Annotated in this window: 53 protein-coding genes, 1 tRNA gene and 1 pseudogene; 29 read left to right on the plus strand and 26 right to left on the minus strand. The window is 64.7% G+C overall.

Annotated features, from left to right (window positions below; all coding sequences use genetic code 11):
• Positions 1 to 229 precede the first annotated feature (229 nt).
• Complete coding sequence (locus CK219_RS07845) at positions 230 to 1468, minus strand: amidohydrolase/deacetylase family metallohydrolase (RefSeq protein WP_095766221.1); 1239 nt, start codon at positions 1466 to 1468, stop codon at positions 230 to 232.
• Between the two features lie 118 nt (positions 1469 to 1586).
• Positions 1587 to 1951: pseudogene (locus tag CK219_RS07850) on the minus strand (RidA family protein).
• A 187-nt stretch (positions 1952 to 2138) separates the two neighbouring features.
• Between CK219_RS07850 and CK219_RS07855 the strand changes: the two are divergent.
• Positions 2139 to 2624, plus strand: a complete 486-nt coding sequence (locus tag CK219_RS07855) for a hypothetical protein (RefSeq protein ID WP_095766686.1) — start codon at positions 2139 to 2141, stop codon at positions 2622 to 2624.
• A gap of 91 nt (positions 2625 to 2715) precedes the next feature.
• On the opposite strand, the gene CK219_RS07860 is transcribed toward CK219_RS07855, so the two are convergent.
• A complete protein-coding gene (locus CK219_RS07860) occupies positions 2716 to 2970 on the minus strand; it encodes a hypothetical protein (protein ID WP_095766222.1) in 255 nt (84 codons plus the stop codon).
• A gap of 205 nt (positions 2971 to 3175) precedes the next feature.
• Here CK219_RS07860 and CK219_RS07865 point away from each other — a divergent pair, with 205 nt between their 5' ends.
• The 11 genes from CK219_RS07865 (at position 3176) to CK219_RS07910 (ending at position 19966) form a co-directional block, all read left to right on the plus strand.
• Positions 3176 to 4669, plus strand: coding sequence for an ATP-binding protein (locus tag CK219_RS07865; RefSeq protein WP_095766223.1), 1494 nt, complete (start codon positions 3176 to 3178; stop codon positions 4667 to 4669).
• Positions 4670 to 5297: 628 nt separating this feature from the next.
• Positions 5298 to 7526: a VCBS domain-containing protein gene (locus tag CK219_RS07870; protein ID WP_095766224.1), complete on the plus strand. Its 2229-nt coding sequence runs from the start codon at positions 5298 to 5300 to the stop codon at positions 7524 to 7526.
• A 34-nt stretch (positions 7527 to 7560) separates the two neighbouring features.
• Positions 7561 to 9288: a type I secretion system permease/ATPase gene (locus CK219_RS07875; RefSeq protein ID WP_095766225.1), complete on the plus strand. Its 1728-nt coding sequence runs from the start codon at positions 7561 to 7563 to the stop codon at positions 9286 to 9288.
• An 11-nt stretch (positions 9289 to 9299) separates the two neighbouring features.
• Positions 9300 to 10616 carry an HlyD family type I secretion periplasmic adaptor subunit gene (locus CK219_RS07880; RefSeq protein WP_141245310.1) on the plus strand — a complete coding sequence of 439 codons (1317 nt, stop codon included), beginning with the start codon at positions 9300 to 9302 and terminating at the stop codon, positions 10614 to 10616.
• Positions 10617 to 10753: 137 nt separating this feature from the next.
• Positions 10754 to 11356, plus strand: a complete 603-nt coding sequence (locus CK219_RS07885) for an ANTAR domain-containing response regulator (protein WP_095766227.1) — start codon at positions 10754 to 10756, stop codon at positions 11354 to 11356.
• A gap of 2 nt (positions 11357 to 11358) precedes the next feature.
• Positions 11359 to 12585 carry a CmpA/NrtA family ABC transporter substrate-binding protein gene (locus CK219_RS07890; RefSeq protein WP_176476977.1) on the plus strand — a complete coding sequence of 409 codons (1227 nt, stop codon included), beginning with the start codon at positions 11359 to 11361 and terminating at the stop codon, positions 12583 to 12585.
• Between the two features lie 363 nt (positions 12586 to 12948).
• Positions 12949 to 13125, plus strand: coding sequence for a twin-arginine translocation signal domain-containing protein (locus tag CK219_RS31095; protein WP_141245311.1), 177 nt, complete (start codon positions 12949 to 12951; stop codon positions 13123 to 13125).
• A 64-nt stretch (positions 13126 to 13189) separates the two neighbouring features.
• Positions 13190 to 14491, plus strand: coding sequence for a nitrate/nitrite transporter (locus CK219_RS07895; RefSeq protein WP_095766229.1), 1302 nt, complete (start codon positions 13190 to 13192; stop codon positions 14489 to 14491).
• A 16-nt stretch (positions 14492 to 14507) separates the two neighbouring features.
• Positions 14508 to 16958 carry a nitrite reductase large subunit NirB gene (gene nirB / locus CK219_RS07900; RefSeq protein WP_095766230.1) on the plus strand — a complete coding sequence of 817 codons (2451 nt, stop codon included), beginning with the start codon at positions 14508 to 14510 and terminating at the stop codon, positions 16956 to 16958.
• Positions 16959 to 16963: 5 nt separating this feature from the next.
• On the plus strand, positions 16964 to 17293 hold the full coding sequence (gene nirD, locus CK219_RS07905; RefSeq protein WP_095766687.1) for a nitrite reductase small subunit NirD: 330 nt from the start codon (positions 16964 to 16966) through the stop codon (positions 17291 to 17293).
• 3 nt (positions 17294 to 17296) lie between these two features.
• Positions 17297 to 19966 carry a nitrate reductase gene (locus CK219_RS07910; RefSeq protein ID WP_095766231.1) on the plus strand — a complete coding sequence of 890 codons (2670 nt, stop codon included), beginning with the start codon at positions 17297 to 17299 and terminating at the stop codon, positions 19964 to 19966.
• A 100-nt stretch (positions 19967 to 20066) separates the two neighbouring features.
• Here the strand turns inward: CK219_RS07910 and CK219_RS07915 are convergent, their stop codons facing one another.
• The 9 genes from CK219_RS07915 to CK219_RS07955 form a co-directional block, all read right to left on the minus strand.
• Positions 20067 to 20570 carry a hypothetical protein gene (locus CK219_RS07915; protein WP_176476966.1) on the minus strand — a complete coding sequence of 168 codons (504 nt, stop codon included), beginning with the start codon at positions 20568 to 20570 and terminating at the stop codon, positions 20067 to 20069.
• A gap of 103 nt (positions 20571 to 20673) precedes the next feature.
• Positions 20674 to 21660, minus strand: a complete 987-nt coding sequence (locus CK219_RS07920; RefSeq protein ID WP_095766232.1) for an ABC transporter permease — start codon at positions 21658 to 21660, stop codon at positions 20674 to 20676.
• Positions 21657 to 22643 (minus strand): ABC transporter permease, encoded by a 987-nt coding sequence (locus CK219_RS07925; protein ID WP_095766233.1) that lies wholly within the window; start codon positions 22641 to 22643, stop codon positions 21657 to 21659. Before CK219_RS07925 ends, CK219_RS07920 begins: the two co-directional genes overlap by 4 nt.
• Positions 22640 to 24184: a sugar ABC transporter ATP-binding protein gene (locus CK219_RS07930; RefSeq protein ID WP_095766234.1), complete on the minus strand. Its 1545-nt coding sequence runs from the start codon at positions 24182 to 24184 to the stop codon at positions 22640 to 22642. The genes CK219_RS07925 and CK219_RS07930 overlap by 4 nt, the downstream gene beginning before the upstream one ends.
• Positions 24185 to 24411: 227 nt before the next feature.
• A complete protein-coding gene (locus CK219_RS07935) occupies positions 24412 to 25446 on the minus strand; it encodes an ABC transporter substrate-binding protein (protein WP_095766235.1) in 1035 nt (344 codons plus the stop codon).
• A 70-nt stretch (positions 25447 to 25516) separates the two neighbouring features.
• Complete coding sequence (locus tag CK219_RS07940; protein ID WP_095766236.1) at positions 25517 to 26428, minus strand: sugar phosphate isomerase/epimerase; 912 nt, start codon at positions 26426 to 26428, stop codon at positions 25517 to 25519.
• Between the two features lie 19 nt (positions 26429 to 26447).
• Positions 26448 to 27995, minus strand: a complete 1548-nt coding sequence (locus CK219_RS07945; protein WP_095766237.1) for a mannitol dehydrogenase family protein — start codon at positions 27993 to 27995, stop codon at positions 26448 to 26450.
• Positions 27971 to 28753 (minus strand): SDR family oxidoreductase, encoded by a 783-nt coding sequence (locus tag CK219_RS07950; RefSeq protein ID WP_095766238.1) that lies wholly within the window; start codon positions 28751 to 28753, stop codon positions 27971 to 27973. The genes CK219_RS07945 and CK219_RS07950 overlap by 25 nt, the downstream gene beginning before the upstream one ends.
• A 166-nt stretch (positions 28754 to 28919) precedes the next feature.
• The gene (locus tag CK219_RS07955) at positions 28920 to 29807 is read right to left on the minus strand and encodes a MurR/RpiR family transcriptional regulator (RefSeq protein ID WP_095766239.1); all 888 of its coding nucleotides are present in this window, start codon (positions 29805 to 29807) and stop codon (positions 28920 to 28922) included.
• 421 nt (positions 29808 to 30228) lie between these two features.
• On the opposite strand from CK219_RS07955, the gene CK219_RS07965 reads away from it, so the two are divergent.
• Entirely contained in the window at positions 30229 to 31413 is a 1185-nt protein-coding gene (locus CK219_RS07965) for a Gfo/Idh/MocA family oxidoreductase (RefSeq protein WP_095766240.1), read from the plus strand.
• A 30-nt stretch (positions 31414 to 31443) separates the two neighbouring features.
• Here CK219_RS07965 and CK219_RS07970 read toward each other — a convergent pair whose 3' ends face one another.
• Positions 31444 to 32070 carry a TetR/AcrR family transcriptional regulator gene (locus CK219_RS07970; RefSeq protein WP_095766241.1) on the minus strand — a complete coding sequence of 209 codons (627 nt, stop codon included), beginning with the start codon at positions 32068 to 32070 and terminating at the stop codon, positions 31444 to 31446.
• A gap of 212 nt (positions 32071 to 32282) precedes the next feature.
• Here CK219_RS07970 and CK219_RS07975 point away from each other — a divergent pair, with 212 nt between their 5' ends.
• Positions 32283 to 32939 (plus strand): methyltransferase domain-containing protein, encoded by a 657-nt coding sequence (locus CK219_RS07975; RefSeq protein WP_095766242.1) that lies wholly within the window; start codon positions 32283 to 32285, stop codon positions 32937 to 32939.
• Positions 32940 to 32960: 21 nt separating this feature from the next.
• Here CK219_RS07975 and CK219_RS07980 read toward each other — a convergent pair whose 3' ends face one another.
• From CK219_RS07980 to CK219_RS07990, 3 genes are read right to left on the minus strand one after another with little or no spacing between them, the layout of a single operon-like run.
• A complete protein-coding gene (locus tag CK219_RS07980) occupies positions 32961 to 33821 on the minus strand; it encodes a carbohydrate ABC transporter permease (protein WP_095766243.1) in 861 nt (286 codons plus the stop codon).
• Positions 33818 to 34708, minus strand: coding sequence for a sugar ABC transporter permease (locus CK219_RS07985; RefSeq protein ID WP_095766244.1), 891 nt, complete (start codon positions 34706 to 34708; stop codon positions 33818 to 33820). Before CK219_RS07985 ends, CK219_RS07980 begins: the two co-directional genes overlap by 4 nt.
• A 37-nt stretch (positions 34709 to 34745) precedes the next feature.
• Entirely contained in the window at positions 34746 to 36038 is a 1293-nt protein-coding gene (locus tag CK219_RS07990) for a sugar ABC transporter substrate-binding protein (protein WP_095766245.1), read from the minus strand.
• 280 nt (positions 36039 to 36318) lie between these two features.
• Here CK219_RS07990 and CK219_RS07995 point away from each other — a divergent pair, with 280 nt between their 5' ends.
• From CK219_RS07995 to CK219_RS08005, 3 genes are read left to right on the plus strand one after another with little or no spacing between them, the layout of a single operon-like run.
• Positions 36319 to 37191 (plus strand): ROK family protein, encoded by an 873-nt coding sequence (locus CK219_RS07995; protein ID WP_095766246.1) that lies wholly within the window; start codon positions 36319 to 36321, stop codon positions 37189 to 37191.
• Positions 37188 to 37955: a GntR family transcriptional regulator gene (locus CK219_RS08000; protein WP_095766247.1), complete on the plus strand. Its 768-nt coding sequence runs from the start codon at positions 37188 to 37190 to the stop codon at positions 37953 to 37955. The genes CK219_RS07995 and CK219_RS08000 overlap by 4 nt, the downstream gene beginning before the upstream one ends.
• A 22-nt stretch (positions 37956 to 37977) precedes the next feature.
• Positions 37978 to 38769 carry an SIS domain-containing protein gene (locus tag CK219_RS08005; protein WP_095766248.1) on the plus strand — a complete coding sequence of 264 codons (792 nt, stop codon included), beginning with the start codon at positions 37978 to 37980 and terminating at the stop codon, positions 38767 to 38769.
• Between the two features lie 38 nt (positions 38770 to 38807).
• Here CK219_RS08005 and CK219_RS08010 read toward each other — a convergent pair whose 3' ends face one another.
• A complete protein-coding gene (locus CK219_RS08010; protein WP_095766249.1) occupies positions 38808 to 38990 on the minus strand; it encodes a hypothetical protein in 183 nt (60 codons plus the stop codon).
• Between the two features lie 301 nt (positions 38991 to 39291).
• Here CK219_RS08010 and CK219_RS08015 point away from each other — a divergent pair, with 301 nt between their 5' ends.
• Positions 39292 to 39726 carry a hypothetical protein gene (locus tag CK219_RS08015; RefSeq protein WP_095766690.1) on the plus strand — a complete coding sequence of 145 codons (435 nt, stop codon included), beginning with the start codon at positions 39292 to 39294 and terminating at the stop codon, positions 39724 to 39726.
• A 77-nt stretch (positions 39727 to 39803) separates the two neighbouring features.
• Here CK219_RS08015 and CK219_RS08020 read toward each other — a convergent pair whose 3' ends face one another.
• From CK219_RS08020 to CK219_RS08030, 3 genes are all read right to left on the minus strand, one after another.
• Positions 39804 to 40994 carry an NADH-quinone oxidoreductase subunit D gene (locus CK219_RS08020; RefSeq protein WP_095766250.1) on the minus strand — a complete coding sequence of 397 codons (1191 nt, stop codon included), beginning with the start codon at positions 40992 to 40994 and terminating at the stop codon, positions 39804 to 39806.
• A gap of 79 nt (positions 40995 to 41073) precedes the next feature.
• A complete protein-coding gene (locus CK219_RS08025) occupies positions 41074 to 41469 on the minus strand; it encodes a hypothetical protein (RefSeq protein WP_095766251.1) in 396 nt (131 codons plus the stop codon).
• 83 nt (positions 41470 to 41552) lie between these two features.
• Positions 41553 to 42164 carry an alpha-ketoglutarate-dependent dioxygenase AlkB gene (locus CK219_RS08030; protein WP_095766252.1) on the minus strand — a complete coding sequence of 204 codons (612 nt, stop codon included), beginning with the start codon at positions 42162 to 42164 and terminating at the stop codon, positions 41553 to 41555.
• 95 nt (positions 42165 to 42259) lie between these two features.
• Here CK219_RS08030 and CK219_RS08035 point away from each other — a divergent pair, with 95 nt between their 5' ends.
• Positions 42260 to 42490 (plus strand): KTSC domain-containing protein, encoded by a 231-nt coding sequence (locus CK219_RS08035; RefSeq protein WP_095766253.1) that lies wholly within the window; start codon positions 42260 to 42262, stop codon positions 42488 to 42490.
• 18 nt (positions 42491 to 42508) lie between these two features.
• Here CK219_RS08035 and CK219_RS08040 read toward each other — a convergent pair.
• Positions 42509 to 42598, minus strand: a tRNA-Ser gene (locus CK219_RS08040).
• A 452-nt stretch (positions 42599 to 43050) separates the two neighbouring features.
• Between CK219_RS08040 and CK219_RS08045 the strand changes: the two genes are divergently transcribed.
• The 4 genes from CK219_RS08045 to CK219_RS08060 all read left to right on the plus strand — a co-directional run bounded on the left by CK219_RS08045 (position 43051) and on the right by CK219_RS08060 (position 45900).
• Positions 43051 to 43752 carry a hypothetical protein gene (locus CK219_RS08045; protein ID WP_095766254.1) on the plus strand — a complete coding sequence of 234 codons (702 nt, stop codon included), beginning with the start codon at positions 43051 to 43053 and terminating at the stop codon, positions 43750 to 43752.
• An 84-nt stretch (positions 43753 to 43836) separates the two neighbouring features.
• On the plus strand, positions 43837 to 44163 hold the full coding sequence (locus CK219_RS08050; RefSeq protein ID WP_095766255.1) for a hypothetical protein: 327 nt from the start codon (positions 43837 to 43839) through the stop codon (positions 44161 to 44163).
• Positions 44164 to 44387: 224 nt separating this feature from the next.
• A complete protein-coding gene (locus tag CK219_RS08055) occupies positions 44388 to 45377 on the plus strand; it encodes a BMP family ABC transporter substrate-binding protein (protein WP_095766256.1) in 990 nt (329 codons plus the stop codon).
• Between the two features lie 67 nt (positions 45378 to 45444).
• On the plus strand, positions 45445 to 45900 hold the full coding sequence (locus tag CK219_RS08060) for a GNAT family N-acetyltransferase (protein WP_095766257.1): 456 nt from the start codon (positions 45445 to 45447) through the stop codon (positions 45898 to 45900).
• On the opposite strand, the gene CK219_RS08065 is transcribed toward CK219_RS08060, so the two are convergent.
• Together CK219_RS08065 and CK219_RS08070 are read right to left on the minus strand one after the other, a co-directional pair.
• A complete protein-coding gene (locus CK219_RS08065) occupies positions 45895 to 46296 on the minus strand; it encodes a hypothetical protein (protein ID WP_095766258.1) in 402 nt (133 codons plus the stop codon). The two genes, CK219_RS08060 and CK219_RS08065, sit on opposite strands and share 6 nt — an antisense overlap.
• Before the next feature lie 22 nt (positions 46297 to 46318).
• On the minus strand, positions 46319 to 46528 hold the full coding sequence (locus CK219_RS08070; protein WP_095766259.1) for a SlyX family protein: 210 nt from the start codon (positions 46526 to 46528) through the stop codon (positions 46319 to 46321).
• Positions 46529 to 46780: 252 nt separating this feature from the next.
• On the opposite strand from CK219_RS08070, the gene CK219_RS08075 reads away from it, so the two are divergent.
• The 6 genes from CK219_RS08075 to deoA all read left to right on the plus strand — a co-directional run bounded on the left by CK219_RS08075 (position 46781) and on the right by deoA (position 53025).
• Positions 46781 to 48313 carry an ABC transporter ATP-binding protein gene (locus CK219_RS08075; RefSeq protein WP_095766691.1) on the plus strand — a complete coding sequence of 511 codons (1533 nt, stop codon included), beginning with the start codon at positions 46781 to 46783 and terminating at the stop codon, positions 48311 to 48313.
• Positions 48310 to 49449, plus strand: coding sequence for an ABC transporter permease (locus tag CK219_RS08080; protein WP_095766260.1), 1140 nt, complete (start codon positions 48310 to 48312; stop codon positions 49447 to 49449). Before CK219_RS08075 ends, CK219_RS08080 begins: the two co-directional genes overlap by 4 nt.
• A 1-nt stretch (position 49450) precedes the next feature.
• A complete protein-coding gene (locus CK219_RS08085) occupies positions 49451 to 50422 on the plus strand; it encodes an ABC transporter permease (RefSeq protein ID WP_095766261.1) in 972 nt (323 codons plus the stop codon).
• A 77-nt stretch (positions 50423 to 50499) separates the two neighbouring features.
• Positions 50500 to 50892, plus strand: a complete 393-nt coding sequence (cdd, locus tag CK219_RS08090) for a cytidine deaminase (protein WP_095766692.1) — start codon at positions 50500 to 50502, stop codon at positions 50890 to 50892.
• Between the two features lie 13 nt (positions 50893 to 50905).
• Entirely contained in the window at positions 50906 to 51709 is an 804-nt protein-coding gene (locus CK219_RS08095; RefSeq protein WP_095766262.1) for a purine-nucleoside phosphorylase, read from the plus strand.
• Entirely contained in the window at positions 51709 to 53025 is a 1317-nt protein-coding gene (deoA, locus tag CK219_RS08100) for a thymidine phosphorylase (protein ID WP_095766263.1), read from the plus strand. The genes CK219_RS08095 and deoA overlap by 1 nt, the downstream gene beginning before the upstream one ends.
• A 108-nt stretch (positions 53026 to 53133) precedes the next feature.
• Here the strand turns inward: deoA and CK219_RS08105 are convergent, their stop codons facing one another.
• From CK219_RS08105 to CK219_RS08115, 3 genes are all read right to left on the minus strand, one after another.
• Positions 53134 to 53700, minus strand: a complete 567-nt coding sequence (locus CK219_RS08105; protein ID WP_095766264.1) for a TIGR02281 family clan AA aspartic protease — start codon at positions 53698 to 53700, stop codon at positions 53134 to 53136.
• Positions 53701 to 53907: 207 nt separating this feature from the next.
• Positions 53908 to 54537: a uracil phosphoribosyltransferase gene (gene upp, locus CK219_RS08110; protein ID WP_027165262.1), complete on the minus strand. Its 630-nt coding sequence runs from the start codon at positions 54535 to 54537 to the stop codon at positions 53908 to 53910.
• Positions 54538 to 54695: 158 nt separating this feature from the next.
• Positions 54696 to 55670, minus strand: coding sequence for an adenosine deaminase (locus CK219_RS08115; RefSeq protein ID WP_095766265.1), 975 nt, complete (start codon positions 55668 to 55670; stop codon positions 54696 to 54698).
• Positions 55671 to 55720 lie beyond the last annotated feature (50 nt).

Below are 55720 nucleotides of genomic sequence, written 5' to 3' on the forward strand. Positions count from 1 at the left end.
TAGTTCTGCATTATCATGTCCACGCCTCTTCCTGTGGTGCGGGGTCTGCTTGGAACAGCCCCGTGCAACTGTTCAGGTTGATGGTTCACCGGTGGGAAGGGACCGAGCCATGCCACGGCCTGTCCGAGAGGACGACCAGGATTCATTCGGTCTCCTTCCCACTTCAACCATACACCAGAACCAACACACAGGATTCTAGGGTCTGCGCTCCGCTTCGCGTCGCTCCGCCCTAGAATGACGACGATGAGGGGCCAAAATGCCTCGCCGCCACATCCACATGCGTATGTTGCGCATGGGCCTCGAAGTGCTCCGTCTCATTGTGGTCGGGCGCTTCGTTCGGCCACCATTTGCCGCCGATGACGATGCCTTTGGAGACTAGTCGCTGATCCGCGACCAGTGACGCTCCAACAGCATCGACGAAGGTGAAGCGGCCGGGCTGCAGCTTCAACACGGCGACGTCGCCGGTGCCGCCGACCTTCAGCGTGCCGAGTTCCGGCCTTGCGATCGCCTCCGCCGGCCGCTGCGTCGCCGCGCGCAGCACCTCGACCAACGGCATGCCGAGCGCCATGAGCTTCGACATGCAGACCAGTATGTCGAAGGCCGGACCGTCGACGCAGTAGAGATGCACGTCGCTGGAGATGACGTCGGGCGCGAGGCCTTCGGCAAGCATCGTCTTCGCCACCTCGAAGTCGAAGGAACCCATGCCGTGGCCGATGTCGAAGATGACGCCGCGCTCGCGCGCCAGCCGCATGTCCGGCCGCACCGCTCCGGAGGCGAAGACCGGCGCGTTGGGGAAAGGCCGGAAGCAATGGGTGAGAATGTCGCCGCGGCGCAGCCTGGGCAGCACTTCCGAGCGGCCGGGCGGCGGCTCGTCGATATGCGCCATCAGCGGCAGAGCGGCCTTGTCGGCGGCTTCGAGCGCGAGGTCGACAGGCGCGATGCCGCTCGAGCCGCCGGCATGCTTGCCGGAGCGGACCTTGACGCCGACGACGACATCGGCGTGCTCGCGCACCGCAGCCACCGTCTCGCGCGGCTCGCAAAGCCTGAGGTCGCCGCATTCGCCGACCGACACTGTCTTGGCGAAGCCGAAAATGCCGGCGAAGGAAATGTTGACGTAAGCGAGGATGCGGACCTTCGAGCGCTCGATGACGTGGCGGCGGAAGCCGAGGAAATTGCCGGCGCCGGCGCTGCCGGCATCGATGAAAGTGGTGGTGCCGCTCTTGGCGGCGAGCCGGTCGGCGTCGACGCCGAGCGAGGTGCCGCCCCAATAGACGTGGCTGTGCAGGTCGATCAGGCCGGGCGTGACGATGCAATCCCTGGCATCGACGACTTCACTCGCCGCCTCGGCATTGATGGCGGCGTCGATCGCGGTGACGCGGCCATCGGCAATGGCAACATCGCGTGGCGCGTCCAAGCCCGATGCGGGATCGATGAGGCGCCCGCCCTTGATCAGGAGATCGAACTGCATCGGTGCCCTCGCTTTGTTGGTTCGTTTCACGCAATTCCGGACGGAAGGTACGGCGAAGTCGCCGAACTAACCGCTAAGCACTTTTCCTGGAATTGCTTCAAGCGATCCGACCGGGCGATCAGACCGGCCGATAGGCGACGGCTTCGACTTCGATCTTGATGTCGATCATCAGGCGCGATTCGACCGTGGTCCGCGCTGGCGGATCCTTCGGGAAATGTTTTGCATAAACGGTTTGAATGTGCCGAAATCGCGCGCGTCCTCCAGCCAGACGGTGGTCTTCACCACATCGTCCATGGTGCAGCCGGCGAGCGCCAGGGCCGCTTTGACGTTCTGCAGCACCTGCTCGGCCTGCTCGGCGATGCCGCCCTTGATCACGAGCCCGTCGCTGCCCACCGGCACTTGACCGGAAATATAGACGAAATCGCCGGCACGGACGGCGGGCGAGAGCGGAACGTGGGATTTCCCAAAGCACTGCTTGGACAAGGGGAGCCTCCTTCAATCGACGACGGGAACCGGGGTTGCATAGCTGTCTACGCCTGTCGGCACGATCCTCCTAGAGCCAATGTCGGAAGCAACATTCTTTCGAAATCCATGTTGCTTTATTACAGAAGCCTGAGCATCTTGCGCTCGACGCGGCTTGAAATCGGCCGCGCATATGAGGGAGATCGGCATGACCTTCGACAAGAATCCGTTTCCGGAAGGCGATGCCGACCGCCACGCGCTGTGGGAAATGCTGGTGCGGCGCGATATCGACGCCTTCCTCGGTCAGGACTGGTCGATGGTCGAGGACGATTTCATCGCGGAAAGCTTCTTCGGCATGCATGCGCATTTCCTTGCCAATGCAGATGCCTGGCGGCTGCAGTTCCCCCGGCTGGAGGTCTATCGCGACGAATGGCTGCGGCAGGCCAAGGAAACCGCGGCGACGAAATTCGCCGAGCCGCTGCGCGAAGCGCTGTTTCGCGTCACCAACATGCGCGACATCGACGTCGACGGCGACCGCGCGGTGCTGCACAAGAAGTTCGACGGCTCGGTCGCCAAGGCCGACGGCGGCGTCGACCGGCTCAAATGGCAGACGCTCTACTTCTGCCGCAAGGTCGGCGGACGCTGGAAGATTGCCGGCTTTGTCGGCTACATGCCGCATCCGCTGGGCAGCTAGGAAGGAGCTATCGGACGCCGCCTGAGCTTAGCCGAAGCGTCTGTCAGTTCGTCATTGACGACGTTAGCGAAGGCTTCAGCCGACGGGCTCGCTAGGACAGCCGTGGCAACCGCTCATCGGGCGAGCGGTGGTCGAACACGACGCCCATGGTCTTACCAACGGCGGCCATGACGATCAGTTCGATGAGATGGTCGTCACTGTCCTGGCAAGCCGGGTCGGATCGGCGTATGGCGTCGAGCATCGCCCGGGTCGAGATGGTATCGCCGGCGCGAAATTTCGAAAGAGCAGATGAAACAAGGTCTTGCACCGTCGGATCTATGACGGGCACTTCCGCAGCGACGTTCATCGGCCTCCTCCTGCCATGAACCCTCCCGCAAAAGATGATACGCCAACGGTTGGAATGTGCCAGCAAAATGGTGGTCCGACCAGTGTGGCTGGCGACAGCCTGCCGTGAGATGTGGACACCTGCTGGCTAACGGCAGCGTAAGCTCGACGCACCGCGCTCGGGTTGATAAGCCCGTCGCGCGCAGGGAGACGATCCGAGTCGAAATATGACCGTTGCAATCGAGATGGGGCAGACGAGCGCAGGCGCGTCGGCGGCCCTCGACCTTGAGGAGTTGCTGGCGACCCGCCTGCTGGTGCAGGGCAATTCGGGCTCGGGAAAGTCGCATCTGCTGCGCCGTCTTCTGGAGCAGAGCGCGCCCTGGGTGCAGCAGACCATCATCGACCCCGAAGGCGACTTCGTGTCTCTGGGTGAACGCTTTGGCCATCTGGTGATCGACGCGGAGGAACATACCGAGCGCGGCCTGCAGGCGGCTGGCGAGCGGGCGCGCATCCACCGCGTCTCGACGGTGCTCAACCTCGAAGGGCTCGATGCCGAGAACCAGATGCGGCGGGCCGCGGCCTTCCTCGGCGGGCTGTTCGAGGTCGCGCGCGACCATTGGTACCCAATGCTGGTGGTGGTCGACGAGGCGCAGCTCTTCGCGCCCGCCGCCGCCGGCGAGGTTTCGGACGAGGCACGCAAGCTCTCGCTGGGCGCCATGACCAATCTGATGTGTCGCGGCCGCAAGCGCGGACTTGCCGGCATCATCGCCACGCAGCGGCTGGCGAAGCTCGCCAAGAACGTCGCGGCGGAAGCCTCCAACTTCCTGATGGGCCGGACCTTCCTCGACATCGACATGGCACGCGCCGCCGACCTGCTCGGCATGGAACGGCGTCAGGCCGAAGCTTTCCGCGACCTGGAGCGCGGGCATTTCATGGCGCTCGGTCCTGCCTTGTCGCGCCGTCCGCTCGGCGTGCGCATCGGCCAGACCGAAACCAGCCCGCGCAACGGCACGCCGCGGCTGATGCCGATGCCGGGAGCCGCGCTCGAAAATGCGCGCGCGATCATTCTTGCCGCGCCACCGCCGGAGACAGTCAGGCCGCAGCGCCGGCCTTCGCCCGACCTGCTCGACCAATTGATGGCGGCCAAGGCCGCGCCGCTGGATATCCGCCCCGAGCCGATGGAACCGCAGCCAAGCGCCGAGGACCTGGCAGAGCGGCGCGAGCGGATGGACCGCATACTGCGCGCCATCTTGGCCGAGCCGGATGCCGGGTTCCGCGTCATCGGCGTGCTCTACCAGGAATTCGTGGTCCGCTGCCGCATCGAAGGGCTCGCCTCCGTGGTGCCCGACCTGTCGGAGTTCCGCCGCATGCTGACGCGCGCCCGCGCCGGCGTCGGCTCCGACATGGCCGAGGACGACGCCTGGCGCGACGTCTCCGTGCGCGCCTCGCTGCTGCCCGAAGACATGCAGGGCGTGTTCATGATGATCGCGCGCGCCGCCAAGGAAGGCTGGCCGTGCCCGAGCGACGCGGCGATCGCGCGGGCTTACGGTTCGCATTCGCTGCGCCGCGCGCGCCGGCTGCTCGACTATATCGAGGAGCAGGGCCTCATCGTCTGCCAGGTCGACGGCGCCGGCCGGCGCACGCTGACGCTGGTCGAGCTCGCCTGGGCGACGGCGCCGGGTGATCCGAATGCCTTGGAGCAGGACAGCCTGGCTGGCTGACATCGGAAGACGCTGGCGACCGCGCTCTGGCGGCCTTTGCGCCATTGGTTGACGGCGAGCCTGCTTTGTCGGTTGCACGCAGCACTACATGTTCCGATAAAATTTCCAACAGAAATGCCAGCGACCGAGCGATGGCGAAGTCAACGCTGCGCCATCAAATGACGCTGCGCCGAAACGGACTCGGGCCGTGCACTTTAATTCTTTGTTTTGTGCATATCATTCCCTCCAAATCGCAGCCCACTTTGGGAGACACAGGCATCAATCGATGGGGTGGCAGATTTGTTAAATGTTTAATGAATCGTTAACATTACGCGGGGATATATATTCCGTTATGGTTTCCAAATCGTAAAAAGCTAATATACCTGAATATAGGTTTGCTTGTCCCGCGATTGCGGCGACCGAAGGGGGGGCACGCCAGCTAGGAACGTTGGGTGCGAGCGTGCAAGCGCTCTGGGGTGGGGTTTTGTCTCTCGGCGAGAGAAGTCTTTACGTTCAATCAGAGTGGCTTGGTCCTGACCAACCGCCGCGGGCGGAAGCATTCGCTTGCGTCGTCCGCACCAGGATCAGCAGTAATCGTTGGGGCGAACACTTTGGTCGTTCGCAAAGGGATCACAGGGGGTAATTGGCAATGGCGACCACAACAGTTTCAGGCTCGACCGTCACGTTTTCGAATTCGGGCGCGGCAGCCAATCTGACGCAATCCGGCAGCGAGGACGGCAGCCTCCTGTTCACATTCGACGTTCTCGCGGCGAGCGGCGGCGGAACCAAGACGACGATCTATTCGGTGGACGACGGCATCAAGAACGATGACGGAGGGGCCGGGATTGTCGTCACCAACAAGGCGTTCGCTGATTACAATAAGGACCTGCTGATCCAGGACGGTGCGGTTTCATCTGTTACCTTTGCGACCGAAACGACCACAAAAGGTGCGACAATCTGGATCGGGACCGACGGAAAAATTCACTATGACGCGAGCAGTCTGAGCGCTGAGATCCAAGCGCTAGGCGCCAACCAGACCTTCACCGACACGTTTCAATACACGATCAAGATGTCGAACGGCACGCTCAGTGTCGGAACGCTCTCGGTTGTGATTTCCGGTTCCAACGACGCGGCGGTGATCGGCACGCCGACGGTGGCCGACGTGACCGAGGACAGCGCCAATCCGACGCTGACGGCGAGCGGCACCATCTCGATCAGCGACGCCGACCAGAACCAGTCCTCGTTCCAGACCACGGTGAGCGGGGACGCGGGCAACCTGGGCAGCCTGACGCTGGCGTCCGACGGCTCCTACACCTACTCGGTGGCCAATGCGGCCGTGCAGTATCTGGGTGCAACCGACACCAAGATCGACACCTTCACCGTCACCGCCCTCGACGGCACCACCAAGCAGGTGAGCTTCACCATCCACGGCGTCAACGACGCGGCGGTGATCGGCACGCCGACGGTGGCCGACGTGACCGAGGACAGCGCCAATCCGACGCTGACGGCGAGCGGCACCATCTCGATCAGCGACGCCGACCAGAACCAGTCCTCGTTCCAGACCACGGTGAGCGGGGACGCGGGCAACCTGGGCAGCCTGACGCTGGCGTCCGACGGCTCCTACACCTACTCGGTGGCCAATGCGGCCGTGCAGTATCTGGGTGCAACCGACACCAAGATCGACACCTTCACCGTCACCGCCCTCGACGGCACCACCAAGCAGGTGAGCTTCACCATCCACGGCGTCAACGACGCGGCGGTGATCGCCGGGACCAGCACCGGTTCGGTGACGGAAGATGCGGTGTTAAACGCGAGCGGCACGTTAAGCGCCAGCGACCCCGATGCGGGCCAGAACTCCTTTCAGGTGCACAATGGCAGCAATCCAATTGCCGGTACCTACGGGTCGCTGACCATCGATGCCGGAGGAAACTGGGTCTACACGCTCAACAATGCCGCGGCCAATGTCCAGGCTCTGACTTCGGCGGACCATCCGCACGACCAGATCCATGTGGCGTCGGCCGATGGCACGGACCACGTCATCGACATCACGGTGAACGGTGCCGACGAGCCAGTGACCAATCATGCGCCGACGGCACCCGTATTCGTCATGAGTACAGCCGCTTCAACCGATGGAAACACCATCGATCTCGGCCATTTCTTTTCCACTGATCCGGATGCTGGCGACAGCATTACTTACTCAGGAACGTTCAGCATATCGGGCGGCACATGGAATATAAACTCGACGTCTGGGGAACTGACCGCGACCGGCATTGGCCTAGGGTCTGACGCCAGTGGCACTCTCACGGTGACTGCAACAGACGCTCACGCAACAGCTACCTCCCAGACCTTTAACGTCTGGATCGGGCACAGCAACAGCGGGTCGGCGAACGATACAATGATTCTCAGCAGCACGAACCCGAACATCGCTGATGGTCGCGCCGGCGCCGACGGGCTGACAGGTTCCAGCGGCGTCGACTACATCTTCGGCGGAGGCGACAACGATACGATCAAGGGTCTTGGCGGCGCCGATTGGTTGAGCGGCGGAGCCGGGGATGATCATTTCCGGTTCGAGGCGGTGAGCGATTCAACCCGTGCGGCCTTCGACACCATTCTCGATTTCCAGCACGGGACGGCGGCAACGGGTCACGACTTCATCGACTTTGCGAGCGCCCTTGCCCTGACGGCAACCGGCACGGTCTCGGGTGGAAATCTGGCCGCTCATACCGTTGCCTGGCAGAGCGACGGGAGTGGCAACACGATCGTTTATGCCAATACCGGAGCCTCGGCCGAGAGTGTGGCGGGCGGAGCCCACATCATTGAAATCCATCTGATGGGGGTATCCACGCTCACTGCCAACGACTTCAACCTGAGCGCCTGACAACCATGAAAAGTGACAGAGGGCGGCAGATAAGATGACGCAGGGCCTCTCTCCCCTCAAGCTTGCCCTCTCTCGCTGCCGCGGCGGTTTCGCCGCGGTGGCGGGGTTCAGCTTCGTCATCAACCTGCTCGTGCTCTCGACCTCGATCTACATGCTGCAGGTCTATGACCGCGTGCTGACGGGACGCAGCCTGGAAACGCTCGTCTATCTGACGCTGATTACGACGGCGGCGCTGGCTGCAATGGGCGCGCTCGAATTCTTCCGCTCCCGGTTGCTGGTGCAGCTCGGCACCTGGATCGACCGCATGCTGTCGCCGCAGGTGCTGGGCCGCGGGCTTGAGAACGCGTTGCGCGGCTCCTCCTACCGCACCGAGGCGCTGCGCGACCTCGCCACGTTGCGCGGCTATCTTGGCGGCGGCGGCATCATGGCGCTGTTCGACGCGCCATGGATGCCGCTCTATCTCGGCTTCGTCTTCCTGCTGCATCCCCTGCTCGGACTTCTGGCGCTGGGCGGTGCGATCATCTTGTTCGGCCTCGCCCTTGCCAACAACGCGCTGACGGCCAACACGCTCAAGCAGGCCAACGCCGCTTCCGCGCGCGCCTACCAAGCGGCGGATGCCGGTTTCCGCAATGCCGAAGTCATCGACGGGATGGGCATGGGCGGGGTGCTCGCCCGACGTTGGGACGCGGCCAATGCGTCCGTGCTCGCGCTGCAGACAACCGCCAGCGACTGGGCCGGCCTGATCAATGCATTCACCAAGCCGTTCCGGATGTTCCTGCAGGTCGCGGTGCTGGGACTCGGCGCCTGGCTGTCGCTGCGCCACGAAGTCTCGCCCGGCGCCATGATCGCGGCGTCGATCATTATGTCGCGCGCGCTCGCGCCGGTCGAGCAGGCTATCGCCACCTGGAAGCAGACCACCGCCGCGCGCGAGGCCTGGCGCCGGCTGGACCGGCTGTTCGAGACTCCGTCGCTGCGCCCGCCGGGGATGGAATTGCCGCGTCCCCAGGGGCAGCTCTCGGTCGACGCCGTCACATATATGCCGGCTGGCGCAAAGGAGCCCGTGCTCAGGAACCTCTCCTTCGCCGTGCCGCCGGGCCAGGTGCTTGCGGTGATCGGGCCGTCGGCCGCCGGCAAGTCGACGCTTGCCCGCCTGATCGTCGGCATGCTTTCGCCACAGCAGGGGCGGGTTCGGCTCGACAGTGTCGACGTGTTTGCCTGGAACCGCGCCGATTTCGGCTCCTATGTGGGCTATCTCCCCCAGGACGTCGAACTCTTTCCCGGAACCGTCCGCGAGAACATCGCCCGCATGGAGCAAGGCGATCCGGCCGAGATCGTGGCCGCCGCCCGGATGGCGGGCGTGCACGAGATGATCCTCAGGCTCCCAAATGGCTATGATACCGAGATAGGCGAGCAGGGTTCGGTGCTCTCCGGGGGGCAGCGCCAGCGCATAGGGCTTGCCAGGGCGCTCTATCGCCGTCCGGCGCTGCTGGTGCTGGACGAGCCGAACTCCAATCTCGATGCCGTCGGCGAGGAAGCCCTGAACCAGGCGATTGCCGCGATGAAGGAGGCAGGTTCGACCGTGGTGATCGTCGCCCATCGCCCGTCGCTGATGGTGAACGTCGATTGCGTCCTGGTGCTAAACGAAGGCCAGTCGCAGATGTTCGGCCCGCGCGACGTCGTGCTTGCGCAACTGCGCCGCCCCGAGCAGAACTCGGCTGCGCCACAGGTTCGGGTCGTGAGCTCCGAAAGGACCGGATCGTGACGGAAGCTACCTTGTCGTTGGAAATGCCGCCGCCACCGCCCGCCTGGCCGGCGGTGAGCGCCCATGTCTTCGGCGGCCTGACCGTCATCGGCCTGCTGTTCGGCGGCTTCGGCCTCTGGGCGGCCACCGCGCCGCTGACGAGCGCGGCGGTCGCGCCCGGGGTGGTGAAGGTCGACAGCAACCGCAAGACCGTACAGCACCTGGAAGGCGGCATCATCCGGGAAATCCTGGTCCGGGAAGGAGACCAGGTCAGGCAGGGCCAGATACTGGTCCGCCTCGACGGGCTCGACGCGGAATCCGACCGCGATGCCGTGCGCGGTGAACTCGATGCGGCGCTCGCCGGCGAAGCCCGCCTGATCGCGCAGCGCGACGGCCTGAGCACGATTCCATTCCCGGCAGACCTGTCGGCCCGGCGAAGCGAACCGACCGTCGCCGAGGCCCTTGCCGGTCAGGAGCGCATTTTCCGCGACCAGGCCAAGGTTCAGGCTTCGGAGGTCGAGGTCTGGCAGCAGCGGATCGCTCAGTACCATGCCCAGATGTCGGCGCTCGCTGCGAGAGTTGCGGCCTTCGAGATCCAGTTGCCGTCTCTGCGGGAAGAGTTGGCCGACGCCCGCACGCTTCTCAAGAAAGGCTATGGGGTGAAGTCCCGCGTGCTCCAGCTCGAACGGCAGATCATCGCAGCACAAGGCGAGGCTGAGTCGAACCGTGGGAACATAGAAAGCTTGCGGCAGCAGATAGCCGAGGCCAATGCGCAGATCGACAATGGCCGGCTTTCGTACATCAAGAAGGCGGCTGAGGACCTTCGTGACGTCCAGACCAAACGCTCCGAGCTCGAAAAGGCGCTTCAGAAGACCGACGCGCGCGCGGCGCGCCGCGATGTCGTTGCGCCGGAAGATGGGGCGGTGATCAACCTTCGATATTTCACGCCGGGCGGAGTTGTACCTCCCGGCGGGATTATTCTCGATCTCGTTCCCGATCAGGACAAGATGGTGCTGGACGTCAAGCTTCAGCCCCTGGATATCGATGTCGTTCGCCCCGGTCTGCCGGCGACGGTGCGGCTGGTCGCCTATAAGCAGAGAACCACGCCCACGGTGAAGGGCGCCCTTACCCGTGTTTCGGCCGACGCAGAGATCGACGAGCGCAGCGGCGCGACTTTTTTCCGGGGGACCGTCGAGGTGGGCGCCGATGAGCTTAAGAAGCTTCCGCAAGTGAAGCTATATCCGGGAATGCCGGTGGAGGTCTCCGTTGTTACAGGCAAGCGAACCATGCTCGAGTATCTCTTCCAGCCGGTCGCCGACAGTTTTGCTCACGCCTTCAGAGAGGAGTGAGAAAGGCGGCCAACCTCCCTTGGCCGCAACACAGGGTTGGGCGCGATAGCGCAGCAGTTCATTCATTGGGGGCGGTTGCGATCCACCCCAGTCGATTGCCGCATTGCACAATTCCGCCCGGCCTGCACAATAGGCGCATGTCCGCCGGTTCGTTGACCATCCTTGTTATCGACGAGAACCGCATCCGTGCCTCGATCATCGAGGCCGGATTGCGGGACGCCGGCCATCGCCATGTCACGGTCGTCCATGACGTCGCCGGCATCGCCCGGCGCATCGCCGAGATCGAGCCGGACGTCATCGTCATCGATCTCGAAAATCCCAACCGCGACATGCTGGAGAACATGTTCCAGCTGTCGCGCGTGGTGAAGCGGCCGATCGCGATGTTCGTCGACCGCTCCGACCAGGCCTCGATCGAAGCAGCCGTCGATGCCGGCGTGTCCGCCTATGTGGTCGACGGGCTGAAGAAGGAACGCATCAAGCCGATCCTCGACATGGCGATCAGCCGGTTCAATGCTTTCTCGCGCATGGCGCGCGAACTGGAGGAGGCGCGCAGCGAGCTCGAGAACCGCAAGGTCATCGACCGGGCCAAGGGCATATTGATGAAGTCGCGGGGCTTAAGCGAGGAGGCGGCCTATGCGCTGATGCGCAAGACCGCCATGAACCAGAACCGCAAGATCGCCGACATCGCCCAGAGCCTGGTGACGGCGGCGGGATTGCTGGGACCGCTGGAGGGCGAATGAGCATGTCGGCAGCGCATCACATCACCGCCGGCTTCATGCCGCTCTTCGACAGCGCCGTCCTGGTCGCAGCCGGCGAGATAGGCTTTGCCGCGCGCGAGGGCATCGAGCTCAAGCTGCATCGCGAGACCTCCTGGGCCAATATCCGCGACCGCATCGCCATCGGCCACTTCGATGTCGCCCATATGCTCGGGCCGATGCCGCTCGCCTGCAGCCTCGGCCTCACGCCGCTTGCTTCCGAGACCATCGTGCCGTTCTCGCTCGGGCTCGGCGGCAACTGCGTCACTGTTTCCAATGCGGTGTGGCAAGGCATGGCGGCGCATGGCGCAGCACCTGACCTCGATCCGGCGCGCGCCGGAGCAGCGCTCGGCGCACTGATCCGCGAGCGGGCGGCCGCCGGCCGCGAACCGCTGCGTTTCGCCGTCGTGCATCCGCATTCCGGGCACAATTATGAGCTGCGCTACTGGCTCGCCGCCTGCGGCGTCGATCCCGACCGCGACATCGAGATCGTCATCGTGCCGCCGCCCTTCATGGCCGATGCATTGGCCGCCGGCCGCATCGACGGCTATTGCGTCGGCGAGCCCTGGAACAGCGCCGCCGTCGCGGCGGGCACCGGCCACATCGTCACCGTGAAGGCGCTGCTGTGGCGCAACAGCCCGGAAAAGGTGATCGGCGTGCGCAAGATGTGGGCCGAACAGAACCCGGACGCGCTGGCGGCGCTGCTGAGGGCGCTGCATCATTCCGCCCGCTGGTGTCAGGACCCGGCACACCGCGGTGAGCTGGCGGCGCTGATGGCGCGGCCCGACTTTCTTGGCCAGCCGGAGGCGATCCAGATGCCGGCCCTGACCGGGCAGCTTCAACTTGGCGGGGGCGCGGCACGGCGCGTCGAGGATTTCTTCCTGCCCTTCGACAAGGCGGCCAACTTTCCCTGGAAGAGTCATGCGCTCTGGTTCTACACGCAGATGGTGCGTTGGGGGCAGTTGCCGCATACGCCGCAAAACCTCGCCATCGCCCGCGACTGTTATCGGCCCGATCTCTACCGCGCGGCATTGAGGCCGCTTGGCGTCGCCTTGCCAGGCGCCAATGCCAAGGTGGAGGGCGCGCTGAAGATGGCAACGCCGGTCGGCTCAGCGGGGGCAAGCCTGGTCCTTGGCCCCGACGGATTTTTCGACGGCCAGATCTTCGATCCGGACCGGATAGACGCCTATATTGCCGGCCAGCGGCGCGCCTGATCATTTGCGCGCCATTCTTGTGCATTGCACAAAATTTATGCGGAATGCCTGTGCCATTGATCAATGTTTGACCGCGTCGCCGCTCGGCCCGGTCGAAGGGCAAAGCTCCCACATCATTGATTTTCCTTGAAATTCCGCTTCCGAACGAAACTGGCACGCTTCGTGCTTTGAAATAATCAAACCCGTTCGCGGGCAATGGAACAGGCGTCCAATGGCGGGCGCCACAGGCAAAGCTGCCGCTCAGGTCAATGCGCGATCCCGGATGTACGGACGCGCGAGGCCTGGACGGCGGCTTTTTTCGTTTTTGGACCCGACCACGCAAATCGATGGCGCCGATCCAGCCGGCGCCGAGCGGAGACGACGATGACCAAACGGATCGCAACAACATTGCTCAAGGATTTCACCCGTCGCGATTTCCTGGTGAGCAGCGCGCTGACCGCGGCGCTCTTTGCTGCCGCGCTCCTGCTGTTTCCCGCCAATCACCAAACCGAAGGCAAAAGCCCGCAAGTGAGTGCGCAAGTCCCGGCCTCGCCCCGCTGACCGATGCCACGCCTCTGATCAACACAACGCGCGGTGCCTCCCACGCCGCAAACCGGAGCCGACCATGACTGCAAACCTCCCAGCCTCGCCCAGCCAGGATAATGCTCCCAGGCGGGCGCTCGTGATGTCCACCATCGCCTTCACCGTGTGCTTTGCGGTGTGGACGATCTTTTCCATCATCGGCGTGCGCATCAAGCAGGAGCTCGGCCTGAACGAGACCGAGTTCGGCCTGCTCGTCGGCACGCCGATCCTGACGGGCTCGCTCGTGCGCATGGTGCTCGGCGTCTGGACCGACCGCTATGGCGGACGCCTGGTCTATACAGCGACCATGCTCGCCGCGGCGATCGCGACCTTCCTGCTCGCTTTCGCCCACACCTACGGTCAGATGCTGCTTGCCGCTCTCGGCGTCGGCCTTGCCGGCGGCTCCTTTGCCGTCGGCGTCGCCTATGTCTCGCGCTTCTTCCCGGCCGGAAAACAAGGCACTGCGCTCGGCATTTTCGGCGTCGGCAATGTCGGCGCCGCTGTCACCAAGTTCCTGGCGCCCTTCGTGCTGCTCGCCTGGGGCTGGCAGCCGGTGGCGTTGATCTGGGCCGCGGCGCTGGTCGTCATGGCCGCCATCTTCTGGTTCACCACCGGCGACGATCCGGTCATCCGCGAGCGCCGCGCCGGCAAGGCGGCGCCGGCAAGAAGCTTCTGGCAGGAATTCGCGCCGCTGAAGAACCTGCGGGTCTGGCGCTTCGCCTTCTATTATTTCTTCTCCTTCGGCGCGTTCGTGGCGCTGTCGCTCTGGCTGCCGCGCTACCTGATCGGCGTCTACGGTTTCGGCATCGCTACCGCCGGCATGATCGGCGCCGCCTATTCGATCCCCGCCAGCATCTTCCGCGCCTATGGCGGCGTGCTTTCCGACCGCATCGGCGCCCGCACCGTGCTCTACTGGACCTTCAGCGTCTGTGCCGTCGCGACACTCGTTCTGTCTCTCCCCTCGGCAGACTATGTCGTGCGCGGCATCAGCGGGCCGATCCCCTTCCATTTCGAGATCGGCCCGCTCGCCTTCATCGCCGTCGCCTGCGTGCTCGGCTTCTTCATGAGCCTCGGCAAAGCGGCCGTCTACAAGCACATCCCCGCCTATTATCCGCAGAGCGTAGGCGCGGTCGGCGGCGTCGTCGGCATGATCGGCGGGCTCGGCGGCTTCATCCTGCCGATCGCCTTCGGCGCGCTGAACGATCTCACCGGGGTCTGGTCGAGCTGCTTCATGCTGCTCTTCCTCATCGTCGTCTCCTGCCTGGTCTGGATGCACGTCACCATCCGCCGGATGGAGCGCGCCGCCGCCGTCAACAACGCATCTCTTTCCTACGCCGCCGAATAGATCGGAGCAGAGCGACATGACCGAGAAACTCGTCATCATCGGCAACGGCATGGCGCCGGGTAGGATGCTGGAGCACCTGCTGGAAGCCGCGCCCGACCGCTACGCCGTGACCATCTTCAACGCCGAACCGCGCGTGAACTACGACCGCATCATGCTGTCGCCGGTGCTTTCGGGCGAGAAGGCGTTCGAGGAAATCGTCATCCATGGCGACGGCTGGTACATCAAGCACGGCATCACCCTCTACAAGGGTCACCGGATCGTCGCCATCGACAGGGAGGCCAAGACCGTCACCTCGGACCACGGCGTCACCGAGAGCTACGACAGGCTGGTCATCGCCACCGGCTCGGTTCCCTTCATCATTCCGGTTCCGGGCAAGGAATTGCCCGGCGTGCTCAGCTACCGCGATCTCGACGACGTCAACGCCATGCTGCTTGCCGCGCAGTCGCGCGCCAAAGCGGTCGTCATCGGCGGCGGCCTGCTCGGCCTAGAAGCCGCGGCCGGCCTGAAAGAGCGCGGCATGGACGTCACCGTGCTGCACGTCATGCCGACGCTGATGGAACGCCAGCTCGATCCCGCCGCCGGCTACCTTTTGCAGAAAGCCGTCGAGGCGCGCGGCATCAAGGTCATGACCAAGGCCAACACCAAGGCCATTGTCGGCAACGGCAAGGTCGAGGGTGTCGAGCTTATGGACGGCACGATCATTCCGGCGACGCTGGTGGTGATGGCGGTCGGCATCCGGCCGAGCACCGCTTTAGCCAAGGAGGCTGGGCTCGAGGTCAATCGCGGCATCGTCGTCGACGACCGCATGCGGACTTCCGACCCCGCCATCATGGCGCTCGGCGAATGCGCCGAGGTCGGCGGCCATGTCTACGGGCTGGTCGCGCCTCTCTACGAGATGGCACGGGTGGCGGCAGCCAAACTGACGGACAGTGAGGACAGGCGCTTCGTCCACTCCGACACGCCGACCAAGCTCAAGGTCACCGGCATCGACCTTTATTCGCTGGGCGACTTCGCCGACGGCGACGACCGCGAGGAGATCATCCTGCGCGACGCGTCGGCCGGCATCTACAAGCGTGTGGTGCTGCAGGACAACCGCATCATCGGCACCGTCTTGTTCGGCGAGACGGCCGACGGCGCGTGGTTCAACGACCTCAAGAAGAAGGCGACCGACATATCGGAGATGCGCGACACGCTGATCTTCGGCCAGGCGTTCCAGGGAGGCGTTTCCTCGGACCCTTTGGCGGCCGTTGCGGCACTGGCGGATGATGCGGAAATCTGCGGCTGCAACGGCGTCTGCAAGGGCAAGATCACCGGCGCGATCACGGCCAAGGGGCTGACCGGCCTCGACGACGTGCGCGCCCACACCAAGGCCTCGGCCTCGTGCGGCTCGTGCACGGGTCTCGTCGAGCAGCTGCTTAAGCTCACGCTGGGTGACGCCTACAATCCGGCAGCGGTGCAGCCCATGTGCGGCTGCACGAGCCTTGGCCATGACGACGTGCGGCGCCTGATCAAGGCAAAGGGCCTGAAGACGATCCCCGCTGTCATGCAGGAGCTGGAGTGGAAGACCTCCTGCGGCTGCGCCAAGTGCCGGCCGGCGCTCAACTACTATCTCGTCTGCGATTGGCCGGACCAATATGCCGACGACTACCAGTCGCGCTTCATCAACGAGCGCGTGCACGCCAACATCCAGAAGGACGGCACCTATTCGGTGGTGCCGCGCATGTGGGGCGGCGTCACCAGCGCCGGCGAATTGCGCGCCATCGCCGACGTGGTCGACAAGTTCGATATCCCGATGGTCAAGGTGACGGGCGGCCAGCGCATCGACATGCTTGGCATCCGCAAGGAAGACCTGCCGGCGGTATGGGCCGATCTCGGCAAGGCTGGCTTCGTCTCCGGCCATGCCTATGCCAAGGGCCTGCGCACGGTGAAGACCTGCGTCGGCTCGGACTGGTGCCGTTTCGGCACGCAGGATTCGACCGGGCTCGGCATCCGTATCGAGAAGTTCATGTGGGGTTCCTGGACGCCGGCCAAGGTGAAGATGGCGGTGTCGGGATGCCCGCGCAACTGCGCGGAAGCGACCTGCAAGGATGTCGGCGTGGTGTGCGTCGACTCTGGCTACGAGATCCACTTCGCGGGCGCCGCCGGCCTCGACATCAAGGGCACGGAAGTGCTGGGGCTGGTGAAGACCGAGGACGAGGCGCTGGAGGCGATCGTGGCGCTCGTCCAGATGTACCGCGAGCAGGCCCGCTATCTGGAGCGCATCTACAAATGGGCCAAGCGGATCGGCACCGCCGAGATCAAGAAGCAGATCCTGGACGATGCCGAGCGCCGCAGGACACTCTTCGACCGCTTCGTCTTCAGCCAAAAATTCGCGCAAGTCGATCCGTGGTCGGAGCGCGTCTCCGGCAAGGACAAGCATGAGTTCAGGCCGATGGCGTCGGTCGGGTTCGCGGAGGCGGCGGAGTGACCAATATGAACTGGATCGCCATCGGCTCCATCACCGATATTCCGCCGCGCGGCGCGCGTTGCGTTGCGACACCGCAAGGCAAGGTCGCCGTCTTTCGCACGGCAGACGACAAGGTGTTTGCCATCGACGACCACTGCCCGCACAAGGGCGGGCCGCTCAGCCAGGGCATCGTCCATGGCGCTGCGGTGACCTGTCCGCTGCACAATTGGGTGATCTCGCTGGAGACAGGCAAGGCGCTGGGTGCCGACGAAGGCTCGGTCCGGACGATCCCGGTCAAGGTCGAGGGCGAACGGTTGTTCATCGCGCTCGAAGAGCTGGCCTCGAAAGCGGCCTGAGGCATGCAAGAAGCACGCGAGGTGAGGACCACCTGCCCTTATTGCGGGGTGGGCTGCGGCGTGCTCGCCGGGGTCGCCGCGGACGGTACGACGACCGTCCGCGGCGACCCCGATCATCCGGCCAATTTCGGCCGACTCTGCTCGAAAGGTTCGGCTCTCGGCGAGACGCTCGGCCTCGAAGGCCGTTTGCTAGGGCCGGAAATTCTAGGCAAGCCGGCGACGTGGGACGAAGCGCTCGACCTCGTGGCCGCTAAATTCTCGCAGGCTGTAGCCGAGCACGGCCCGGACTCTGTCGCCTTCTATGTCTCCGGCCAGTTGCTCACCGAGGACTATTACGTCGCCAACAAGCTGATGAAGGGCTTCATCGGCTCGGCCAATATCGACACCAATTCGCGGCTCTGCATGGCCTCGTCCGTCGCCGGCCATCGCCGCGCTTTCGGCGAGGACCTCGTTCCCGGTGTCTATGAGGATTTCGAGTGCGCCGATCTCATCGTGCTCACCGGCTCCAACACCGCATGGTGCCATCCGGTGCTCTATCAGCGCATACTCGCGGCGCGAAAGGAACGCGGAACCAGGATCGTCGTCATCGACCCGCGCCGCACCGCCACGGCCGACGAATGCGACCTGCACCTGGCGCTCGATCCGGGCACGGATGTGCTGCTGTTCAACGGGCTGCTTGCGTATCTCGTCCAGGCCGGAAAAATCGATGCCGGCTTCGTTCGCGAGGCCACGTCCGGCTTCGATGCGGCAGCTTCGCTCGCCGGCGCCGATGCGCCGTCGGTCGCGCGCGTCGCGAAAGGCTGCGGATTGGCGGCAGCCGACGTCCAGGCCTTCTACGATCTCTTCGCCGAGACCGAGCGAACGGTCACCGTCTACAGTCAGGGCGTCAACCAGTCGGCGCATGGGACCGACAAGGTCAATGCCATCATCAACTGCCATCTCGCCACTGGGCGCATCGGCAAGCCCGGCATGGGGCCGTTCTCGGTCACCGGGCAGCCGAACGCCATGGGTGGCCGCGAGGTCGGCGGTCTGGCCAACCAGCTCGCCGCGCATATGGATTTCGCGGATGAGGCTAACATCGATCGTGTGTCCCGCTTCTGGAACGCGCCCGACATAGCGCGCCGCGCCGGTCTGAAGGCCGTGGACATGTTCCAGGCGGTCGCCGACGGCCGCATCAAGGCCTTGTGGGTCATGGGCACCAATCCCGCCGTCTCGATGCCCGACGCTTCGCGCGTGCGCGCTGCGTTGTCCAAATGCGATTTCGTCGCGGTCTCGGATGTGACCCGCACCGACACCACGCGCTATGCCGACGTGCTGCTGCCGGCCGCCGCCTGGGGCGAGAAGGACGGCACCGTCACCAATTCGGAACGGCGCCTCTCGCGCCAGCGGCCGTTCCTGCCGCCGCCCGGCGAGGCGAAAGCCGACTGGCGCATCATCTGCGAGGTCGCGGCGCGCATGGGTTTTGGCAAGGCCTTCGCCTACCAGACGCCGGCCGCGATCTTCCGCGAGCATGCAGCGCTGTCCGCCTTCGAGAACGACGGCAAGCGTCTGTTCGACCTTGGCGGTGTGGCTGATCTCCGCGATGAAGATTATTCCGCCTTCGTGCCGCGCCATTGGCCCGCGTCGGAGCGAGGCGGCCACCAGATGAGATTGTTCGCCGATGGCCGTTTCCCGACACAAGACGGCCGCGCGCGTTTCGTGCCGGTGCGGCAGGAGGCGACGGCCTTCACGGTCGATGCCGACTATCCGCTTGCCCTGAACACCGGCCGGCTGCGCGACCAGTGGCACACCATGACACGGACCGGAAGCGTGCCGGGTTTGATGGCGAACGCGCCGGAGCCCGCGGTCGACCTCCATCCGGCGGACGCGGCCGCGCATCATCTCAAGGATGGCGACCTCGCTCATCTTTCAACCCGCTTCGGCTTCGTTCGCGCCAGGGTGCGCGTGGCCGACGCACAGCGGCGCGGCCAAGCCTTCATGCCCATGCATTGGAGCGGCCAGTTCGCGGCCCGGGCAGCAGCCGGCCTCTTGTCCTCGCCGGTCACCGATCCGCATTCCGGCCAGCCGGAGCTCAAGCATGTTCCGGTGAGAATCGTGCGGGAAGACACTGGATGGGCGGGCGTGCTCATCACGCGGCGCGATCTCAGGCCGACCGGTTTCGTTCACTGGAGCCGGCATGCTGTCGAGGGCGGATGGGTTTACGAGCTCACCGGAACCGAGCCGCCGGACCAGGGCATTCTCCTGGCGCGCAAGCTGCTCGGCGCGCAGCGACGGGATCAGCTCCTGGAATACACCGACCGTCGCGGGCTCGCCTATCGCGCAGCCGCCATCGACGAAGGCGGCGCCATGGCCGAAGCCCTGCTGGTCGCCGCTCCGGACCAGTTGCCCATGCGGGACTGGCTGGTGTCGCTGCTCGCCACGCGCCAGCCGCTCTCGGCTACAGACCGGCACGCGCTTCTGTCCGGTCGCTCGCCAGTGCCCATGCCTGCGATCGGGCGCGTCGTGTGCGCCTGCTTCCATGTCGGCGCCAACCAGCTCGCTTCGGCGGTCGCCTCGGGATGCGACAGCCTCGAAGCGATCGGCTCGACGCTGCGCGCGGGCACCAATTGCGGCTCATGCCGCTCGGAGATCAGGGCGATCATCGACGCCCGCCGTGTGCAGGCCGCCGAGTAATTCATGCGTGTCACCGTCGCCGGCTTCGAAATGTTCCACTTCGACCTTCGCTACACGTCTTCCTTGCTGGTCCCGCATAAGGCTACAGCGCGGTTTTGGCTCAGACGCCCGCGATCGCCAAGAGCCAGGCCAGAATGTCGAGCAACAGAAAGAGCAGCGCGATCTGCAGAGCCACGCGCAGGCGCTGGATGATTCGCCAGTTGGCGGCCATGTCCGCCTTGATGCGAAGAGCAAGGGCGCGGTGCATCGCCGACATCGATGCCGGCCCGTCGCCATCGACATATTGATGCAGCAGTTCTTCCGGATCGAAGCGGAATGAGTATTGGTGATAGGGCCAAAGCATAAAGACGATGAGCCCGCCGATGCTGAACAGCAGGAACACCGCAATCCATTCCCAAAGCCCGAGCCCGTCGGAAAGGGCCGCGCCGCCGAGCAGCGAATTCGCGAATGCTGTGGCGAAGATCAGGCTCCCGGCGCGGGTGCTCATGTTCTCCACCACGGTCTGCTGATGGGTGAGACCTCTCACCGCCTCCTGGTAGATGAACGCAAGACGAGGGTCATCGTCGGCGGGACTGTTTGCAGCAGCACGCGAACGCTCGGCCATAAGGGGTGCCTCTCCGATGCGACAGGGATGAGCCGCTTATTTTGTGCATGTCGTTGCCGCAAAACCGCTGCACACTTTTGCGCGACATGCCTTAGCTCAAATACTACCGATCCTCGATGATCCTCAAATACGCCGCCGTCACGAACAGCACGATGAAACCGAACAGGATGCGGCGGCCGCCTTCGGGCATCTGCAGGATGGTGAGCAGCGTCGTCAGCACCGTCAGGATCAGCGCGCCGACGATGGTGCCGGTGTAGCCGCCGCGGCCGCCGAAGATCGAGGTGCCGCCGATGACGGCCGCCGCCACCGAAGGCAGCACCAGCGGCTCGGCGAGCGACAGCGAGGGCGCCTTGATCAGGCCGATATAGAGCAGGCCGGTGATGCCGGCGAGCAGGCTGGAGAGGACATAGAGCGCGGTGATCACCTGCCAGTAGCGGACGCCTGACAGGCGCGCGGCGCGTTCGTTGTCGCCGACGGCATAGAGCAGGCGGCCGAATCCGGTGCGGTTCAGCATGAAGACGATCAGCACCGCCACCGGCACGAACAGGAAGAGCGCGTTGGGAAAGCCGTAGGTGAGGCCGATGCCCAACCAGTTGAGGAAATCCGGGATTTTCGCGCCGGACGCGATGACGGTGCGCTGGTAGACCTGCAGGAAGCCGGTGCCGATCAGGCTGGTGCCGAGCGTCATGATCAGCGGATGCACCCGAAACACGCCGACGCCGATGCCGTTGACGAAGCCGATCAGCACGGCGGGCAGCATGGCCAGCAGGAAAGCCACCGCGGGATCCTGGTTGACGATTTGCGTCGCCATGATGAAGGCGCTCATCGTCGCCACGGTGCCGACCGAAAGGTCGATGCCGCCGGTCAGCATGGTCATGGTCTGGCAGCCGGCGAGGATCGCCAGCGGGATGGCGAACTTCGCCGTGTTGGCGATCCAGCGCTCGTTGACGATGCCCGGACGCAGGACCTGCAGGATCGCCACGAGGATGATCAAAAGGATGATCAGCGGGATGAGCGGCCGGTCCGCCATGAAGCGCTTCAAGCGGCGCCCGAACGAGACCGGCTGGGGCATGGTCGCGATGTCGGTCATGGCGTTGCTCCTACCGGACGGCCGCGGATGGTGATGAAGGCGCCGAACATCACGACCGCGACCATGATCGCGCCTTCGATGATGGCGGTCACGTTCGGATCGATGGCCAGAAGCGTCAGATCGGTGCGCACCAGCCGCAGCACGAAGACGGCGATGATCGGCCCGAGCAGGCCGCCCTTGCCGCCGCCGAGCGCGACGCCGCCCAGCACGACGGCGGCGACGCTGGCGAGCAGATAAGGCCCGGGAATGGGCGCGCCGATGCCGGTGCTGATGGTGAGAGACAATCCGCCCATCACGGCGAACAGGCCGGAGAGCGCATAGGCGACGATCCTGGTGCGCGCCACCGGCACGCCGCTGCGAAAGGCGGCGAGCTCATCGCTGCCGATGGCATAGATGGAGAGGCCAAGCCGCGAGCGCCTGAGCGGAATCCACACGATGCAGAGGCAGACGACGAGCAGCACCAGGGCTTTCGGGACCCAGGCGTCGGCCCAGTCCGGCAGGCCGGGGATGGGCGCGGTGCCGATGACGCTGGCCTTCAGCCACTCGGCGGCGGCGCCGCCGGGCGCACCAAGCACCAGCAGCGCCGCACCCTGGAGCACGAACAGCATGGCCAAGGTGACGACGATGTCGGGCACCCGCGTGACGACGATAAGCACGCCGTTCAGCGCGCCGAGCACCAGCCCCATGGCCAGCACGAAGGGCACGACGAACAATGCATATTCCTCGCTGGCGCCGTTCATCATGGAGGCGGCGGTCACGCTGGTCAGCGCCATCATGGCGGCGACCGACAGATCGATGCCGCCGGCGATGACGACGACGGTCTGGGCCGCGACGGCAAAGGCGTAAGGCAGAACCGCCCGCGCCAGCGAACCGAAGTCGCCGCTGCCATAGCCCGGCTGGATCAGCTTGGTGACGACGAAGACAAAGATCAGCAGGGCGAACAGGCCTGCCACCCAGCCCTGGTTTCGCAAGAAGCGGCTCATGACGCGGCCTCGGCGCTGGAACCAGGTTTGACCTCGGCAAGGATGCCGACATCCGCCCTGGCGCCGCGCGGCAGGCCGTAGGCGGCCCGCATCAATGCCGCTTCGTCGGCGTCTTCGACCGGGAAAGTGTCGACGACGCGGCCGCCGAAGATGACGATCACGCGGTCGCAGACACGCTGCACCTCTTCCATCTCGGATGTGTAGAACAGCACCGACTTGCCCTGGCCGGCAAGCTCGCGCAGCAGCTTGTAGATCTCCTGCTTGGTGCCGACATCGATGCCGCGCGTCGGGTCGAAGCAAAGGATAGTGCGGGCGTTGGCCGCGATCCAGCGGGCGATGGTCACCTTCTGCTGGTTGCCGCCGGACAGGCGCTGCACTTCGCCCTGGGCGCGGGTGTCGATCTGCAACCTGCCGATGGCGCCGGAAACCACCACCTGCTCGCGGCGCATGCGGATCGGGCCCCATTTGCGCGGCGCCGCGCTGAAGGGCAGCGCGATGTTCTCGCGCACCGAACGCTGCATGGCCAAGGCCTCGGCGCGGTCGCCCGGCACATAGGCGATGCCGGCCTGGATGGCGTCGCTCGGATGCGAGAATTTGACCGGCGCGCCGTCGACGTCGATGCTGCCGCCGGTCGGACGGATCGAGCCGGCAAGCGCGGCGAAGAGCTCGTCCTGGCCCTGACCTTCGAGTGCAAAGACGCCGGCGACCTCGCCATTGGCGAGATCGAAGGAGACGTCGTTGAGCTTGGTGCCTAGCTGCAGGTTGCGGACCGACAATCGCGGACGACCGTCGCCGGCAACCGCCCCTTCATTCGCCGCGCGCGCGGCGACGCGCGTCTTCTCGATGCGGGTGCCGAGCATCATCTCGACTATTCTTTCCTCGATGCCCGGCTCGATGTCGACAACGCCGACGGTTGCGCCATCGCGCAGCACGGTGGCGCGGTCGCAGAGCGCGGAGATCTCGACGAAACGGTGCGAGATGAAGATGACGGAACGGCCGGCGTCGCCCTGGCGGCGCACGACTTCCAGCACTTTCTCAGCGAGGTTCGCCGGTAGCGCCGCGGTCATCTCGTCCAGGAGAAGCACGTCGGGTTCGACGGCGAGCGCGCGCGCCAAGTCGAGCACGCGCAGGATGGCCAAGGGGACATGACGCGCCGTCTCGCGGATATCGAGGTCGGGAATGCCGAGCTCGCGCACCCAGGCGCGGAACGGCTCGACCGGCGTGCCGGTGAGCCGCAGATTGGATAGGACATCGAGGTCGGGGATCAGCGAGGGTTCCTGGTAGACCGGCAGCAGGCCGGCGCGGCGGGCGGCGGCGGGCGTGCGGACATCGAGCTGCTGGCCGCGGATCAGGATGCGGCCGGCGTCTGCCTTGATCGCCCCCGTCAGGATCTTCACCAGCGTCGACTTGCCAGCGCCATTGGCGCCCATCAGCGCGTGCACCTCGCCCGGCAACACGGACAGCGAGGCGTTGCGCAGCGCGGCAACCGCACCATAGTTCTTCGCTACGCCGGTGGCGTCGAGGAGAGGGCTTTGCGGCAACGGGTTTGTTGTCAAATGGTGTGGTTCTCGTTCCAGAAATTAATGCAGGCGGTGGCTGAAGCAACCGACTTCCCCTTTTCCCTTGTGGGAGAAGGTGTGGTCGAAGGCGCGGGGTGTTCCAGCGGCGTGAGACGTTGGCGTTCCCTGGAACACTCCTCATCCGTCTCGGCGCTATGCGCCGATCCGCCTTCTCCCACAAGGGAGAAGGCAGAAAGGCGTCTCGTCTCTTACTCGCCCGGGCCCTTGCAGGCGATGATCTGATCCTTGGTGTAGGTCGTCCAATCCGGGATCGAGATCGAGACAGGCCATTCGGGGCTGAGCGAGGGGTCGACGACGCTCTTCAGCTTGGCCTTGCCTTCGTCGGTGGCGTTTTCCCAAAGCTGCGGCTCGACCAAGACGGTCTGCTGCGCCGGCTTCTTGCCGTCGAGGATCTGGAGCGCCAGCGTCACGCCGGCGCCGCCGATCGAGCCGGGATTGGTGACGGCCGCGCCCACCAGGCCCTTGACCGAGCTCAACTGACCGACGAAGCCGGCATTGTCGGCGCCGACCACAGGCACCATCGGCGCCTGCTGCTCGACCAGCGCGTCGACGATGACGTTGTCGATGCCCGAGGTCCAAATGCCGTTGATCGGGGTGCCGGTGGCGAGGAAGGACAGGATCTGCTGCTTGGCCTGATCCTGCTGCCAGCCGGTGAAGACTTCCTGCGCGACCTTCACGTCGGGGAATTCGGCGAGCGCCTTCTTGAAGCCTTTGTCGCGATCCGAGTCGGCCGAAGCACCGGCGGCGCCGCGCATGTAGAGCACCTCGCCCTTGCCGCCCATCTGCTGGAACAGCCACTTGGCGCCGAGATAGGCATATTGTTCCTGGTTGTTGGAGATGATGTAGGCGGACGGCTCGGTCACCGCCTGGTCGACGGCGACGACGACGATGCCGGCCTTCGTCGCTTCCTCGAGACCGGCCTTGATGCCTGCCGGATCGGCCGGGTTGACGACGATGGCGTCGACCTTGGCGCTGATCAGGTTGCGGATGTCCTCGAGCTGGCCGGCGGCATCGGTGTTGCGATGGGCGATGTTGAGCTTCGCCACCTCGCCGGATGCGAGCGCCTGCGCCTTCATCGCGCAGATCATTTCCTCGCGCCAGCCATTGCCCTGCACGGTGTTGGAAATGCCGATCGTGTACTTGCCGGCGGCGGCCGAGGCGCCCACCGAGGCAAGCAGCGCGGCGCCGGCAAGGAGCGAGGCCACGGTCAGATGTCTTTTCATTTCAGTACTCCTCCACATTGATCTTTTCAGTTCGGTTCCAGGCTCTGATTCAGTCGGAGCCAAGCTTTCGTTATTTGATGAAGGGGCGCAGCACGTCGCGGGCCAGCAGGAAGCCGCGCTTGACCTTTTCGTCCGTCCCTTCGAAGCGCCGGTCCTCGTGCTCGATGATGACCGGCCCGTCATAGCCGGCCCGATACAGGCCCGAAAAAATCCTGCTCCAGTCGATGTCCCCAAGCCCCGGCATGCGCGGCACCTGCCAACCTATGCCAGCCGAAAGGATTCCGCGCTCGTACAAACCATCATGATCAATCATCAGGTCCTTGGCATGCACATGCAGCATGTTTGCGCCGAACTCGCGGATGAAGCGCTCCTTGTCGATCATCTGCCAGACGAGATGCGAGGGATCGAAGTTCATGCCGACATCGCCGCCCCAGGCTTCCAGGATGCGGCGCCAGGCATAAGGCGAGTAGGCGATGTTGTGCCCGCCCGGCCATTCGTCATAGCTGAAGATCATCGGGCAGTTCTCGAAGGCGAGTTTTACACCGTGCTCGCGGGCATGGGCGATGATCGCCGGCCAGACTTTTTGCGCATCCTCCCAGTTGGCATCGATGGTCTTCGAAGCATCGCCGCCGCAGAAGGTGTTGACGAGCGGCACGCCCATGCGGCTGGCAAGCACGATCACCTTCTTCAGATGGTCGATCACCGCTTCGCGATGCGCTTGGTCGGGATGGAGCGGATTGGGATAGAAACCGAGACCTGAGATGGCCAGGCCCTTGCCGGCAAGCTCGGCCGCGATGTCCTTGACCTCAGCGGCCGGGACGTCCACGTCGATATGGCTGGTGCCGGCGTAGCGGCGGCTGGCGCCGGAGGTCTTCGGCCAGCAGGCGATTTCCAGCGCCTCGAAGCCGGCCGAGCACGCCCAGTCGGCGACTTGGCCGAGCGGCGTGTCGGGGAATGGTGCTGTCAGCAGTCCAAGCTTCATGATCCCTCCCGGTTGCTAACTATGCAGATCGCGCCGGCTGCTTCAACCGCGCATCGGTTGGCCCAGCGCAGACCTGTCCGACAAAGCCCATCGGATCGCCCGAAAGCAAACCATCGAGCCCGGCGACGACATGGGCACGGAATTTGGCGTTGGCGGCCAAGGCCGGGTCGAAGATAGCGTCGATGGCGAGGATCGAATCGACGAGCGCTTTGCTGTCGGCACCGATGCGGTCGGCGATGGCGGCAATCTTGTCGGCAAACGGATCGGACACCTGCCAGGCGCGGCCGAAGCGGGAAGAAGCCTTGATCAGATAAGCCATCCAGCCGGCGACCGGCAGCGAGAGGAGCGCAATTCCCTCGCCCTTCGCCAGCCGATCGCGGATCGGGTTGAGCAGGCGCTGCACGATCTTCTGCGAGCCGTCGGTGGCGATCTGGTGGTTGCGATGGTGTATCGCCGTGTTGGTGAGGCGCGACAGACTCTGCTCGACATAGGCGGCCGGCGCGATGCCGGGCACGGGCATCAGCGTCGGCAGTGTTTCCTCGGTGAGCATGCGGCGGACGAAACGGGCCAGAAGCGGGTCGGCAATCGTCTCGAACGTGTGCTCGAAGCCGCCCAGAACGCCGAGATAGCTGAGCGTCGTCTGGGCGCCGTTCAGCACGCGCATCTTGAGGTGTTCGAATGGCGTCACGTCGTCGACGAAGGTCGCGCCGACAAGATCCCAGCGCGGCACGCGGCCGGCGAAGCGGTTCTCGATTACCCATTGGCGGAAGCGCTCGCCGACGACGACGGCGCCGTCGCGGTAGCCGAAGCGCTGCTCGACGGTGTCGATATCGGCCTCGGTCGTCGCCGGCGCGATGCGGTCGACCATGGCCGAGGGGAAGGCGACATTGGCTTCGATCCAGTCCGCCAGCTTGCCGCCGCGCCGTTCGGCGAATTTGCGTACGACGTTGCCGAGGATGACGCCGTTGGTCGGGATGTTGTCACAGGAGAGCAGCGTCACCGGCCTGCCATGCGTGGCCATGCGCAATTCCAGCGCGCGCGCCAGGATGCCGGGCACGCTGCGCGGCGTCTCGGGATTGGCGAGGTCGTGCACGATATCGGGATGGGCGAGGTCGAGCGCGCCGATCGAGGGGATGTGGCAATAGCCTTTCTCGGTCACCGTCATGGTGACCGTCGCGATGTCGGGCGAGGCGAGCACATCCAGCGCCGGCGCCGCGCTGTCCTGGCTGTCGACGACGCGAACGATGCTGCCGATGACGCGCGCCTCGACCTCGTCGTTCTGGCGGATGAGCCGCGTGTAGAGACCGTCCTGGCGCCCCAGCGTGCCGGTCAGCAGGGGAGGGCGGATGTTGATGCCGACCAGTCCCCAGCGGTCGAAATCCTTCGCCAGAAGATCGTCGGTGTATTCGGCCTGATGGCAACGGTGGAAGGCGCCGACGCCGATATGGGCGATGCCCGGCTTCAGCGCGGCGCGGTCGTAAGCCGGCGTGCGGACCTCGGCCGGCAATCGACCGAGCAGGGCAGGGCCGAGGTTCTCGGCGCTCACCGATTGGCTCCGATCACCCATTGCTCCTGGTCGATCAGCGCCCCGGTCATGGGACCTGCCGCGTCGGAAAGCAGGAAGACGGCAAGATTGGCTATGTCGGTCACGGAGAAAAGCCGGCCGAAGGGCTGCGTCGCATTGGCCGCATCGAGCCAGCCCGGACCGTGGCCGAGCGTCTCGGCCTGCATGACTCGTTCGGCCGGCGTGTCGGTCCAGCCAACATTGATGCCGTTGACGCGGATGCGGTCGAAGCGGTGCGTATTGGCGGCGTTCTTGGTCAGCGTTGCCAGCGCGCCCTTGGTGGCGGAATAAACGGCGAGCTCCGGCGAGCCGCAATGCGCGTTGATCGACAGGATGTTGACGATCGAGCCGCCCTGCCCGCGTTTCTTCATATCGGCGATTGCCGCCTGCATCAGGAAGAAAGGCGCGCGGGCGTTGACGGCAAACAGCGATGCCCAATCGTCGAGGCTGGCGTCGATAAAGGAGGCGCGATCGGTCAGGCCGGCGGCGTTGACCAGGCCGTCGATACGACCGAAGTGGTCGATGCAGGCTTGCGCCAGCAGCGCCGGGGCCTCGGGATCGCCGAGATCGGCAGCAGCGAAGGCGGCGGGAGTGCCCATGGCCGAGAGTTCGGCGGTGACAGCATTGCCACGCTTCTGGTCCCGCCCGGTGATCAGCAGTCCGGCGGCGCCGGAGCGAGCAAGCGTCTCAGCGATCGCCCGGCCGATGCCTTGCGTCGCGCCGGTGACCAGCACCACCTTGCCGTCGAGACGAATCTCCATTCCTCCTCCCGGAACAAAGTTTCCATTTTTTCGAATATGGAACGACGGTTCTCTTTAGTCAATCGTGCTAGAGCGGTTCACCGTTTTCTATGGAACCGGTGAACCACTCTATCTCCTTGTCTTTCGCAATTCCGGACGGAAAACTGCTTTCCTGGAATTGCTCTTGTCAGCCTGTCCGCTGCGCGACGACGCCGTGGACCAACGCCATGCCGACCGCGAGCGAGGCGGCAAGCGAGCGGAAACCGCCAAAGTCCTGCTCGACCACTTCAAGCCAGGTGTCGGAGAGTTTTGCCAGCGGCGAAAAGGTGCTGTCGGTGATGGTGAGAATGCGCGCCTTGCGCTCATGCGCGACGGCGACAAGATCGGGCGTGATCGAGTTGTAGGGGCTGAAGGAGACGGCCAGCACCGCGTCGCGCGGCGAGATGCAGCCGACCTGGTCGAGCGCGGTCGAGCCGACATTGTCGACCAGCACGTTGCGCACGCCCTGCTGCGAGAGCGTCAGCGACAGATAGGTGGTGACGGGGAAGGCGCGCTTGCTGCCGATGACATAAATCAGCTCGGCCGCCGCCAGATGATCGATCATCGTCTCGAAAGCCGCGATATCGAAATCATTGCCGATGCGGCCAAGTGAGGTCTGGCAGGCACCGATCATGCCATTGAGAAAATGCAGATTGGCGTTCGGCTCCGCGGCCTTGTCCTGGCCGCCTTGCGTGTCCGGCCAGGAGCCTTTCATGCGGTCCTTGAACAGGAGCTGGAAATCGGAAAAGCCGGAATAGCCGAAGATCTGCGCGAAGCGCACCAGGGTCGAAGGCTGCACGCCGGCCTGGTCCGCCACTTGCGCGATCGTTCCCAACGCCACTTCGCTCGGATGCTGCCAGAGGAAGATCGCCACCTGGCGAAGCCGCTTCGGGAAATGCACGGTTCCCGACGCAAGCACCGCCCGCAATTCCTCGTAGGTTTGCGGCTTCGTGTAGCCAAGTGCTGCCAGCGAACGGCCTTGTTTGCGGGGAGCGCTGTCGCCGGCCTGGCCGGGTGAGGTTCGCACGCCGCTCATGGCATGGGCCAGGTTTGAAGTACCGCGCGGGAAGGTGAAGACCGCCAATTTTCTACGTTGGCGCCGCCGCTTATCCGCCTACCGGCACCATCTCCCCGTATATTGACGGGGAGAAGGGGAGCGGCGGCAGCCTTGGCGCCTTTTCCGCGACACTGGCGATTGGCGAAACCGGTGATGAGAGCGCCCCTTTCTCCATCACCATACGGGGAGAGGATGCCGGCAGGCAGGTGAGGGGCGGCTCCAGCGCCCGGAAAAAGGGCAGCCATCCGACGCTTCATCACCCAGACCCTCCGTCTTTCCTACAAGCCTAGTGCGGCACGATCGTTTTACAAAACAAAATCTGGAAAAACTGTTCGAAACTGGTGGGAAGCCCCGTATAGTCGCGCGCTGCCAACGACAGTTATCCGCGAGGAATCGAAACATGGTCTATGCAACTGCCGACGGAACCTCGCGTCAACGCCTGCGGGTCGGCATGGTCGGAGGCGGCCGCAACGCCTTCATCGGCGCCGTGCACCGGCTGGCGATGCGGCTCGACGACCAGATCGCGCTGGTCGCCGGTGCGCTGTCCTCCGATCCGGAGAACGCAGCCGCCTCCGCCGCGGAGATCGGCATCGCGCCGGAGCGCAGCTATGCCGACTACCGCGCCATGGCGAAGGCCGAAGCGGCTCGGGCCGATGGCATCGAGGCGGTCGTTATCGTCACGCCCAACCATCTGCACGCGCCGATCGCCACGGCGTTCCTCGAGGCCGGCATCGACGTCATTTGCGACAAGCCGCTGTCGACGACGCTTGCCGAGGCGGAGGCGCTGGTGGCGCTGACAAAAGCGAAGCAGCGCCGCTTCGTCATCACGCTCAACAATACCGGCTACGCCATGGTCCGCCAGGCGCGCGAAATGGTGGCGGCGGGCGAGCTCGGCCGGATCGTTTCGGTGCATGGCGCCTACATCCAGGACTGGCTGACCAGGCCGATCGACGCCGAGGGCCAGAAGCAGGCGGAATGGCGCACCGACCCGGCGCGCGCCGGACAGTCGGCGGTGCTCGCCGATATCGGCGTACATGCTTTTAACCTGGCAAGCTTCGTCTCCGGCTTCGAGGCCGAGGCGGTTTCCGCTGACCTCTTCACCGCCGTGCCGGGACGGCGGCTCGACGACAACGCGCATGTGCTGCTGCGCTGGGCGGGCGGGGCGCGCGGCACGATCCTCGCCAGCCAGACCTCGCCCGGCCACTACAACGACCTTTCGGTGCGCATCTATGGCGAGAAGGCCGGGCTCGAATGGTTTGGATCGCGGCCGGAGGAACTGCGCTTCTCGCCCTATGGCGAGGAAACCCGCGCCCTGGTGCGCGGCGGCCATGGCTCGACGGCGGAAGCCCGGCGCGTCTCGCGCATGCCGGCGGCGCATCCGGAAGGCTATATCGAGGCCTTCGCCAATTTCTACCGCGACGCCGCCGAGATTATTCGCGCGCATCGATCGGGCGGTGCGGTTGATGCCGCGCGCGCGGCGCAGGTACCCGATGTCGTCGACGGCGCGCGCGGCGTGAAGTTTGTCGCCGCCGCGGTGGAGTCGAACGCGGCGGGAGGAGCTTGGACGGCGGCGAGGTTTGGATAAACGCTGCGTCTCTTGCGTCCTTGAGACCGATCAATCGGTGTCGCGGCTTGCGGTCGGGCGACCGACCTGCCGGTGCTCGCCGCCGATCAGGTGTGAAAGCCCCTCGAGCGTCAGGCGCCGGAACATGGCGTCTACCTGGGACGGCGACAATTTCGGCTTTCGCTCGAACCACCAGTTCAACGCTGTAAGAAAAGCGCCGACGATAAATTGCACGACGAAGTCGCGCGGGATGGCCTCGCCATGGAGGGTAGGGGGCAATTCCTGCCGCACCATTTCCGACAGGATCAGGCGGATTTCGCTCTCCGTCACGGCGCCGCCCCGCCCGCCGATCATCGTGCGGTAATGGTCGGCATATCGGGCCGCATGCTCGAACATGGCCGTGCTGAAACCTAGCGGATCGTCGTGCGATGCTTCGGCTCCAGCGCGCGTCGCCGACTGCGCCTCCTTGAGCTCCTCCCGAAGCATCTGGAAGCCGCTGCGCAGCAAGTCCTCCTTGCCGGTATAATGCGCATAGAATGTCGAGCGGCCGACATCGGCTTCGTCGATGATGTCCTGCACCGAAAGGGCCTCGTAGCCCTTGCGCAGCATCAGCGCCAGCAGCGCCTCGTGGAGGGCTTTGCGGGTGCGGGCGGCCCTCCGGTCGATTTCCCGAGGCATGGGTTCGCTCCTTTGCTGTCGCACGGATTGGGCGACATTTCCGGGACAGCAGGCTCGGATTGTCCGGTAGCGAACGGTCCACCCGCTTCTTCCGTCGAAAATCCCGAACAAGCTGTCCATTACCCTACGAGCTGTTTCGAAACTACGCCAGCCGCGGTCGCTGTGCCGGTATCGGCCGGACCTTGCGCTGCTGAAGAAAGGACGTGACGAGCATGCACCATATGCGAAGCGAAGCACACACGGGGGCCGCAATCGGCCCTGAGGCCAACAGGGGTATCAGCTTTCCGCGCCTCTACGATCTGCTGGTGTTCATATTAACCCGTGGGCGCGACAAGGCCTATCGCGAGGCCATGCTCGATCTGGCCGGCCTGGCACCGGGCTTCCACTTGCTGGACGTCGGATGCGGCACCGGCACCCAGGCGATTTCGGCCTGGCGCCGCGTGCAGCCCGGCGGATCGGTGGTCGGGGTCGACGTCTCCGAAAAGATGCTTGCCGCCGCGCGCCGCAAGGCGAGCCGGGCGGGCCTCAACATCGCGTTTCACCATGCCGATGCGGCCGAGCTGCCGTTCGAGGAAGGTCGCTTCGATGTCGTCACCTTCACGACCGTACTGCACATGGTGCCGGAGGCAAGGCGCGGTTTTTGTCTGCGCGAGGCCGCGCGCGTTCTGCCCCCCGGCGGCCGGCTGCTGGTGATCGATTACGCCGGACCGGCGGGCGAGCGCAGACACCTGTCGGCAAAGCACGGCCTGCATGGCCAATTCGACCTGCACCGCCTTCGCGAACCGCTGGCGGCAGCCGGGTTCGAGCGCATAGAAGGCGGCCCACTCAACTGGCTGGGCCTGCATTACCTGCGGGGCATCAAATCATGAATACTGCGGTCGTGCTGATGGCTACCCCTTGATTGTCGAGCCAACGATCGAATCGACGAAGAAGCGCTGCAGGAAGACGAAGAGGATGAGCGGCGGCAGCACGGCGAGCGTTGCGCCGGCCATCACCAGGCCGGTGTTGACGGCGCCGCGGTTGTAGCTGAGCAGCCGGCTCAGGCTGATGACGATCGGATAGGCGTCGGCGTTGCCCTGCAGCACGGTCAGCGGCCACAGATAGCTGTTCCAGTGATAGACGAAGGCGAACAGAGCCAGCGCCGCGATGGCCGGCGCCACGCTCGGCGCCACGATCTTGAACAGGATGAGCAGCTCGGAAGCGCCGTCCATGCGGGCGGCGTCGATCAACTCGTCCGGCACGCCGGCGATGAACTGGCGCATCAGGAAGATGCCGAAGGCGTTGGCGAGGTTGGGCACGATGATGCCGGCAAGGCTGGCGCTCAGCCCGATCGAGCCGACCATGCGGTAGAGCGGGATCAGCGTCACGATCGGCGGCAGGAACATGGTGGCGATCAGCAGCGAGAAGAGCAGCGAGCGGCCGGGGAAAGAATATTTGGCGAAGGCGTAGCCGGCCATCATGCTGGTGACCAGGATGCCGGCGGTGGTGATCGTGGCGATGACCAAGGAATTCCACATCGAGCGTCCGACATTGATCACGCCGGCGACCTTGCCATAGGCCTCCAGGGTTGGCGTATGCGGGATCCACACCGGCGGCACCTGCATGGTCTCGGCCGGCGTCTTCAGGCTGGAGAGAACCATCCAGGCCAGCGGGAAGGCGGAGGCGACGGCGACCAGAAGCATTGCGGTCGCGAGCAGCGCCTTGCGGCCCGAAGGGCGCTTGCGGGTGAGCGATCGGGTTGGAGCGCTCATTCGCTGTCCTTGCGATTGGCAAAGGCAAACAGCGCCGAGACGCAGACGATCAGCGACAGCATCAGCATCACCGCCATGGCCGAGCCCAGCCCGCCCTGCGCGCGTTCGATGCCGACGCGGCGGATGTGGTAGGTGAGCACGTTGGTCGAGCCGACCGGTCCGCCTTGCGTGATCAGCGCCACCGGCTCGAATACCTGCACCGCATTGATGATGGCAATGACCGCGCTGAACAGAAGCGTGCGGCGAAGCAAGGGCAGGGTTATGAAGCGGAACTGCTCGCGTCCGTTGGCGCCGTCGAGCGTCGCCGCCTCATAGAGGCTGCCGGGGATCTGCGTCAGTCCGGCGATGGCGAGCACCGTGAAATAGCCGACCTGCTGCCAGACATTGAGGAAGACGATGGAGACCAACGCCGAGCGCGGCGAGGAGAGCCAGGGCTGCGGACCGATGCCGGCCAGGCCGAGCAGCTGGTTGAGCGGTCCCTCGCTTGGCGAATAAAGCTTCGACCAGACCAGCGCGACCGCGATCATCGGCACCATGTAGGTCGAAAACAGCACCGTGCGCAGCGCGGTGCCGCCGGCGATTTCGCGCTGGTAGACTAGCAGTCCGAAGACGACCGACAGCGGCAGGATGAGAACGACGGACAGCGCGGTGTAGATCGTGGTGTTGAGCAGGGCCGTCTTGAAATCGCGGCCGACCGAGGTGGGGCTGAAGATCTCGTGGAAATTGCCAAGCCCGACGAAGCTCGCGTCGGAAAAGGGCGTCTGCGTCGACCAGTCCTGGAAGGACAGCCATACGGTCAGCAGCATCGGCAGCAGCACGAACACGCCGATCAATGTCACGGCGGGCGCAAGCATGATGCCCGCCGAGGCACGAAAAGCTTTGGCCATTCACCTGCTTCCGATGGCTCCGGGTCAAAGACCCGAGCTATTTCGCCGCGCGCTCCAGGATCGACGTGGCGTCGGCCTGCGCATTCGTCTGCGCATCCTTGGCCGAGACCTGGCCATACTGCAACGCCTCGAGCGTCTGCTGCAGGGATTCCGAGAATTCCTGGCCGCCGAGCACCACAGGGAAGGGGCGCGCATCGGCAAGAACCGAGACGTAGCCGGACAGGAATTCGGAGCCGAGCTTGTCCTTATGCGCCTCGATGTCGGAGGTGCGTGACGGCAGGATGCCCATCGACATCAATATGTCGGACATGGCCGAGGCGCCGTTCTTGCCCGACTTCAGGCTGTTCAGCCAGGCGAGGAATTCCCAGGCCGCCTTCTGCTCGGCCTCGCCGGCCTTGGCGTTGACAACGGTCATCCAGGAATAGGAGATCGAATGCGGCTTGTCGCCGCTTGGGCCGACAGGGATGGGAGCGGTGGCGATGTTTGCGAACTTGTCGCCCATGCCGGTCTTGAGCGCGCTTTCCCACCAGTTGGCCATGATAATCATGCCGGTCTTGCCGGAGACGAAATTGTCGAGGAACGGGCCCGTGGTGTTGGCGTCCGCCGTTGCCATCGCCGGATTGCTCGCGCCGGACTTTATCAAGTCTTCATAGAGCGCGAAGGTTTCGCTGGCCTGGGAGCTGTCCAGCGCCGGCTTGCCGTCCTTGACCAGGTTGCCACCATTGGAGACGAGCAGTGAGGCGAAAGGATGGACCACGCCCGCCGCCCATGAGTTGATCATGCCGAAGCCCTGCTGGCCCCTGGCCTTGTCGGTCAGCTTCGCGGCGGTATCCTTGAGTTCGGCCCAGGTCTTGGGCGGAGCGGCGATGCCCGCTTCCTTGAACAGTTCCTTGTTGTAGTTCAGCGCGTAGACGTCGATCTCGTTCGGAATGCCGTAGAGCGTCCCGCCGACCGAGGCGGCGCTGACGACGCCCGCCGGCCAGGCGCTCTTCACCTCGGCTGCCACCGCATCGGGAGCGGGGGCGACGAGCTTGTCCTTTGCCAGTTCCGGCAGCCACAGATCGTAGATGCCGCCGATCGTCGGACCATCGGACGAGCCGCCCTGCGAGCGCAACGTGGTCAAGAGATCGCCGAAGGGAACCGCACGCACGGTGACGGCGACATCCGGGTGCTCCTTGGAAAAATCCTTGGCCGCCGCTTCAAGCAGCGCCACCGTCTCCGGCGACCAATGCGTCAGGTAGGAGATGTTGACCGATTGCGCCCAGCCGGTCGCGGGCAGCGCAATAAGCCCCGCGGCGAATCCAAGCTTCGAGATCCAGGCAAGCGACATCGGCGTCCTCCACATAAGCGATGACCAGAGTGGATGACGTTATGACAACTTTGAGCAAAGGCGCAAGCCCCCTTCCGCGCGAAGGTTCGGAGCACGTTTGCAGATGAAAAACTAGATGACGTCGATCCATTCAGATTATGTAAATAGATCAGCAGGATAAGATGCGGTTTCCTAGCCGATCACCGATCAATAAGCAGCCGTCGACGTCTTTGCGGCTCTTGCGAGCGGCATCATGTCGTTATAATGACATCTGAAAAAATGCTGACCGGAGCCGCCATACATGACACGGGTTCTCGCCATCGATCTCGGCGGCACCAATCTGCGCGCCGCGATCCATACGGGCGATATCGGCGTCCTTGTGCCCCAGGTCCGTGAGCCGGCGCCGGCGAGCCTCGACGCGTTCGTGACGCGCGTTCGCACGCTTGCGGCCGCAGGCGAGGCCGAAGCGCTCGGGCTTGCCGTGCCGGGACTTGTCGAGGGCTCCGCATGCCGCTGGATACCGAATCTGCCCTGGCTCGACGGCGTCGACGTCGCGGCGCTGTTTCCCGACCTTCGCGTGGCGGTCGGCAATGATGCGCAGATCGCGCTGCTCGCGGAAGCGGCGCACGGCGCGGCCAAGGATGTTTCCGATGCGATCCTGCTGGCCATCGGCACCGGCATCGGCTCGGCGGTGCTGGCCAATGGCGGCATCGTCGCCGGCGCCCATGGCGGCGCCTGCTCCTTCGGCTGGGCCAGCGCCGACGTCAAGGACCACGGCGAGGATCGCAGCGGCTGGCTGGAACGTGTCGCCTCCGGCCGTGCGCTGGACGCCCTTGCCGCACAGATCGGACTGGCCGACAGCCGCCAGCTGATCGCCGCCGCCAAAGCAGGCCAGCTTGCCGCGCAGACCCTGCTCGAGGTGCCGGCGCGCCAACTCGGCACGGCGCTGGCCGGCGCGGTCGGGTTGCTCGATCCAGGAGTCATCCTGGTCTCGGGCGGCCTGGCCGATGCGCTGGATGTGATCGCGCCGCCATTGCTTGCGGCGCTACGGCGTCAATTGCCGCCGCATCTGCGTGGCATCGAACTTAGGCCTGGATTGTTCGGCTCCCGCGCCGGCCTGGTCGGTGCTGCGCTTGCCGGACAGGCGGGAAGCGGGTGGAGACAGATCCGATGAGCGAAGCGAGCTTTCAGCAGCCGGACCGCAGGCGACCGGAGCCGCTCTGGTACCAGGTCGAGGAGGCGATCCGCGCCATCGTCAAGAGCGGCGAGTGGGCGACCGGTGACCAGATCCCGGCCGAGGATCGGCTCTGCGCGCTGTTCGGCGTCAGCCGCATCACGCTTCGCCACGCGCTGCGCAATCTTGAGGAAAGCGGACTGCTCAGGCGCGAGCATGGAAGGGGCACCTTCGTGCGCTCGGCGACGCTGGTCGCCGGCACGCGCGAGCTCACCTCCTTCACCCAGGAGATGGGCAATATCGGCGTGGTCGCCGGCTCGCGCCTGCTCGACTGCAGCCTGACGACGGCGAGTGCGGCGGCGGCCGGCGCGCTGGAGATCGAGGAGGGCGATCCTGTCGTGCGGATCCGGCGATTGAGGCTGGGCAACAACGAGCCGATCGGCATCCAGACGGCGCAATTGGCGGCCGCGCGCGTGCCGGGCTTTCTCGATGCCGGCCTGCTCAAGGGCTCGCTCTACGAGGCGCTGGAGCGTCAGTACGGCATCGTGCCGGTCGAGGCGCGCGAGAACTACCGCGTCGGCGCGGTCAGCGGCGCCGACGCCGAGCTGCTCGACCTGCCCGCGGGCAGTCCCGCCTTCGTTGTCGAGCGCATCACCATCGACGAGCGCGGCCCGTTCGAATTCACCGTCTCGGTCATGCGCGGCGACCGCTACGAGATACGCTCGACGCTGCGCGCCGGCCGTCTCCCAAACACCAGAAGCTGACACGATCAACAGGAGTACCGAAGTGTCCGATCTCTACATTCCCCGTCTCGCCGCCCTCATCGAACAGGCATCGAAGGCCAATGAAGAAGCCTTCGGCCAGGCGGCGAGCCGCTTCGCCGACACGCTGCAAAACGGCGGGCTGGTCCATCTCTACGGCTCGGGCCATTCGGTGCTGCCGGCGCAGGAGATGTTTCCGCGCTATGGCAGCTTCGTCGGCTTCAATCCGCTGACCGACCCGCGTGTGATGTGGCACAACGTGCTCGGCGCAGGTGGCGTGCGCGAGCTTTTGTGGCTGGAGCGGACCGAGAAATATGCCGAGAAGTTCCTCGACCATCAGCCGCTGAACAAGGGTGATTCCATCATCATCTTCGGCCATAGCGGCCGCAATTCCTCGGGTATCGACACCGCGCTCTACGCCAAGAAGCGCGGCATCTTCGTCGTAGCCGTCACCAGCAAGAACAATCTCGACAAGCCGGCCACGCATTCCTCCGGCAAGCGCCTGGCGGACGCCGCCGACCTCGTCATCGACACCTGCTCGCCGATCGAGGACGCGGTGGTGCCGATCGAAGGCTGGAGCCGCCCGGTGTCGGGCTCGTCGACGGTGCTGGCGATGATCATGGCGCATGAGTTGCTCGCCCGCACGGCCGAGCAATTGTCGAAGCGCGGCATCGAGCTGCCGGTCTTCGCCTCGCCGACCATTGCGGGCGTGACGCTGCACGACACCGACGTCATCTACGGCGTCTACCGCGAACGCATGATCGAGGCGCAGAAGAAGCACCTGCCGACCTTCCAGGCGACGATGCGCGGGGAATGATCAGGCGGGAGGCGCATCAGGCGCCTCCCGCGAACCGTTCAAATCCGGCGCCGCCTGGTTGCGGAATGCCTGGGCGGCGCGTCATTCTCATCGGGATTGGGGATCGGCTCCTCGTCGGGCAGCCGGTCCGGCTCCGGTTCGCGCACCGGTTTCGGTTCCGGGATGGGCGGCGGCGTGGGCACGGGCGTGGGAGATGGGTCCGGATTGGGGAGAATGGCCATCGCGTTTTCCTTCCGTTCGATGCCTTGGCAAGGCCTGCTGCGAATCCCAAAAACGGGGATGTCCTGCCCGACCTGAACTGATGGAGGTGACCGCTGCATTCGGACGCTTCGTCTGGAGCGATCGGCGGCGCAAGCTGGCAGAACGGCCACGCCCGCGGATGGTTCCAACACGATCGCGGCGCGCGACGGCGGCAGACAATGATCAAATGATTCCACCTGCCTGTTTCGGCTCTTGCCGGCGTCGGTCGGCGCCTTAAATCCCGTTGTGGACGGGGGCCATCTGCCGACACAGGAGACGGCCGTGAAGCACCAAACCCTTGATCAGATCAACGCCGTTGCCGACGTTCATACCGAAGCACCGGCTCTCATCGCTAATCGCGGTCAGCGCCTTGAGCGCTGGGCGCAGCTTCTTGAACAAAATCCCGGCCGCCGCCTCACGGCGCTGGCGGGCACCGAATACGCCTCAGCCGATGTGCGCCAAAGAATGCGTATCGACGGCTCGGCGATCACCATCGCTTTCGAGGATCCGATCTTCCGCGCGCAAGGCCTGCGGGACGACACTTACGGCGAAGCCAAGCGCTTCTTCGAAATGAGCGACTGGCAGCTGCATGAAGTCGTCTGCCATTGCCATGTCGGCGCCAACATGCCGGCCCGCTGGGCGGCCTCGCGCGTGCGCGCGGCGATCTCCCCGGGCGCCGGCATTCTCGCGTGGCTGAGAGCGGTGTTCATGCGCTAGAGCGGTTCCGTCGGCGGGATCGCGTCGGGCTCGCCGGTTGACGCAGACGAAGGAGAGGCGCCGGGCTCTCCTCCGCGTCAGCGATCGATCTCGCCGAACACGATGTCGAGCGAGCCGATGATCGCCGCGACATCGGCCACCATGTGCCCGCGCGACAGGAAATCCATCGCCTGGAGATGGGCGAAGGATGGCGCGCGTATCTTGCAGCGGTAGGGAACGTTGCTGCCGTCCGAGACCAGATAGACGCCGAACTCGCCTTTCGGCGCCTCGACAGCGGCATAGACCTCTCCGGGCGGCACGCGGTGGCCTTCGGTATAAAGCTTGAAATGATGGATGGTCGCTTCCATCGAGCGCTTCATGGTGGCGCGCGACGGAGGCGTGATCTTCTGGTTGGGCACCGCGACCGGGCCCCGGCCATCGGATGAGCGCAGCTTTTCCAGGCACTGCCGCATGATCCGCACCGACTGGCGCATCTCTTCCATGCGCACCAGATAGCGATCGTAACAGTCGCCGTGCTTGCCTATGGGGATATCGAAATCCATTTCGGGATAGCATTCATAGGGCTGCGCCTTGCGCAGATCCCAGGCGGCGCCCGAGCCGCGCACCATGGGGCCGGAGAAGCCCATGCCCCAGGCGTCGTCGAGCGAGATCACGCCGACGTCGACATTGCGCTGCTTGAAGATGCGGTTGTCGGTGAGCAGGCCCTCGAGATTGTCGCAGACCTTCAGGAACGGATCGCAGAAATCCCAGATGTCGTCGAGCAGCTTTTCCGGCAGGTCCTGGTGGACGCCGCCGACGCGGAAATAGTTCGCGTGCATACGCGCGCCTGAGGCGCGTTCATAAAACACCATCAGCTTCTCGCGTTCGGCGAAACCCCATAGCGGCGGCGTCAGGGCGCCGATATCCATGGCCTGCGTGGTGACGTTGAGAAGATGCGACAAGAGCCGCCCGATCTCGCAAAACAGCACGCGGATCAGTTGGCCGCGCCGGGGAACGGACAGCTCGAGCAGCTTTTCGGCGGCAAGGCAGAAGGCATGCTCCTGGTTCATCGGCGCGACGTAGTCGAGTCGATCGAAATAAGGCAGGGCCTGCAGATAGTTCTTGTATTCGATCAGCTTCTCGGTGCCGCGATGGAGCAGGCCGATATGCGGATCGGCGCGGTCGACGATCTCGCCGTCCAGTTCCAGCACCAGCCTGAGCACGCCATGCGCCGACGGGTGCTGCGGCCCGAAGTTGAGCATGAAGTTGCGGACCGCGGCTTCGGTCATGACAGCCTCCGCAAGAGTGAGGATCGAAGGCGAACCGCAGCCCGTCGGCCGCCGTTCGGCTGCGTCATGCCCCCAAAGGTCAGGCCGTCGTCTGGATGATCAGCGTCAGCGTGCCGTCACCGTCGATGTTGGCGGCAACGACCTGCGAGGAATTCAGTCCGTTCGCATGCAGAACCGACGTCGCCTCGGGCGAGGCGTCGACCGAGTTCTGCAGCTTGGCCAGTTCCTTGGCGGTCGTCCTGGTGACTATGGCTTCGGCCTGCGCCTTCACTTCCGAGGGCAGGTCCTCCATCGCCACCACGACGATGTTGGTGACGTTCTGGGCGGCATCGTCCTGGCCGGGCTGCGGCTGGCCGGGGATGGGTTCCTGGGCAGGGGGCGTCGCTTGCGGCGGCTGCGGATCGGCGCGTTGAGCGGAAGCGGGCTGCGCCAATGCCATTGCCGACAGCGTCAGGACCATCGTCAACATGCGCATCGTCTTTCCTTTCCATCTGGAAAATCTGACGACACAACCCTGGCGCCCGGCGATGGTTCCCGGATAATCGCCGGCGCGGCTGCTTAAAGAGCCCGCATTGTCCGCAACGTCACCGAATAGCGATGGCGTTCGACTGGCGGAATGCTGTGCTCCCACTCGTGCCTGGCCGGGCCTGCCATGAGGTAGAGCGATCTGGGCTCGACCTTGATCGTTTCACGGTCCCACGCCGCGCCGTTCTTGCGGCGCAGCCGGAAGCTGCAGGACGCCAGCAGGGAAACGCCGGCGACCAGCTCGAAATGCGGCTTGTCCCGATGCCAGCCTATGCCCGCGCCCGGGCGATATTCGTTGATCAGCACTTGCGCGAACTCTGTTGCGGGGATGCACGCAAAAGCGGCGACCTTGGCGCGAAGCGGCAGCAGGAAGTCCGGTATGGGCGGCGCTTCCACGACCTGGCGGCGTTCGTAATCGTAGCGCAAGCCGAAGCCGACGACCTGCCTGTTGGCAAGATGGCCGTGGAAATCGAACGGCTTGAAGGGCAGGCCCCGGATATGACGGACCAGCTCGTGCTCTTCGTCGCGGGCAATCAGATCCGGCTGGTAGGAGAAGCCCACGGGCATGGGCGGCTGGCTTGCAGGCCCACCGAACAGATCGCCCTGGAAAGCGTCGCCGGCAGCTCGGTTTTTCAATGATGTCATGCGGCTCAGATAGGCAATCGGGCCCCTTGTGCAAGCCGGCACGGCGGAACCTCGCGGCGCACGAAGAATTAAGCGTTAGAAGTAGGAGACGGCACATGCCTTCCACCGCGATCCGTACTATCCATTACGATCCGTCGAGGCGGGTACTCTCGGTATGGTTCGTCCCGACCGGCAAACGCTATGACTATGAGGACGTAGGACCCGAGGTCTACACGGCTTTCAAGGCGGCCTTCTCAAAAGGGCAGTTCTTCAACGAATTCGTTCGCGACCGTTTCAGATATCACCTGGTCGAGCATGAAGACTCGGCCTGCTCCGAAAAAATATAGAAATCAATGAAGTTAAAATGGCGGAGAGAGCGGGATTCGAACCCGCGTTACGGTTTCCCGTAAACACACTTTCCAGGCGTGCGCCTTCAACCACTCGGCCACCTCTCCGTCTTGGCATCTCGCGTCGGCCGGTTTTGCCGCGCGGGTTGGGGAGATGCTCCCATGGGAAGTCCTCAACGGATATCTGGTGTGCCCTCAACCGGCAGGCAACCCTTCCCGGCACCGCTAGCCGTCTAGGCAAACAGGCGCGGGGCTCATCTAGTCGATCCTAAAGCGAATGCCAAGCCATATTGGCATTGCCGCGGCTTTTGCCGTGTATGGGCGCAAAGGCGGGTCCAGGGGGCGATGCGTTCGAATGATGTGCACAGGCCGATGGCGGCGCGCCGGCGACGCTTGACTTCGCCTCCGCCCGGCTGTCGACTGCGCCAATCTTGTTTTCATGCAGTCCCGGTGGACGGTTGCGAGCTTTCCCTGGAATTGCCGGTTCGGTTTTGCAGTTCCCGCCGGAAGTCGCCAGGCGGCTTTCCCGGAATTGCCTGGGCGAGGGGCATCGTCCCGACATGGCATCGATCGACCAGCAACCCGCGGGGCGGCCGGACGGCGGGCTTTCCCTCATCCCGGTGGCGTGGCTCGTCATCGTCATGGGGTTGTCGGCCTACGGGCTGATCTCCTCCTGGCGGCTGATCGGCGACTTCAGCCTGCCCGACAGCGTGTTCTTCCTAGTATATGGCGGCCTTAGCGGCGGCGTCATCACCATCCTGTGGGGGCTGTACCTGCTTGGCCTTGCCTTCAACCGGTCGGCTCGCTTCCCGCGCCATTACACGATCTGGCAGATCGCCATCATCATCTGGCTCCTGGTGCGCCAGGCCTATGTGTTGCTCGTGTCCGACTTCGTCTTCTCGGCCGAGGCGCTGGGCTTCACCGTCGCCGAGATCGCCATCGGCCTACTTTGCATTTACCTGCTGCGCAACGGGGCCGGCGCCGAGACGATCTACGCCAATCCGGAGACCGAGCGGCCGCCGGTCTTCGTCTCGATCCTTGCCGCGCTGCTCGGCATCATCCTTGGCGGCGCGATCGGCGCCTGCGCCGGTTTCTTCGCCGGTTCGTTGATAGCGGACCTGACGCATATGAGCTGTTTCGAGGGCGCCTGCGGATTTTTCGCGGCTTTTGTCGGCCTGGGCGGCCTGATCGTCGGCGCGGTCGCCGGCGGCATTTTCGCCATCTGGCGGGTGAACCGGCGCAAGCCTGCGCGGGCTCGCTAATTTCACGGGTCGCGATTGCGCGGGAACCACGCAGGCTCTATGTCGATTGCGGGGCAGGCGGGAGCGTTCCCGGGGAGAGCGTCGATGTTGCGTTTCATCTTTCGGCTGGCAGCCATGGTTGCGCTGTCGATCTCGGTGATCATGGCGGTGATCGATACGACACGCTCGGTCGCAGCCTCCTCGCTGGTGATGACGCCGCTCAATGCAAGCTGGCTCGCGGTCTCGCCCGATACCCGTGCGGCCTTCGAGACTTTCGTGCGCACCAAGGCAAGCCCGCTGGTCTGGGACGGCGCCGTCGCATGGGTGCTCGCACAACCAGGTTTTGCTGTTTTCGCGGTGCTGGCCTTCCTGCTCTACGCCATCGGCTACCGGCGCAAGCGCCGCGGCGCGGAATTCGCCCCAAGTCCCTGAAGGCTCTTGTTTTGACGCTGTTGCGGACGGACGGCCACGGCGAAATCGCCGGTAACCGCTTTTTCCAACAGGTCAAAATTCCACGTGAATTTTGTTTCGCGCCGTGCCAGATTGACCGCGAGCGGGAGGGGCAAAACACTTCCTGCCTGGCACCGCAAGCCTGCCGGAGAACCGGGCGGGCAGGCGGCGCATAACGGAAAAATAACCGACAGGGTGTGGATCACATGAAACGTATCGTTCTCGGCCTTCTGGCCGCAACCGCAATGGTTCTTCCGGCTTTCGCCGCGGATGTCCAGCCGGCCATCCTCTATGATCTGGGCGGCAAGTTCGACAAATCCTTCAACGAGGCCGCCTATCATGGCGCGGAGAAGTTCAAGGCCGAGACCGGCATCGCCTATGTCGAATTCGAGGTCTCCAACGCCTCGCAGCGCGAGCAGGCGCTGCGCCGCTTCGCCGAGGACGGCCGCAACCCGATCGTCATGGCCGGCTTTGCCTGGGAGGACGCGCTGAAGAAGGTCGCGGCCGAATATACCGATCTCAACTTCGCCATCATCGACGATGCCGTCGACCTGCCCAATGTCCGCTCGCTGGTGTTCAAGGAGAATGAAGGCTCCTACCTCGTCGGCATCCTGGCGGCGATGGCGTCGAAGTCGAAGAAGGTCGGCTTCGTCGGCGGCATGGACATCCCGCTGATCCGCAAGTTCGAATGCGGCTATGTCGGCGGCGCCAAGTCGGCCGGCGCGACGGACGTCATCCAGAATATGACCGGCGACACGCCGGCCGCATGGAACGACCCGGCCAAGGGCGGCGAGATCGCAAAGACGCAGATCGACCAGGGCGCCGACGTGGTTTACGCGGCTGCCGGCGGCACCGGCGTCGGCGTGCTCCAGGCGGCGGCGGATGCGGGCAAGCTCGGCATCGGCGTCGATTCCAACCAGAACGGCCTGCAGCCCGGCAAGGTGCTGACCTCGATGCTGAAGCGCGTCGACGTTGCCGTCTACAATGCCTTCATGGACGGCAAGAACGGCACCTTCAAAGGCGGCGTCGAAAATCTCGGCCTCAAGGAAGGCGGCGTCGACTACGCCATGGACGACAACAACAAGGCGCTGGTGACCGATGAGATGAAGGCGGCCGTCGAAAAGGCCAAGGCCGACATCATCTCGGGCAAGGTCCAGGTGCACGACTACACCACCGACAACGCCTGCCCGTATTGATCTGCGGCTGAAGCAAGGTTTGAACCGCCGGGCCAACGCCCGGCGGTTTCGCGTTGGAGAGGGAACGATGCGGCCGACGATCGAGGCCATGGCTGAAGGCGACGTCGAAGCAATCGCGGGGCTTCGCCTCGCGGCTTTCTTCGAAGGCACGGACCGGACACTCGACGAGGACATGGCCGGGTTGCGCGGGTTGATCGCCGGCGACGGCTCCGAGGCAGCCTTCGTTGCGCGCGACCGTGGCCGGCCGATCGGGAGCTGCCTGCTCGTCCGCAGCGAAATCAGTTCGCCGCACGACTTCTCGCCATGGCTGGCCGGGCTGATCGTCGAGGATGGATATCGCGGCAGCGGCGTTGGCACGGCGCTGGTCAGAACCGTTGAGGCTCATGCTGTCTCGGCCGGTATCGGCAAGCTCTATCTCTACACCTGGCAGGCGCGCGGCTTCTACGAGGCGCTTGGATGGACGGCGGTCGAGACCTTCGAGCAGGACGGCGCGCCGATGCTTCTCATGTCGCGTGAGCTATAGCGTGCCGGCGAGATAGCCGAGCGCAAAGGCGGCCAGCAGGGCAAGCACAATAACAAAGCCAAGCCTGCCGCGCGGATGGAGGCCGACGCGATAGGGCTTGCGCTCGAGCCGGTGGATCATCGGCGGCGGCGGTTCGGCCTCGGCGGCAATGCCGGCGAGCCGTGCCTGCATCTGCGGCAATTCGGCAAGGCGCTGCGTGACCAGCTCCCAGCGATTGTCGCGCCCTTCAGGTGCCGCGGGATCGAAGGCGCGCAAGCGCTCGGCCAGCCGCAGCACCGTGTCGCGAAAGGCGGGATCAATCTCGAGGTCGCGCTCGGCGCGGGCGCGTTCCCTGTCGTTCATCAGGCCAAAGACATAATCGCCGGCCCTGGCGACATTGTCGCTTTCACTGGACATGGCCGTCTTTCCCCATGGCTTCTCACCAATGCGGCGGCTTGGTCACCGGCACGTCGGAGGCGGTCTGCTCCTCCAATTCCAGGAAACGGTCGGCGAGGGCTGCGAGCTTGCGCTCCATGCGCTCGATCACCTTCCACTGTTCGGCGATCTGGCCGGACAGTTCCTCGATGGTCTTTTCCTGCTCGGCGGCGCGGATTTCCAACGCCGTCAGCCGATCGTCAGGCATGGTCATGCAAACCGACCCTTGCGAATGTGAAGCCTCTGCCTAAGCAGATATTCGTGGATGCCCGAATATCTGCTTAGGCCCTGTTGGTTCTCGCAGGTTCTGATCGCAAAACCGTGGACAGTTTTGCGGAACTTGCTCAGGTTCGAAATTGACAAGGGCGCGGCGATTTGTCGAGAGTGAACGGCCGATTGGCATAAGCGGGGCATCATGCTAGGCGTTTTGACCAAGCGATAAAAAATAACAGTGGGAACAGGCTGCATGGCGCAAGCCGCAATCGAGCTCATAGGCATCAACAAGAGCTTTGGCGCAGTGCGCGCCAACCGCGACATCAACCTGGAAGTGGCGCGCGGCACCATCCACGGCATCGTCGGCGAAAACGGCGCCGGCAAGTCGACGCTGATGTCGATCCTCTACGGCTTCTACCAGGCCGACAGCGGCGAGATCCACGTCGGCGGCAAGCCGGTGTCGATCAACACCTCCAACGACGCCATCGCGCTCGGCATCGGCATGGTGCACCAGCACTTCATGCTGGTCGACAATTTCACGGTGCTGGAAAACATCATCCTCGGCGCCGAGAACGATGTGCTGCTGAAAAGCAGCATCGCCAAGGCGCGCTCGGAGCTCGACCGGCTGGAGCGCGAGTACGGCCTCGAGGTCGATCCCGACGCCGTCATCGAAGAGCTGCCGGTCGGCCTGCAGCAGCGTGTCGAAATCCTCAAGGCGCTTTATCGCGGCGCCGAGATCCTGATCCTCGACGAGCCGACGGGAGTGTTGACGCCGGCCGAGGCCGACCACCTTTTCCGCATCCTCAAGCAATTGAAGGAACAGGGAAAAACGATCGTGCTCATCACGCACAAGCTGCGCGAGATCATGGCCATCACCGACACGGTCTCGGTGATGCGCCAAGGCACGATGGTGGCAACCCGGATGACCAAGGAAACCACGGTCGGCGAACTGGCCGAGCTGATGGTCGGCCGGCGGGTGCTTCTCAGGGTCGAGAAGGGCCAGTCGGAAGCCGGCGCTGTAAAACTCTCGGTCAAGAACCTGACGGTCAAGGATTCGCGCGGCGTCACCATGGTCGACAATGTCTCTTTCGACGTGCGCGGCGGTGAGATCGTCGGCATCGCCGGCGTGGCCGGCAACGGCCAGTCCGAACTGCTCGAGGCGATTTCCGGCATCCGGCATGCGGTTTCCGGCGAGGTGATGCTGGACGGCAAGCCAATCGATCTCACCGGCAAGGCCGATCCCGGCGAATTGCGCGACCGTGGGCTTGCTCACGTGCCGGAGGACCGCCACCATGTCGGGCTGGTGCTCGCCTTCGAGGAAAACGAGAATTCGATCCTCGGCTACCACGACGACGAGCGCTATCTGAAGGGGCCGTTCCTCGACGTCGATGCCATCATGGCCGACGCGAAGGACAAGATCGAGAAATACGACATCCGCCCCGGCAATCCGCGGCTGAAGACGGCGAACTTCTCCGGTGGCAACCAGCAGAAGATCGTGCTGGCCAGGGAGATGGAGCAGGATCCCGGCGTGCTGATCGTCGGCCAGCCGACGCGCGGCGTCGACGTCGGCGCCATCGAATTCATCCATAAGCGGCTGATCGCCATGCGCGACCAGGGCAAGGCCGTGCTGGTGGTATCGGTCGAGCTCGACGAGATCCGCTCGCTGTCCGACCGCATCCTGGTGATGTTCGCCGGCCGTGTCGTCGGCGAGCGCGGCCCTGACGCGACCGAAGGCGAGCTCGGCCTGCTCATGGCCGGCGTCGAGCACCAGGAGGCCGCCGAATGAGCACGCCTTACGCCAAGCTGCCTGCCTGGGCCGATTATGGGTTGATTCCGCTGATCAACCTGGCGGTTGCCTTCATCGTTGCCGGCTTCGTCGTCATGCTGGTCGGCGAAAATCCGTTCCGTGCCGCCGTCATCCTGGTCGAAGGCGCCTTCGGCAAGGGCACAGGTATCGCCTTCACGCTCTTCTACGCCACGACCTTCATCTTCACCGGGCTGTCGGTGGCGGTGGCGGCACATTGCAGCCTCTTCAACATCGGTACCGAGGGGCAGGCCTATATAGGCGGCCTCGGCATCGCGCTCGTTTGCCTGAGTCTCGACAGCGTGCTGCCCTGGTGGGCGATCTTTCCGATCGCGATCGTGGCCGCGGCGGCGTTCGGCGCGCTGTGGGGGCTGATCCCGGCCTATCTGCAGGCCAAGCGCGGATCGCACATCGTCATCACCACCATCATGTTCAACTTCATCGCTGCCTCCGTGATGGTCTATCTCTTGGTCGGTGCGCTGAAGCCGGCCGGCTCGCAGGCGCCGCAGACGCGCAATTTCCTCGCCGGCGCCGAGCTCCCGAAGCTCAACTGGATCATCGAGTTGTTCGGCGCCAAGATCCGCTCGGCGCCGCTCAACATCTGCTTCCTGCTGGCGCTCGTCATGGCCTTTCTGGTCTGGCTTTTGATCTGGCGCACCCGGCTCGGCTATGAAATGCGCACCTACGGCCACAGCCCGAAGGCGGCGCGCTATGCCGGCATTTCGGAAACCCGCATCATCATCACTGCGATGATGATCTCGGGCGCGCTGGCCGGCATGATGGCGCTCAACCCGGTGATGGGCGACCAGCACAATGTCGCGATCGATTTCGTGTCCGGCGCCGGCTATGTCGGCATCGCGGTCGCATTGATGGGCAGGCTGCATCCGGTCGGCATCGTCCTGGCGGCGATCCTGTTCGGCATGCTCTACCAGGGCGGCGCAGAGCTTGCCTTCGAGATGCCGGCGATCAGCCGCGACATGATCGTCATCATCCAGGGGCTGGTCATCCTGTTCGCCGGCGCGCTCGAACACATGTTCAGGCCTTACATCCAGGCGCTGTTCGCCTCGGTCAGCCCGAAATCGGTCGGCATGCAGGCAGTAAAGGGTAAGGGGGCCTGAGATGGACATGTTCAACGCCATCATCCAGGTGCTGGATTCGACCATCCGCCTTTCGGTGCCGCTGCTGCTCGCCTGCCTGGCGGGTCTTTATTCGGAACGGGCCGGCATCTTCGACATCGGGCTCGAAGGCAAGATGCTGGTCGGCGCCTTTGCCGGCGCATCGGCCGCCGCCGTCTTCCATTCGGCGCTGATCGGCCTCGGTACGGCGGTGCTGATCTCGGTCGCTTTCGCCCTGGTGCACGGCTTCGCCTCGATCACGCATCGCGGCAACCAGATCGTCTCCGGCGTGGCGATCAATTTCATCGCTGCCGGATCGACCATCATCCTCGGCCAGGCCTGGTTCCAGCAGGGCGGGCGCACGCCGGCGCTGCAGCCGGCCGAACGCTTCGAGGCGATCATCTGGCCCGGCGCCGAGGCGATCAAGGACGTGCCGATCATCGGCCCGATCTATGCCGAGCTGATCTCCGGCCATTCGATCCTGGTCTATTTCGCCTTCGCCATGGTGCCGTTCACCTGGTGGGTGCTGTTTCGCACCCGCTTCGGTCTCAGGATGCGCGCGGTCGGCGAAAACCCGGCCGCGGTCGACACCGCCGGCATCTCGGTCGCCTGGCTGCGCTACCGTGCGCTGATCTGCACCGGCATCCTCACCGGCGTCGCCGGCGCGTATCTTTCCATGGTGCAGAATGGCGGCTTCGTGAAGGACATGACTGCGGGCAAGGGCTATATCGCGCTGGCTGCGCTCATCTTCGCCAAATGGAAGCCGGTCAACGCCATGTTCGCCTGCCTGTTGTTCGGTTTCCTCGATGCTGCGGCCATCCGCCTGCAGGGCTCGCCGCTGCCGATCATCGGCAAGGTGCCGGTGCAGTTCATGCAGGCGCTGCCCTATGTGCTGACCGTTATCCTGCTCGCCGGCTTCATCGGCAAAGCCATCCCGCCGCGCGCCGGCGGCGTGCCCTATGTGAAGGAACGCTGAGGTCGGAGAATGCTGGGGCGGGATTTTCCTGCGGCGGCGACCGGTATTTGAACAAGATCGTGGGAGAGAAGAACCGGATGTCGCATGATCTTTTCGAGGCGGCGAAGACGGCGATGGCAAAGGCCTATGCGCCCTATTCGAAGTTCCCTGTGGGGGCAGCGCTGCGTACCGAGGACGGGCGCGTCTTCACCGGGGCCAATATCGAGGTGGCATCCTATCCGGAAGGCTGGTGCGCCGAGACGACGGCGCTCGGCCATTACATCATGGGCGGCGGCGGCAGGATCGTGGAGATCGCGGTGATCGCCGAACGCATGGCCAAATGCTCGCCATGCGGCGGCTGCCGGCAGCGGCTGGCGGAATTCTGCCGGCCGGACACGAAGCTTTATCTCTGCGACAACGCCGGCGTGGCCGAGACGGTGACCATGGGCGACATGCTGCCCTACGGCTTCAGGGGCGACATCTTGAAATGAAGAGCGGGTTGAAATGAAGGAAGCGCTGGATCATCTGGTCGAGAAACTGGACGGACTGGCGCCGACCGCGGCGCTCGTGCTCGGCTCGGGCCTGGGCGGGCTGGTCGACCAGGTCAAGGATGCCAGGCGCATCTCCTATGCCGAACTGCCGGGCTTCCCGCGCAGCGGTGTTTCGGGCCATGCCGGCGAGGTGGTTGCCGGGCATTTCGCCGGCACGCCGGTGCTGATGCTGTCCGGACGCGCGCATTATTACGAGCATGGCAATGCCGCGGCGATGCGGCCGGCGCTGGAGGTGCTTGCCGGCATCGGCATCTCGCATTTGATCCTCACCAATGCCGCCGGCTCCGTCGATCCGGAAATGGGGCCGGGTTCGGTGATGCTGATCACCGACCACATCAATTTCTCCGGCTCCAACCCGCTGATCGGCGAGCCGAGCGACCGGCGCTTCGTCGGCCTCACCGAGGCCTATGATGCCGGCTTGCGCGGAGCGATCGAGAAAGCGGCGAAGGCGACCGGAACGGCCCTGCATCAAGGCGTCTATATGTGGTTTTCCGGACCGTGCTTCGAGACGCCGGCCGAGATCCGAATGGCGCGCGTCATGGGTGCCAACGCCGTCGGCATGTCGACCGTGCCGGAGGTCATCCTTGCCCGCTTCCTCGGGCTCAAGGTCGCCGCTTGCTCGGTCATCACCAACCTGGCGGCCGGCATGACCGGAGCGGAGCTCTCGCACCAGGAAACCAAGGATATGGCGCCTATCGGCGGCGCGCGGCTGGCGACGATCCTGCGGCGCGTCTTCCAGGACGGCTTGCCCGACTGATGCTGCCGCAGGAGATCATCCGCCGCAAGCGCGACGGCCACAGGCTCTCGGCCGACGAGATCGCGGCCTTCATCGCGGGGCTGACGGCCGGCACCATCTCCGAGGGCCAGGTCGGCGCTTTCGCGATGGCCGTGTTCCTCAACGGCATGAGCCGCGAGGAAGCGGTGGCGCTGACGATCGCGATGCGCGATTCCGGCGATGTGCTCGACTGGTCCGACCTGCCGGGCCCGGTCACCGACAAGCATTCCACGGGCGGCGTCGGCGACAATGTCTCGCTGATGCTGGCGCCGATCGTCGCGGCCTGCGGGGCCTGTGTGCCGATGATCTCGGGCCGCGGGCTCGGCCACACCGGCGGCACGCTGGACAAGATGGATGCCATCCCCGGCTATGCCAGCCAGCCGGACGTGGCGCTTTTCCGCAAGACGGTGCTCGAGACCGGTTGCGCCATCATCGGCCAGACCGCCGATCTCGCGCCGGCCGACCGCAGGCTCTACGCGATCCGCGACGTCACCGGAACGGTCGAATCGGTGCCGCTGATCACCGCCTCGATCCTGTCGAAGAAGCTTGCCGCGGGCTTGGGTTCGCTGGTGCTCGACGTCAAGGTCGGCAACGGCGCCTTCATGGAGAAGTCGCGCGATGCCGTCGCCCTGGCGAACAGCCTTGTCGAGGTCGCCAATGGCGCCGGCTTGAGCGCCTCAGCGCTGGTGACCGGCATGAACGAGCCGCTGGCCTCGGCCGCCGGTAACGCGGTCGAGGTGAAGAATGCCGTCGATTTCCTCACCGGGCGATATCGCGACCGGCGGCTGGAGGAGGTGACGCTGGCGCTGGCTGCCGAGATGCTGCAGTCGGCGGGGCTCGTCTCGTCCAACCAGGACGGCATCAGGCGCGCCACCGAAGCGCTTGCCGGAGGCCGTGCGGCGGCCGTCTTCGCGCGAATGGTGTCGGTGCTTGGTGGTCCCGCCGATTTCATCGAGAACGCGGAAAAATATTTGCCGACTGCGCCGGTCGAACTGGCCGTGAAAGCGGAACAGGATGGGTTCGTGACCGGCATCGCCACGCGCGATATCGGGCTTGCCGTCGTCACGCTCGGTGGCGGGCGTAGCCATCCGGACGACAAGATCGATCATGCCGTCGGTCTGACCCGGCTGTTGCCGGTCGGCGCCGAGCTGCGCCCGGGCGAGGCACTGGCGCTGGTGCATGCCCGTACGAATGCGGAGGCCGAGGCAGCGGCGGCGGCCGTGCGAGCTGCTTATGCGATCGGCGGTTCCAAACCGCCCGCCGAAAAGACCGTGCTCAGGCGGATACTGCCGCGCTAGAGCAGTTCATCGTTTCGCGGAAACGGTGAACTGCTCTATCCTTTGTGGCTGACGTAATTCCGGACGGAAAACCGCTGCGCACTTTTCCTGGAATTGTTTACGTCGGATTTACTGAACGAGCAGCAGCGAGCCGTCCTGGACCTGGTATTTCTGCAACCGCTGCAGGAAGCTCATGCCGATCAGGTTGATCTGCAGCGCCCTGTCGTCGAGCACCATCGCCTGGACGTTATCGACCGAGATCTTGCCGATCTGCAGGCGGTCGACAGTCACCACGGCGGCCTTTACCGCGCCGTTGGCGGTGTTCACCTGTCGATTGAAGTCGGACGGATTGAGCGAGACGCCGATCCGTCGCGCCGTCGAGGTGTTGATGGCGACCAGCGTCGCGCCGGTGTCGATCATGCCGTCGATCTGGCGGCCATTGAGCTTGAACTGCGACGTGAAGTGGCCGCGCGCATCGGCATTGACCAGCACCTGGCGGCCGAGCGGCATCGGCGCGGCTGGTTTGTTCGGGACCGAAGCGAGATTGACCAGGGGCTGAGCCTCCGGGGCTGCCGGCTGCGGGGCGACGGCCGATTTCAGGAGGCCGTCCACCAGATGCGGGTTAGCCTGATAGACGATCGGAATCGAAGCCGAAGTTCCGGCAAAGATGCCGAGGATGAGAAGCTTGCGCAGCATGGATGCCCCTAAAGCGTTTTCACCGTTTCACGAAAACGTTGAACCGCTCTATCCCTTTGGTTTGGAGCAATCCCGAAAGGAAAACCGCTTCACACTTTTGCTGGAATTGCTCCCGAAGGCCTGCATCCTTATGCCGATATGGTGTGTGCGACTTTAACGCGTGTGGGAAACCGCAAGCTTGCGTAAACGGCCAGTTAAGAACGGCGCTCACTTTGTGCCGTACATGCGGTCGCCGGCGTCGCCGAGGCCCGGCATGATGTAACCCTTGTCGTTCAACTGCCGGTCTATCGAGGCGGTGAAGATCGGCACGTCCGGATGCGCCTTGGTGAAGCGCTCGATGCCTTCGGGGGCGGCAAGCAGGCAGAGGAAGCGGATGTTGGTGGCGCCGCGCCCCTTCAGCTTGTCGATCGCGGCGATCGCGGAATTCGCGGTCGCCAGCATCGGATCGACGACGATCACCAGGCGGTCGGCAAGATCGCTCGGCGCCTTGAAGAAATACTCGACCGCTTCAAGCGTCTCGTGGTCGCGGTAGAGGCCGATATGGGCGACGCGTGCGGCCGGCACCAGGTCGAGCAGGCCCTCGAGCAGGCCGTTGCCGGCGCGCAGCACCGAAGCAAAGACCAGCTTCTTGCCTTCCAGCGTCGGTGCCTCCATCTCCTCGATCGGCGTCTCGATCATGGTCGTGGTCAGCTCGAGATTGCGGGTCACCTCATAGCCGAGCAGCAGCGAAATCTCGCGCAGCAGCCGCCGGAAGCCGGCCGTCGAGGTCTCCTTCTTGCGCATGATGGTCAGCTTGTGCTGGACGAGGGGATGGTCGACGACGGTGACGCCCTGCATGATGTGCTCCGACTGGTTCGGGATAGTAGTCAGTAGTGAGTAGTGAATAGTGAGCCGATTTGCGAGTCCTCGCCTCGGGGAAAGCTCCTGCCTTCAACCGATCTATGCGTGCTCGGCCAAATGCATAACTACTGACTACCGACTACTCCCCTACTCACTCACCGCACCTTCGCGTCCAACCGGCTTAGCAGCACCGCCTTGGTCTTCTTGTCCACGAAGGCCGCTTCGATAGCCGTTCTGGTGATCCCGGCGAGCGCCTTGTCGTTCAAGGCGAAATGCTCGGCGGCGATATCGTATTCGCGCTTCAGCGAGGTCCAGAAGTAGGGCGGGTCGTCGGAGTTGAGCGTCACCTTGCAGCCGGCGGCGCGCAGTGCCGGAAAGGGGTGGTCGGCGAAGCTGTCGAAGACTTTCAGCGCGATATTGGAGCCCGGGCAGCATTCCAGCACCACGCCTTCGGCGGCGATGCGGCGGACCAGGTCAGGGTTCTCGATGGCGCGAACGCCGTGGCCGATGCGGGAGGGGCGGATGTGGTCGAGAGCCGCCGCCACACTTTCCCAGCCCATCAGCTCGCCGGCATGGATGGTGATGCCGAGGCCCGCCTCGCGCGCGATCTCGAAGGCGCGGACATAATCCTCGAAGTCGCCGATGCGCTCGTCGCCGGCGACGCCGAAACCGGTCACCAGCGGGTGGCCGCAGCGCGCCGCGAAGCGCGCCGCCTGCTCGATCGCCTCGACCCCGACATGGCGCACGCCGGTGACGATCATGCGGCCCTCGATACCAGTCTTGGCCTTGGCGCGGGTCATGCCTTCGCCCAGCGCATCCGTATAGGCTTTTGGCGACAGGCCGGCCTTTTTGGCATGGTCCGGGGAGGTGAAGATCTCGGAATAGATGGCGCCGTCCCGGGCGAGGCTGGTCAGATAGTAGTCGGCGAGGCGGGCATAGTCCTCCTCCGTGCGAAACAGGTCGGAAGCGAAATCGTAAGCCGCGAGAAACGAGGTGAAGTCCTGCCAGACGAAGGAGCCGTCCTGGATGTAGGGCGAAGGGTCCTTGCCGTATTTGCGGGCCTGGGCGACGACGAGCTCGGGCGCCGCCGCCCCTTCGATGTGGCAGTGCAGTTCGGCCTTCAAAATCATGCGGTCATCCCGTCCGATGTGCTGCTCTCGCGCAGATTCTGGCCGGAAAA

Source organism: Mesorhizobium sp. WSM4313 (genome assembly GCF_002294725.1).
In the GTDB taxonomy this organism is placed as follows: Bacteria; Pseudomonadota; Alphaproteobacteria; order Rhizobiales; family Rhizobiaceae; genus Mesorhizobium.

Excerpts from the sequence above, each read along its gene's own strand:
- CK219_RS07845 (WP_095766221.1), bottom strand. The coding sequence starts at position 1,468 with ATGCAGTTCGATCTCCTGATCAAGGGCGGGCGCCTCATCGATCCCGCA.
- CK219_RS07855 (WP_095766686.1), top strand. The coding sequence starts at position 2,139 with ATGACCTTCGACAAGAATCCGTTTCCGGAAGGCGATGCCGACCGCCAC.
- CK219_RS07860 (WP_095766222.1), bottom strand. The coding sequence starts at position 2,970 with ATGAACGTCGCTGCGGAAGTGCCCGTCATAGATCCGACGGTGCAAGAC.
- CK219_RS07865 (WP_095766223.1), top strand. The coding sequence starts at position 3,176 with ATGACCGTTGCAATCGAGATGGGGCAGACGAGCGCAGGCGCGTCGGCG.
- CK219_RS07870 (WP_095766224.1), top strand. The coding sequence starts at position 5,298 with ATGGCGACCACAACAGTTTCAGGCTCGACCGTCACGTTTTCGAATTCG.
- CK219_RS07875 (WP_095766225.1), top strand. The coding sequence starts at position 7,561 with ATGACGCAGGGCCTCTCTCCCCTCAAGCTTGCCCTCTCTCGCTGCCGC.
- CK219_RS07885 (WP_095766227.1), top strand. The coding sequence starts at position 10,754 with ATGTCCGCCGGTTCGTTGACCATCCTTGTTATCGACGAGAACCGCATC.
- CK219_RS07890 (WP_176476977.1), top strand. The coding sequence starts at position 11,359 with ATGTCGGCAGCGCATCACATCACCGCCGGCTTCATGCCGCTCTTCGAC.
- CK219_RS31095 (WP_141245311.1), top strand. The coding sequence starts at position 12,949 with ATGACCAAACGGATCGCAACAACATTGCTCAAGGATTTCACCCGTCGC.
- CK219_RS07895 (WP_095766229.1), top strand. The coding sequence starts at position 13,190 with ATGACTGCAAACCTCCCAGCCTCGCCCAGCCAGGATAATGCTCCCAGG.
- nirB (WP_095766230.1), top strand. The coding sequence starts at position 14,508 with ATGACCGAGAAACTCGTCATCATCGGCAACGGCATGGCGCCGGGTAGG.
- nirD (WP_095766687.1), top strand. The coding sequence starts at position 16,964 with ATGAACTGGATCGCCATCGGCTCCATCACCGATATTCCGCCGCGCGGC.
- CK219_RS07910 (WP_095766231.1), top strand. The coding sequence starts at position 17,297 with ATGCAAGAAGCACGCGAGGTGAGGACCACCTGCCCTTATTGCGGGGTG.
- CK219_RS07915 (WP_176476966.1), bottom strand. The coding sequence starts at position 20,570 with ATGGCCGAGCGTTCGCGTGCTGCTGCAAACAGTCCCGCCGACGATGAC.
- CK219_RS07920 (WP_095766232.1), bottom strand. The coding sequence starts at position 21,660 with ATGACCGACATCGCGACCATGCCCCAGCCGGTCTCGTTCGGGCGCCGC.
- CK219_RS07925 (WP_095766233.1), bottom strand. The coding sequence starts at position 22,643 with ATGAGCCGCTTCTTGCGAAACCAGGGCTGGGTGGCAGGCCTGTTCGCC.
- CK219_RS07935 (WP_095766235.1), bottom strand. The coding sequence starts at position 25,446 with ATGAAAAGACATCTGACCGTGGCCTCGCTCCTTGCCGGCGCCGCGCTG.
- CK219_RS07940 (WP_095766236.1), bottom strand. The coding sequence starts at position 26,428 with ATGAAGCTTGGACTGCTGACAGCACCATTCCCCGACACGCCGCTCGGC.
- CK219_RS07945 (WP_095766237.1), bottom strand. The coding sequence starts at position 27,995 with ATGGGTGATCGGAGCCAATCGGTGAGCGCCGAGAACCTCGGCCCTGCC.
- CK219_RS07950 (WP_095766238.1), bottom strand. The coding sequence starts at position 28,753 with ATGGAGATTCGTCTCGACGGCAAGGTGGTGCTGGTCACCGGCGCGACG.
- CK219_RS07955 (WP_095766239.1), bottom strand. The coding sequence starts at position 29,807 with ATGAGCGGCGTGCGAACCTCACCCGGCCAGGCCGGCGACAGCGCTCCC.
- CK219_RS07965 (WP_095766240.1), top strand. The coding sequence starts at position 30,229 with ATGGTCTATGCAACTGCCGACGGAACCTCGCGTCAACGCCTGCGGGTC.
- CK219_RS07970 (WP_095766241.1), bottom strand. The coding sequence starts at position 32,070 with ATGCCTCGGGAAATCGACCGGAGGGCCGCCCGCACCCGCAAAGCCCTC.
- CK219_RS07975 (WP_095766242.1), top strand. The coding sequence starts at position 32,283 with ATGCACCATATGCGAAGCGAAGCACACACGGGGGCCGCAATCGGCCCT.
- CK219_RS07980 (WP_095766243.1), bottom strand. The coding sequence starts at position 33,821 with ATGAGCGCTCCAACCCGATCGCTCACCCGCAAGCGCCCTTCGGGCCGC.
- CK219_RS07985 (WP_095766244.1), bottom strand. The coding sequence starts at position 34,708 with ATGGCCAAAGCTTTTCGTGCCTCGGCGGGCATCATGCTTGCGCCCGCC.
- CK219_RS07990 (WP_095766245.1), bottom strand. The coding sequence starts at position 36,038 with ATGTCGCTTGCCTGGATCTCGAAGCTTGGATTCGCCGCGGGGCTTATT.
- CK219_RS07995 (WP_095766246.1), top strand. The coding sequence starts at position 36,319 with ATGACACGGGTTCTCGCCATCGATCTCGGCGGCACCAATCTGCGCGCC.
- CK219_RS08000 (WP_095766247.1), top strand. The coding sequence starts at position 37,188 with ATGAGCGAAGCGAGCTTTCAGCAGCCGGACCGCAGGCGACCGGAGCCG.
- CK219_RS08010 (WP_095766249.1), bottom strand. The coding sequence starts at position 38,990 with ATGGCCATTCTCCCCAATCCGGACCCATCTCCCACGCCCGTGCCCACG.
- CK219_RS08020 (WP_095766250.1), bottom strand. The coding sequence starts at position 40,994 with ATGACCGAAGCCGCGGTCCGCAACTTCATGCTCAACTTCGGGCCGCAG.
- CK219_RS08025 (WP_095766251.1), bottom strand. The coding sequence starts at position 41,469 with ATGCGCATGTTGACGATGGTCCTGACGCTGTCGGCAATGGCATTGGCG.
- CK219_RS08030 (WP_095766252.1), bottom strand. The coding sequence starts at position 42,164 with ATGACATCATTGAAAAACCGAGCTGCCGGCGACGCTTTCCAGGGCGAT.
- CK219_RS08035 (WP_095766253.1), top strand. The coding sequence starts at position 42,260 with ATGCCTTCCACCGCGATCCGTACTATCCATTACGATCCGTCGAGGCGG.
- CK219_RS08045 (WP_095766254.1), top strand. The coding sequence starts at position 43,051 with ATGGCATCGATCGACCAGCAACCCGCGGGGCGGCCGGACGGCGGGCTT.
- CK219_RS08050 (WP_095766255.1), top strand. The coding sequence starts at position 43,837 with ATGTTGCGTTTCATCTTTCGGCTGGCAGCCATGGTTGCGCTGTCGATC.
- CK219_RS08055 (WP_095766256.1), top strand. The coding sequence starts at position 44,388 with ATGAAACGTATCGTTCTCGGCCTTCTGGCCGCAACCGCAATGGTTCTT.
- CK219_RS08060 (WP_095766257.1), top strand. The coding sequence starts at position 45,445 with ATGCGGCCGACGATCGAGGCCATGGCTGAAGGCGACGTCGAAGCAATC.
- CK219_RS08065 (WP_095766258.1), bottom strand. The coding sequence starts at position 46,296 with ATGTCCAGTGAAAGCGACAATGTCGCCAGGGCCGGCGATTATGTCTTT.
- CK219_RS08070 (WP_095766259.1), bottom strand. The coding sequence starts at position 46,528 with ATGACCATGCCTGACGATCGGCTGACGGCGTTGGAAATCCGCGCCGCC.
- CK219_RS08075 (WP_095766691.1), top strand. The coding sequence starts at position 46,781 with ATGGCGCAAGCCGCAATCGAGCTCATAGGCATCAACAAGAGCTTTGGC.
- CK219_RS08080 (WP_095766260.1), top strand. The coding sequence starts at position 48,310 with ATGAGCACGCCTTACGCCAAGCTGCCTGCCTGGGCCGATTATGGGTTG.
- CK219_RS08085 (WP_095766261.1), top strand. The coding sequence starts at position 49,451 with ATGGACATGTTCAACGCCATCATCCAGGTGCTGGATTCGACCATCCGC.
- cdd (WP_095766692.1), top strand. The coding sequence starts at position 50,500 with ATGTCGCATGATCTTTTCGAGGCGGCGAAGACGGCGATGGCAAAGGCC.
- CK219_RS08095 (WP_095766262.1), top strand. The coding sequence starts at position 50,906 with ATGAAGGAAGCGCTGGATCATCTGGTCGAGAAACTGGACGGACTGGCG.
- deoA (WP_095766263.1), top strand. The coding sequence starts at position 51,709 with ATGCTGCCGCAGGAGATCATCCGCCGCAAGCGCGACGGCCACAGGCTC.
- CK219_RS08105 (WP_095766264.1), bottom strand. The coding sequence starts at position 53,700 with ATGCTGCGCAAGCTTCTCATCCTCGGCATCTTTGCCGGAACTTCGGCT.
- upp (WP_027165262.1), bottom strand. The coding sequence starts at position 54,537 with ATGCAGGGCGTCACCGTCGTCGACCATCCCCTCGTCCAGCACAAGCTG.
- CK219_RS08115 (WP_095766265.1), bottom strand. The coding sequence starts at position 55,670 with ATGATTTTGAAGGCCGAACTGCACTGCCACATCGAAGGGGCGGCGGCG.